The organism is Klebsiella sp. NPDC088457, assembly GCF_044900465.1.
GTDB lineage: Bacteria > Pseudomonadota > Gammaproteobacteria > Enterobacterales > Enterobacteriaceae > Klebsiella.
Genome location: NZ_JBJDNH010000023.1, coordinates 1 through 56,860 on the forward strand (window position 1 = coordinate 1; position 56,860 = coordinate 56,860).

48 protein-coding genes, 6 tRNA genes, 1 other RNA gene and 3 pseudogenes (1 of these 58 cut by a window edge) are annotated in these 56,860 nt (G+C 56.8%); 32 read left to right on the forward strand and 26 right to left on the reverse strand.

The window, feature by feature from the left end; all coding sequences use genetic code 11:
* The 6 genes from dapA to ypfH all read left to right on the forward strand — a co-directional run.
* Nucleotides 1-868: 4-hydroxy-tetrahydrodipicolinate synthase (gene dapA, locus ACI2JR_RS15730; RefSeq protein WP_462478944.1), on the forward strand; the 868-nt coding region annotated here is incomplete at its 5' end.
* 16 nt (nt 869-884) lie between these two features.
* Nucleotides 885-1,919 (forward strand): outer membrane protein assembly factor BamC, encoded by a 1,035-nt coding sequence (gene bamC, locus ACI2JR_RS15735; protein WP_462478945.1) that lies wholly within the window; start codon nt 885-887, stop codon nt 1,917-1,919.
* Nucleotides 1,920-2,027: 108 nt separating this feature from the next.
* Nucleotides 2,028-2,741, forward strand: a complete 714-nt coding sequence (gene purC / locus ACI2JR_RS15740) for a phosphoribosylaminoimidazolesuccinocarboxamide synthase (RefSeq protein WP_132725960.1) — start codon at nt 2,028-2,030, stop codon at nt 2,739-2,741.
* Nucleotides 2,742-2,860: 119 nt separating this feature from the next.
* Complete coding sequence (locus ACI2JR_RS15745) at nt 2,861-3,733, forward strand: KPN_02809 family neutral zinc metallopeptidase (protein ID WP_132725958.1); 873 nt, start codon at nt 2,861-2,863, stop codon at nt 3,731-3,733.
* A gap of 12 nt (nt 3,734-3,745) precedes the next feature.
* Nucleotides 3,746-5,746, forward strand: a complete 2,001-nt coding sequence (locus ACI2JR_RS15750) for a tRNA(Met) cytidine acetyltransferase TmcA (protein ID WP_462478946.1) — start codon at nt 3,746-3,748, stop codon at nt 5,744-5,746.
* Between the two features lie 76 nt (nt 5,747-5,822).
* Nucleotides 5,823-6,521 carry an esterase gene (gene ypfH / locus ACI2JR_RS15755; protein WP_462478947.1) on the forward strand — a complete coding sequence of 233 codons (699 nt, stop codon included), beginning with the start codon at nt 5,823-5,825 and terminating at the stop codon, nt 6,519-6,521.
* 93 nt (nt 6,522-6,614) lie between these two features.
* On the opposite strand, the gene ACI2JR_RS15760 is transcribed toward ypfH, so the two are convergent.
* The 3 genes from ACI2JR_RS15760 to ACI2JR_RS15770 are packed head-to-tail and all read right to left on the reverse strand — an operon-like array spanning nt 6,615 to nt 8,332.
* Complete coding sequence (locus tag ACI2JR_RS15760) at nt 6,615-6,815, reverse strand: YpfN family protein (protein WP_132725949.1); 201 nt, start codon at nt 6,813-6,815, stop codon at nt 6,615-6,617.
* 29 nt (nt 6,816-6,844) lie between these two features.
* A complete protein-coding gene (gene dapE, locus ACI2JR_RS15765; protein WP_132725947.1) occupies nt 6,845-7,972 on the reverse strand; it encodes a succinyl-diaminopimelate desuccinylase in 1,128 nt (375 codons plus the stop codon).
* 3 nt (nt 7,973-7,975) lie between these two features.
* The gene (locus tag ACI2JR_RS15770) at nt 7,976-8,332 is read right to left on the reverse strand and encodes an ArsC family reductase (protein ID WP_132725944.1); all 357 of its coding nucleotides are present in this window, start codon (nt 8,330-8,332) and stop codon (nt 7,976-7,978) included.
* 406 nt (nt 8,333-8,738) lie between these two features.
* On the opposite strand from ACI2JR_RS15770, the gene ypfM reads away from it, so the two are divergent.
* Nucleotides 8,739-8,798, forward strand: coding sequence for a protein YpfM (gene ypfM, locus ACI2JR_RS15775; protein ID WP_100181659.1), 60 nt, complete (start codon nt 8,739-8,741; stop codon nt 8,796-8,798).
* Nucleotides 8,799-8,933: 135 nt separating this feature from the next.
* Here ypfM and acrD read toward each other — a convergent pair whose 3' ends face one another.
* Nucleotides 8,934-12,047: a multidrug efflux RND transporter permease AcrD gene (gene acrD, locus ACI2JR_RS15780; RefSeq protein ID WP_132725942.1), complete on the reverse strand. Its 3,114-nt coding sequence runs from the start codon at nt 12,045-12,047 to the stop codon at nt 8,934-8,936.
* A gap of 379 nt (nt 12,048-12,426) precedes the next feature.
* On the opposite strand from acrD, the gene aegA reads away from it, so the two are divergent.
* The 3 genes and pseudogenes from aegA to ACI2JR_RS15795 all read left to right on the forward strand — a co-directional run bounded on the left by aegA (nt 12,427) and on the right by ACI2JR_RS15795 (nt 16,177).
* On the forward strand, nt 12,427-14,409 hold the full coding sequence (gene aegA / locus ACI2JR_RS15785; protein ID WP_132725939.1) for a formate-dependent uric acid utilization protein AegA: 1,983 nt from the start codon (nt 12,427-12,429) through the stop codon (nt 14,407-14,409).
* A 57-nt stretch (nt 14,410-14,466) separates the two neighbouring features.
* Nucleotides 14,467-15,064: pseudogene (gene nudK / locus ACI2JR_RS15790) on the forward strand (GDP-mannose pyrophosphatase NudK).
* Between the two features lie 66 nt (nt 15,065-15,130).
* The gene (locus ACI2JR_RS15795) at nt 15,131-16,177 is read left to right on the forward strand and encodes a DUF1176 domain-containing protein (RefSeq protein WP_462478948.1); all 1,047 of its coding nucleotides are present in this window, start codon (nt 15,131-15,133) and stop codon (nt 16,175-16,177) included.
* Here ACI2JR_RS15795 and tkt read toward each other — a convergent pair.
* On the reverse strand, nt 16,167-18,161 hold the full coding sequence (tkt, locus tag ACI2JR_RS15800; RefSeq protein WP_462478949.1) for a transketolase: 1,995 nt from the start codon (nt 18,159-18,161) through the stop codon (nt 16,167-16,169). The genes ACI2JR_RS15795 and tkt overlap by 11 nt on opposite strands.
* A gap of 290 nt (nt 18,162-18,451) precedes the next feature.
* On the opposite strand from tkt, the gene maeB reads away from it, so the two are divergent.
* Entirely contained in the window at nt 18,452-20,731 is a 2,280-nt protein-coding gene (gene maeB, locus ACI2JR_RS15805; RefSeq protein ID WP_132725930.1) for an NADP-dependent oxaloacetate-decarboxylating malate dehydrogenase, read from the forward strand.
* 28 nt (nt 20,732-20,759) lie between these two features.
* Here maeB and hemF read toward each other — a convergent pair whose 3' ends face one another.
* Nucleotides 20,760-21,659 (reverse strand): oxygen-dependent coproporphyrinogen oxidase, encoded by a 900-nt coding sequence (hemF, locus tag ACI2JR_RS15810; protein ID WP_132725929.1) that lies wholly within the window; start codon nt 21,657-21,659, stop codon nt 20,760-20,762.
* Nucleotides 21,656-22,531 (reverse strand): N-acetylmuramoyl-L-alanine amidase AmiA, encoded by an 876-nt coding sequence (amiA, locus tag ACI2JR_RS15815; protein WP_132725927.1) that lies wholly within the window; start codon nt 22,529-22,531, stop codon nt 21,656-21,658. The genes hemF and amiA overlap by 4 nt, the downstream gene beginning before the upstream one ends.
* Nucleotides 22,532-22,742: 211 nt before the next feature.
* Between amiA and ACI2JR_RS15820 the strand changes: the two genes are divergently transcribed.
* From ACI2JR_RS15820 to cysM, 9 genes are all read left to right on the forward strand, one after another.
* Nucleotides 22,743-23,168 (forward strand): GNAT family acetyltransferase, encoded by a 426-nt coding sequence (locus ACI2JR_RS15820; protein WP_132725924.1) that lies wholly within the window; start codon nt 22,743-22,745, stop codon nt 23,166-23,168.
* The gene (locus ACI2JR_RS15825; RefSeq protein ID WP_462478950.1) at nt 23,155-23,604 is read left to right on the forward strand and encodes a DUF2919 domain-containing protein; all 450 of its coding nucleotides are present in this window, start codon (nt 23,155-23,157) and stop codon (nt 23,602-23,604) included. Before ACI2JR_RS15820 ends, ACI2JR_RS15825 begins: the two co-directional genes overlap by 14 nt.
* A 61-nt stretch (nt 23,605-23,665) precedes the next feature.
* Nucleotides 23,666-24,241, forward strand: coding sequence for an RpoE-regulated lipoprotein (locus ACI2JR_RS15830; protein ID WP_132725921.1), 576 nt, complete (start codon nt 23,666-23,668; stop codon nt 24,239-24,241).
* Between the two features lie 94 nt (nt 24,242-24,335).
* Nucleotides 24,336-25,235: a Dyp-type peroxidase gene (locus tag ACI2JR_RS15835; RefSeq protein WP_462478951.1), complete on the forward strand. Its 900-nt coding sequence runs from the start codon at nt 24,336-24,338 to the stop codon at nt 25,233-25,235.
* Between the two features lie 209 nt (nt 25,236-25,444).
* A complete protein-coding gene (locus tag ACI2JR_RS15840; protein WP_132725917.1) occupies nt 25,445-26,461 on the forward strand; it encodes a sulfate ABC transporter substrate-binding protein in 1,017 nt (338 codons plus the stop codon).
* Nucleotides 26,461-27,294 carry a sulfate/thiosulfate ABC transporter permease CysT gene (cysT, locus tag ACI2JR_RS15845; RefSeq protein ID WP_462478952.1) on the forward strand — a complete coding sequence of 278 codons (834 nt, stop codon included), beginning with the start codon at nt 26,461-26,463 and terminating at the stop codon, nt 27,292-27,294. Before ACI2JR_RS15840 ends, cysT begins: the two co-directional genes overlap by 1 nt.
* Nucleotides 27,294-28,169, forward strand: a complete 876-nt coding sequence (gene cysW, locus ACI2JR_RS15850; RefSeq protein WP_462478953.1) for a sulfate/thiosulfate ABC transporter permease CysW — start codon at nt 27,294-27,296, stop codon at nt 28,167-28,169. Before cysT ends, cysW begins: the two co-directional genes overlap by 1 nt.
* A complete protein-coding gene (cysA, locus tag ACI2JR_RS15855; protein ID WP_132725912.1) occupies nt 28,159-29,253 on the forward strand; it encodes a sulfate/thiosulfate ABC transporter ATP-binding protein CysA in 1,095 nt (364 codons plus the stop codon). Before cysW ends, cysA begins: the two co-directional genes overlap by 11 nt.
* Before the next feature lie 137 nt (nt 29,254-29,390).
* On the forward strand, nt 29,391-30,302 hold the full coding sequence (gene cysM, locus ACI2JR_RS15860; protein WP_132725909.1) for a cysteine synthase CysM: 912 nt from the start codon (nt 29,391-29,393) through the stop codon (nt 30,300-30,302).
* A 29-nt stretch (nt 30,303-30,331) separates the two neighbouring features.
* Here the strand turns inward: cysM and ACI2JR_RS15865 are convergent.
* Both ACI2JR_RS15865 and ptsJ read right to left on the reverse strand, forming a co-directional pair.
* Nucleotides 30,332-30,558 (reverse strand): annotated as a pseudogene (locus ACI2JR_RS15865) (hypothetical protein).
* A 123-nt stretch (nt 30,559-30,681) separates the two neighbouring features.
* Nucleotides 30,682-31,977, reverse strand: a complete 1,296-nt coding sequence (ptsJ, locus tag ACI2JR_RS15870; RefSeq protein WP_462478954.1) for a transcriptional regulator PtsJ — start codon at nt 31,975-31,977, stop codon at nt 30,682-30,684.
* Nucleotides 31,978-32,059: 82 nt separating this feature from the next.
* Between ptsJ and pdxK the strand changes: the two genes are divergently transcribed.
* Nucleotides 32,060-32,926: a pyridoxine/pyridoxal/pyridoxamine kinase gene (gene pdxK / locus ACI2JR_RS15875; protein ID WP_462478955.1), complete on the forward strand. Its 867-nt coding sequence runs from the start codon at nt 32,060-32,062 to the stop codon at nt 32,924-32,926.
* Nucleotides 32,923-33,128 (forward strand): annotated as a pseudogene (locus tag ACI2JR_RS15880) (cytoplasmic protein). Before pdxK ends, ACI2JR_RS15880 begins: the two are co-directional and overlap by 4 nt.
* 40 nt (nt 33,129-33,168) lie before the next feature.
* Here the strand turns inward: ACI2JR_RS15880 and crr are convergent.
* The 5 genes from crr to cysZ form a co-directional block, all read right to left on the reverse strand.
* On the reverse strand, nt 33,169-33,678 hold the full coding sequence (crr, locus tag ACI2JR_RS15885) for a PTS glucose transporter subunit IIA (RefSeq protein ID WP_003861316.1): 510 nt from the start codon (nt 33,676-33,678) through the stop codon (nt 33,169-33,171).
* A 42-nt stretch (nt 33,679-33,720) separates the two neighbouring features.
* Nucleotides 33,721-35,448, reverse strand: coding sequence for a phosphoenolpyruvate-protein phosphotransferase PtsI (gene ptsI / locus ACI2JR_RS15890; protein ID WP_462478956.1), 1,728 nt, complete (start codon nt 35,446-35,448; stop codon nt 33,721-33,723).
* A gap of 44 nt (nt 35,449-35,492) precedes the next feature.
* Nucleotides 35,493-35,750, reverse strand: a complete 258-nt coding sequence (gene ptsH, locus ACI2JR_RS15895) for a phosphocarrier protein Hpr (RefSeq protein ID WP_000487600.1) — start codon at nt 35,748-35,750, stop codon at nt 35,493-35,495.
* A gap of 379 nt (nt 35,751-36,129) precedes the next feature.
* Nucleotides 36,130-37,101 (reverse strand): cysteine synthase A, encoded by a 972-nt coding sequence (gene cysK, locus ACI2JR_RS15900; protein WP_132725897.1) that lies wholly within the window; start codon nt 37,099-37,101, stop codon nt 36,130-36,132.
* A gap of 192 nt (nt 37,102-37,293) precedes the next feature.
* Nucleotides 37,294-38,055: a sulfate transporter CysZ gene (cysZ, locus tag ACI2JR_RS15905; RefSeq protein ID WP_462478957.1), complete on the reverse strand. Its 762-nt coding sequence runs from the start codon at nt 38,053-38,055 to the stop codon at nt 37,294-37,296.
* A gap of 231 nt (nt 38,056-38,286) precedes the next feature.
* Here cysZ and zipA point away from each other — a divergent pair, with 231 nt between their 5' ends.
* The 3 genes from zipA to ACI2JR_RS15920 all read left to right on the forward strand — a co-directional run bounded on the left by zipA (nt 38,287) and on the right by ACI2JR_RS15920 (nt 41,626).
* Nucleotides 38,287-39,315: a cell division protein ZipA gene (gene zipA / locus ACI2JR_RS15910; protein WP_462478958.1), complete on the forward strand. Its 1,029-nt coding sequence runs from the start codon at nt 38,287-38,289 to the stop codon at nt 39,313-39,315.
* 75 nt (nt 39,316-39,390) lie between these two features.
* On the forward strand, nt 39,391-41,406 hold the full coding sequence (gene ligA, locus ACI2JR_RS15915) for an NAD-dependent DNA ligase LigA (protein ID WP_462478959.1): 2,016 nt from the start codon (nt 39,391-39,393) through the stop codon (nt 41,404-41,406).
* Nucleotide 41,407: 1 nt separating this feature from the next.
* Nucleotides 41,408-41,626, forward strand: a complete 219-nt coding sequence (locus tag ACI2JR_RS15920) for a DUF3820 family protein (RefSeq protein WP_462478960.1) — start codon at nt 41,408-41,410, stop codon at nt 41,624-41,626.
* On the opposite strand, the gene ACI2JR_RS15925 is transcribed toward ACI2JR_RS15920, so the two are convergent.
* The gene (locus tag ACI2JR_RS15925; RefSeq protein ID WP_132725885.1) at nt 41,623-42,621 is read right to left on the reverse strand and encodes a bile acid:sodium symporter family protein; all 999 of its coding nucleotides are present in this window, start codon (nt 42,619-42,621) and stop codon (nt 41,623-41,625) included. The genes ACI2JR_RS15920 and ACI2JR_RS15925 overlap by 4 nt on opposite strands.
* A gap of 89 nt (nt 42,622-42,710) precedes the next feature.
* Here ACI2JR_RS15925 and ACI2JR_RS15930 point away from each other — a divergent pair, with 89 nt between their 5' ends.
* Nucleotides 42,711-43,637, forward strand: a complete 927-nt coding sequence (locus ACI2JR_RS15930) for a LysR family transcriptional regulator (protein WP_132725883.1) — start codon at nt 42,711-42,713, stop codon at nt 43,635-43,637.
* An 81-nt stretch (nt 43,638-43,718) separates the two neighbouring features.
* Here the strand turns inward: ACI2JR_RS15930 and ACI2JR_RS15935 are convergent.
* The 5 genes from ACI2JR_RS15935 to ACI2JR_RS15955 form a co-directional block, all read right to left on the reverse strand.
* Nucleotides 43,719-43,852: non-coding RNA, RtT sRNA (locus ACI2JR_RS15935), on the reverse strand.
* Nucleotides 43,853-43,874: 22 nt separating this feature from the next.
* Nucleotides 43,875-43,950: transfer RNA gene (locus ACI2JR_RS15940), tRNA-Lys, on the reverse strand.
* A 4-nt stretch (nt 43,951-43,954) separates the two neighbouring features.
* Nucleotides 43,955-44,030, reverse strand: a tRNA-Val gene (locus tag ACI2JR_RS15945).
* Nucleotides 44,031-44,076: 46 nt separating this feature from the next.
* A tRNA-Val gene (locus tag ACI2JR_RS15950) sits at nt 44,077-44,152 on the reverse strand.
* Between the two features lie 42 nt (nt 44,153-44,194).
* Nucleotides 44,195-44,270, reverse strand: a tRNA-Val gene (locus tag ACI2JR_RS15955).
* 259 nt (nt 44,271-44,529) lie between these two features.
* Between ACI2JR_RS15955 and gltX the strand changes: the two genes are divergently transcribed.
* The gene (gltX, locus tag ACI2JR_RS15960; RefSeq protein ID WP_462478961.1) at nt 44,530-45,948 is read left to right on the forward strand and encodes a glutamate--tRNA ligase; all 1,419 of its coding nucleotides are present in this window, start codon (nt 44,530-44,532) and stop codon (nt 45,946-45,948) included.
* 47 nt (nt 45,949-45,995) lie between these two features.
* Here the strand turns inward: gltX and ACI2JR_RS15965 are convergent, their stop codons facing one another.
* Together ACI2JR_RS15965 and ACI2JR_RS15970 are read right to left on the reverse strand one after the other, a co-directional pair.
* On the reverse strand, nt 45,996-46,388 hold the full coding sequence (locus tag ACI2JR_RS15965; protein WP_132725877.1) for a YfeC-like transcriptional regulator: 393 nt from the start codon (nt 46,386-46,388) through the stop codon (nt 45,996-45,998).
* A 4-nt stretch (nt 46,389-46,392) separates the two neighbouring features.
* Entirely contained in the window at nt 46,393-46,746 is a 354-nt protein-coding gene (locus tag ACI2JR_RS15970) for a YfeC-like transcriptional regulator (protein WP_132725875.1), read from the reverse strand.
* A 219-nt stretch (nt 46,747-46,965) separates the two neighbouring features.
* Between ACI2JR_RS15970 and ACI2JR_RS15975 the strand changes: the two genes are divergently transcribed.
* From ACI2JR_RS15975 to ACI2JR_RS15985, 3 genes are all read left to right on the forward strand, one after another.
* Nucleotides 46,966-47,041, forward strand: a tRNA-Ala gene (locus ACI2JR_RS15975).
* Nucleotides 47,042-47,082: 41 nt separating this feature from the next.
* A tRNA-Ala gene (locus ACI2JR_RS15980) sits at nt 47,083-47,158 on the forward strand.
* 211 nt (nt 47,159-47,369) lie between these two features.
* Nucleotides 47,370-49,550: an EAL domain-containing protein gene (locus ACI2JR_RS15985; protein ID WP_462478962.1), complete on the forward strand. Its 2,181-nt coding sequence runs from the start codon at nt 47,370-47,372 to the stop codon at nt 49,548-49,550.
* 41 nt (nt 49,551-49,591) lie between these two features.
* Here ACI2JR_RS15985 and ACI2JR_RS15990 read toward each other — a convergent pair whose 3' ends face one another.
* Entirely contained in the window at nt 49,592-50,794 is a 1,203-nt protein-coding gene (locus ACI2JR_RS15990; protein WP_462478963.1) for a NupC/NupG family nucleoside CNT transporter, read from the reverse strand.
* A gap of 345 nt (nt 50,795-51,139) precedes the next feature.
* On the opposite strand from ACI2JR_RS15990, the gene ACI2JR_RS15995 reads away from it, so the two are divergent.
* A complete protein-coding gene (locus ACI2JR_RS15995; RefSeq protein ID WP_462478964.1) occupies nt 51,140-52,378 on the forward strand; it encodes an Nramp family divalent metal transporter in 1,239 nt (412 codons plus the stop codon).
* A 46-nt stretch (nt 52,379-52,424) separates the two neighbouring features.
* Here ACI2JR_RS15995 and ACI2JR_RS16000 read toward each other — a convergent pair whose 3' ends face one another.
* Together ACI2JR_RS16000 and mgrA are read right to left on the reverse strand one after the other, a co-directional pair.
* Nucleotides 52,425-52,766 (reverse strand): DUF2502 domain-containing protein, encoded by a 342-nt coding sequence (locus tag ACI2JR_RS16000; protein ID WP_132725863.1) that lies wholly within the window; start codon nt 52,764-52,766, stop codon nt 52,425-52,427.
* A 151-nt stretch (nt 52,767-52,917) separates the two neighbouring features.
* Nucleotides 52,918-53,910, reverse strand: coding sequence for an L-glyceraldehyde 3-phosphate reductase (gene mgrA / locus ACI2JR_RS16005; RefSeq protein ID WP_132725860.1), 993 nt, complete (start codon nt 53,908-53,910; stop codon nt 52,918-52,920).
* 176 nt (nt 53,911-54,086) lie between these two features.
* Here mgrA and ACI2JR_RS16010 point away from each other — a divergent pair, with 176 nt between their 5' ends.
* On the forward strand, nt 54,087-55,748 hold the full coding sequence (locus ACI2JR_RS16010) for an alpha-keto acid decarboxylase family protein (protein WP_132725857.1): 1,662 nt from the start codon (nt 54,087-54,089) through the stop codon (nt 55,746-55,748).
* Here ACI2JR_RS16010 and ACI2JR_RS16015 read toward each other — a convergent pair.
* Nucleotides 55,745-56,860: the 3' portion of an ion channel protein gene (locus ACI2JR_RS16015; RefSeq protein ID WP_462478965.1), read on the reverse strand. The gene runs 120 nt beyond the window's last position; only the last 1,116 of its 1,236 coding nucleotides appear in the window; its start codon lies off the right edge, out of view — the gene reads right to left on this strand; it ends in the stop codon at nt 55,745-55,747. The genes ACI2JR_RS16010 and ACI2JR_RS16015 overlap by 4 nt on opposite strands.

The window sequence follows — 56,860 nt, forward strand, 5'->3', positions numbered from 1 at the left end:
AAGTATTGTAGCGCTTGTCACGCCGATGGATGAAAACGGTAATGTCTGCCGGTCAAGCCTGAAAAAACTGATTGATTACCATGTCGCCAGCGGAACCTCGGCGATCGTTTCGGTAGGGACTACCGGAGAGTCTGCGACCCTGAGCCATGAAGAACATGGCGATGTCGTGATGATGACGCTTGAACTGGCTGACGGGCGTATCCCGGTTATCGCGGGTACCGGAGCCAATGCAACCGCAGAGGCGATTAGCCTGACGAAACGGTTTAACAATAGCGGCGTCGTCGGCTGCCTGACGGTCACCCCTTATTACAACCGTCCGACCCAGGAAGGTCTATTCCAACACTTTAAAGCTATCGCAGAACACACCGACCTGCCGCAAATTCTGTATAATGTGCCGTCCCGTACCGGTTGCGATATGCTGCCGGAAACCGTCGGGCGTCTGGCGGAAGTAAAAAATATTATTGGTATTAAGGAAGCGACGGGGAACTTAAGTCGTGTTCACCAGATCAAAGAGCTGGTTTCAGATGACTTTATTCTGTTGAGCGGCGATGATGCCACCGGGATGGACTTTATGCAGCTCGGCGGTCACGGCGTGATTTCCGTCACGGCGAACGTGGCGGCTCGCGACATGGCGGAAATGTGCCGTCTGGCAGTAGAAGGCCAGTTTGCGCAAGCTCGTGCAATTAACCAACGTCTGATGCCATTGCATACAAAATTATTTGTCGAACCCAACCCGATTCCCGTGAAATGGGCATGTAAGGCGTTGGGTCTTGTGGCAACCGATACGCTGCGCCTGCCGATGACGCCGATTACCGAACAGGGTACTCAGGCCGTCACCGCCGCGCTGAAGCATGCCGGTTTGCTGTAAAGTTTAGGGAGATTTGATGGCTTACTCAGTACAGAAGTCGCGCCTGGCGAAGGTTGCGGGTGTTTCATTGGTCCTGCTTCTCGCGGCCTGTAGTTCCGATTCGCGCTACAAACGTCAGGTGGGTGGCGACGAGGTTTACCTGCAAGCTACGCCGCTCAGTGAACTTCACGCGCCTGCGGGCATGATTCTGCCGGTTCAGGTTAGCGATTATAATATTCCGGTTGCGACCAGCAACGGCGCGGTGGGTAAAGCGCTGGACATTCGGCCACCGGCGCAGCCACTGGCGTTGGTCAGCGGCGCACGCACCCAGTTTGCCGGTGATACCGCGACGCTGATGGTGGAGAACGGTCGTAGCGGTTCGCTGTGGGCGCAGGTAGCCAGCATCGTGCAGTCAAAGAACTATGTCATCACCAAACGTGACGATGCCAGCCAGACGCTGAGCACCGACTGGGTAGAATGGAATCGCCTCGATGAAGACCAGCAGTATCGTGGTCGCTATCAAATCTCAGTTAAACCACAGGGCTATCAGCAGGCGGTGATCGTGAAGCTGGTTAACCTTGAGCAGGCCGGGAAACCGGTATCCGACCCGGCATCCCTGCAACGCTACAGCACCTCTATGCTGAACGTCATTTCCGAAGGTCTGGACATGAACGCCACCAATGCGCAGAACGCGGCGCAGAAAAACGCCGGCGCGACCTTCGACGTGCAGAGCGCTGCCGACGATACCGGTCTGCCGATGCTGGTGGTGCGCGCACCGTTTAACATGGTGTGGCAACGTCTGCCGGGCGCCCTGGAAAAAGTGGGCATGAAGGTGACGGATAGCACCCGTTCGCAGGGCAGCATGGCGCTGACCTACAAGCCGCTGTCTGACAGCAGCTGGCAGGAACTGGGCGCTCGCGATCCGGAACTGGTCTCCGGTGATTACAAACTGCAGGTCGGCGATCTCGATAACCGCAGCAGTCTGCAGTTCATCGACCCGAAAGGTCATACGCTGACCCAGTCGCAGAATGACGCGCTGGTGGCCGTATTCCAGGCCGCATTCAGTAAGTAATAAAACAGGGCTGGAGCAATCCGGCCCTTTTTTCTGTATAGTGACGCAAACGTGTGCGTCGGCAGAAAAGCGCAATTTTCAACGCTAATTTTTATTGGAGTGACAAAGATGCAAAAGCAAGCTGAGTTGTATCGTGGTAAAGCGAAAACCGTTTACAGCACCGAGAATCCGGATCTGCTGATACTCGAATTCCGTAACGATACATCAGCAGGGGATGGCGCGCGCATCGAACAGTTCGATCGTAAGGGCATGGTGAATAACAAGTTCAACCATTTCATTATGAGCAAGCTGGAAGAAGCCGGCATCCCGACCCAGATGGAAGCGCTGCTCTCCGACACCGAATGTCTGGTGAAAAAGCTGGAGATGGTGCCGGTTGAGTGCGTGATCCGTAACCGCGCCGCCGGTTCTCTGGTGAAGCGCCTGGGCATCGAGGAAGGTATTGAGCTCAATCCGCCGCTGTTTGATCTGTTCCTGAAAAATGATGCGATGCACGATCCGATGGTCAACGAATCTTACTGCGAGACGTTCGGCTGGGTGAATAAAAAGAACCTGGCACGCATGCAGGAGCTGACCTACAAAGCCAACGAGGTTCTGAAGAAGCTGTTTGATGACGCCGGTCTGATTCTGGTCGACTTCAAGCTGGAGTTTGGTCTGTTCAAAGGCGAAGTGGTGCTGGGCGATGAGTTCTCGCCGGACGGCAGCCGTCTGTGGGATAAAAACACCCTCGACAAAATGGACAAAGACCGCTTCCGCCAGAGCCTCGGCGGCCTGATTGAGGCCTATGAAGAAGTGGCCCATCGCCTGGGCGTTAAGCTGGACTAATCCTCTCTTCGCCAGAAGACTCAGCGGTCTTCTGGCGCTCTTCTTGTTGTTTCCTGTGGTAATTCTCCGCTTAACCGCCTACGATCTCTCATATTCAAATTTGATATCTTGAGGTGCCTATGCGTTGGCAAGGGCGTCGCGAAAGCGACAATGTAGAAGACAGGCGAAATAGTTCAGGTCCATCACTGGGCGGCGGAGGCGGTGGTTTTCGTCTGCCCAGCGGTAAGGGCGGTATCGTACTGCTGATTATCGTGCTGGTCGCGGGCTATTACGGCGTGGATTTAACCGGCATGCTGACGGGAGAACCGATCGGCCAGCAGCAGACGACCACCCAGCGTTCCGTCAGTCCGAAGGATGATGAAGCTGCGAAGTTTACCTCGGTGATTCTGGCGACCACGGAAGATACCTGGGGGCCTATCTTTGAAAAGATGGGGCGTCAGTATCCGCAGCCGAAGCTGGTGCTCTACCGCGGAGCCACGCGCACCGGTTGTGGCACCGGGCAATCGGTGATGGGGCCGTTCTACTGCCCGGCTGATAGCACCGTCTATATTGACCTGTCGTTCTACGACGAGATGAAAACGAAACTCGGGGCGGATGGCGATTTTGCTCAGGGCTATGTCATCGCGCATGAAGTGGGTCACCATGTGCAAAAACTACTGGGGATTGAAGCGAAAGTGCGCCAGCTGCAGCAGAATGCGTCGCAGAGCGAAGTGAACCGGCTGTCGGTCAAAATGGAGCTGCAGGCGGACTGTTTTGCCGGCGTCTGGGGCCATAACATGCAGACTCAGGACATTATGGAAACCGGCGATTTGCAGGAAGCCCTGAACGCCGCGGAAGCCATCGGCGACGATCGTCTGCAGCAGCAGAGCCAGGGGCGCGTGGTTCCGGACAGCTTTACGCATGGCACCTCTGAGCAGCGCTACACCTGGTTCAAACGCGGTTTCGACAGCGGTGACCCGGCGCAGTGCAATACCTTTGGCAAAGCGCTCTGATCGCCATTGCTCATGGATAAACTGCTGCACCTGACGGCGCAAATGGCGCAAGAGGGGATTCGTCGCCTGCTGGTGCTCAGCGGCGACGAGGCATGGTGCCTGCAACAGGCGCTGCTGCTGCGTGAACGGCTGGCCGGCGATGGCCTGTGGGTCGGACCGCAGCCCGTCGTCGCCCCCTGTACCGCACCTGGCGCGCTCAAATCCTTACTCGGACGTGAATATCTCCATGCTTTCTTTGATGCCCGCGGCGCTTTCGACGTCGCGGCATTTGCCGCGCTGAGCGGAACCCTGCGCGCGGGAAGCTGGTTGGTGTTACTGGTTCCTGCTTTTGCGCGCTGGCCAACGCTGCCGGACGCGGACTCGCTGCGCTGGAGCGACGCGGCGGAGCCGATTCCGACGCCGAACTTTGTCCACCGTTTCTGCCGGCTGGTGTGCGCCAATCCTGACGCGGTGGTCTGGCGGCAGGGCGAGCCCCTGACGTTGCCGGAGGCGTTGCCCCGTCGGCCCTGGCAGCCGGCGGATGGACACCCTCAGCAAGAGCAGGCGACGCTCCTCGCAGAGCTCGCTGCACTACCGCCCGGCATTGCCGTGGTGACCGCCGGACGCGGGAGAGGGAAGTCCGCGCTGGCCGGGATGCTGATACGCAAGCTCGGCGGCGATGCCATCGTCACCGCGCCGGCGCGGGGGGCGACCGAGGTGATGGCTGCTTTCGCCGATGATGCTTTTCGCTTTATGGCCCCCGATGCGCTGCTGGCTTCCGACGTTCAGGCCGCGTGGCTGATTGTGGATGAAGCGGCGGCCATCTCCGCGCCCGTGCTCCATCAACTGGTCGCCCGTTTCCCTCGAACTTTACTGACCACTACCGTCCAGGGGTATGAAGGTACCGGGCGCGGGTTCCTGCTTAAATTTTGCGCCAGCTTCACGCACCTGCGCCAGTTTAGCCTGACTGCGCCAATCCGCTGGGCATCCGGCTGCCCGCTGGAAGCGCTGATCGGTGAGGTGCTGCTATTTGATGACGAGACCTTTGCGCGCGCTTTGCCGGGCGCTGCGGCGCTGGAAACGGTGAGTCAGCACAGCTGGCAGCATCAGGCCGGACTGGCGGAGGCGATGTATCAGCTCCTCTCCGGCGCGCATTACCGTACGTCGCCGCTGGATTTGCGACGGATGATGGATGCCCCCGGTCAACACTTTATCTGTGCTCGCGTGGAAAACGGCGCGGCCGGGGCGCTGTGGCTGGTGGAGGAGGGCGGTCTTGCGCCCGCGCTCAGCCAGGCGGTGTGGGCCGGCTTTCGCCGCCCGCGCGGCAATCTGGTAGCGCAGTCGCTGGCGGCCCACGGCGGTAGTCCGCTGGCGGCCACGCTATCCGGCCAGCGGATCACCCGTATTGCCGTCCATCCTTCGCGCCAGCGCGAAGGGCTGGGTCAGGCGCTGGTGGCCCGGGCGGTGGCGCAGGGGGCCTCCCTGGACTATCTTTCGGTCAGCTTTGGCTATACCCCTGAGCTATGGCGTTTCTGGCAGCGTTGCGGCTTTACGCTGGTGCGCTTAGGCACCCATCGCGAGGCGAGCAGCGGGTGCTATACGGCGATGGCGCTTTATCCGTTAACGCCTGCGGGCCGCGAGCTGGTTCAGCAGGAGTCGCAGCGTCTGGCGCGGGATGAATACTGGTTACGTGACTGGCGTGAAGAACCCTTCCCTCTGTCGGTTGAACAAACAGCTATGCTTACAGATGAGGACTGGCTGGAAACGGCGGGCTTTGCCTTTGCCCATCGCCCGCTGCAGGCGGCGATCGGTAGCCTGAACCGCCTGCTGCCGGGGGTTGCGCTGGCGCTTCCCGCCCTGCGTGCTCGCCTGCAGCAGCAGGATGAGGCGTTAATCTGCGCCACGCTAGGGTTGACCGGGCGTAAAGCGCTGCTGGCGACTCTGCGCCACGAGGCGGGAGAAGCGTTATTCAACCTGGATGCGGCGCGTGCTGATGCGCTGCGCCAGCAGGTCAGGCAACTGCAATTTTTTTAACTAACTCATTCAGTTAAATGTCATGGTCATATTCCGCGTGCGGCGTAAACTGCCCACGTACACTAAGGAGACCGCCATGAAACACGACCATTTTATTGTTCAAAACCCTGCGACACCTGCTCAACAGCTGCTGTTGCTGTTTCATGGCGTCGGGGATAACCCGGTGGCAATGGGGCAAATCGGTAGCTTGTTCGCGCCACAGTTTCCCGATGCGCTGATTGTCAGTATCGGCGGTGCAGAACCCTGTGGCCCGCCTCCCGGCCGGCAGTGGTTTTCCGTGCAGGGCGTCACTGAGGACAATCGCCAGGCGCGGATTGATGCGATAATGCCGACCTTTATTGGGACGGTACGCTACTGGCAGAAACAGAGCGGCGTGGGGCCGCTGGCCACGGCGCTGATCGGTTTCTCCCAGGGGGCGATTATGTCTCTTGAGAGCATCAAAGCCGATCCGGGGCTGGCGTCGCGGGTTATCGCCTTTAACGGACGTTACGCTACGCTGCCGCAGTCGGCGACGACGGCGACGACCGTTCACCTGATTCACGGCGGAGAGGATCGCGTTATCGACCTGGCGTGGGCGGTGGCGGCGCAGGAGGCATTGGTACAGGCTGGCGGGGATGTGACGCTGGATATTGTGGAGGATCTGGGGCATGCCATTGACGATCGGAGCATGCAGTTTGCGCTTGAACGTCTGCGCTATACGGTACCGAAACACTATTTCGACGAAGCGCTAAGCGGCAGTACGCCGAAGGATGACGATCTTATTGAGCTGCTGTAATCGCGCAGCCTGGCACCCGGAGCGGGCAGGTTATGCCCTCATCCGGGAAACCCCGGCGCGTTGCGCTGTACCGGGGGGAGCAAATCGGTAACCTTACTTCTTCGGCTGGTCGTGCTTCGGCCAGTCGTCGTCATCGTCCCACTTATCGTTGCAATCACGATGGGGGGGAAGATCCGGTTTATTGGCGAGAAATTTTTTGTGGTCAACGCGATTAAGATCCTTAATCACATTGATAATGACGCCCACTAAAAATACCAGCACCAGAATCCACCAGTGGTTGATTAGCCATTCCATGTGCGCTTCCTCTTTTTACGTCAGGATTGTCAGGCGACCAGTTGTTCCATGATGCGTTGATACATCCGCGCCAGCAGCTGCAGGTCGGCGGCATTAACACATTCATTAATTTTGTGAATGGTGGCATTCACCGGTCCCAACTCCACCACCTGCGCCCCCATCCGGGCGATAAAGCGGCCGTCGGAGGTGCCGCCGTTGGTCAGCAGCTGGGGCTTGATCTCATTATAGTGCTCAATGGCGTTCACCACCGCTTCGACCAGCTTACCGCGGCTGGTGAGGAACGGCTGGCCCGAAAGCCACCAGTCGATGCTGTAGCGCAGCTGATGTTTTTCCAGCAGCGCCACGACGCGGGCTTTGATCATTTCGTCGGTCAACTCGGTGCTGAAACGGAAGTTGAACTGGACGTACATATCGCCTGGGATCACGTTGTTGCTGCCGGTACCGGCCCGTACGTTGGCAATCTGCATGCTGGTGGGGGGGAAAAATTCGTTGCCTTTATCCCACTCGATGCCCACCAGTTCCGTCAGCATCGGCGCCGCGCGGTGAACCGGGTTGTCGGCCAGATGCGGGTATGCGACATGGCCCTGCACGCCATGAATGGTCAGGTTACAGGTTAATGAGCCACGACGGCCGTTTTTGACCACGTCGCCCACCACTTCGGTGCTTGAGGGTTCACCCACCAGGCAGTAGTCCAGACGTTCGTTACGGGCCATCAGCGCGTCGACCACTTTCACCGTTCCGTTCTGGGCGCTGGCTTCTTCATCGGAGGTGATTAAAAAGGCCAGACGACCTTTATGGTGCGGGTACTGGGCGACAAAGCGTTCGGCGGCAACGACCATCGCGGCCAGCGAACCTTTCATATCTGCGGCGCCGCGGCCAAACAGCATGCCGTCGCGAATAGTGGGCTCAAACGGCGGGTTAATCCAACGGTCAGCATCGCCTGCCGGGACGACGTCGGTATGACCGGCGAAGGCCAACGTTTCACCGTGCCCGCGCCAGGCCCAGAAATTTTGCGTATCGCCGAAATCCATCGGTTCAACGGTAAAGCCAATCGCACGCAGGCGTTCAATCATTAACGCCTGGCATCCCGCATCATCGGGGCTGAGGGAAGGGCGGCGAATAAGCTGCTGAGCCAGCTCAATGACCGGGCAAGACATAGACTATACCTCGTTAACAAGCTTCTTATAAGTGAGTTCACTGAAGCCCAGCAGCATAGGCTGCCCGGGCGCGCAGAGCAATGGGCGTTTGATAATTGCCGGCATTTCCAGCATCAGCGCGGCGGCGGCATCGGCGTTATTGATGCTGGCGCGGACCGTTTCATCGAGTTTGCGCCAGGTGGTGCCGCGGGTGTTGAGTAACGCTTCCCAGCCCAGTTCGGTGATAAACGTGTTGAGCAACTCGCGATCCAGGCCATCAGCACGATAATCATGGAAACGGTATGCAACCTGATTCGCCTCCAGCCAGCGGCGGGCCTTTTTAATGGTGTCGCAGTTCTTGATTCCATACAGGGTAAGCATAATTAAACCTTTTCCTTTACATTGAATTAAGTGATTTTCTCAGAATTTTCCGTATATATCAGGCTGTCTAAAATAATACGTGAATCACTTTAATAAATATAATCTTTTGCCGTGACGGCCGCGGTTGGTTGGATATTAATCACGCGATTAACGACGCGCGGTATATCACCGTGCGTCACGGATCAAGGGCCGGATAGCCGTCGGGCGATAGTCCGAAAATGACTATCATGTTGCAGAATGTTGCTATGCATCACATTAAATTTCCACCCGCAGGCCCATAGTAGCGGCAAATCAGCGAGGGCCATAGCACAGATGAGCTTGATAGCAATTGTAGCGATAACCTCAATGAACTTCCCACAACCAATGGATTTGCATAGAATGACCCATAATAATAAGAGAGGCTATTATGATTGAGCATGAACTAGGGAACTGGAAAGATTTTATTGAAGGTATGCTTCGTAAATAAATTCCGCAATGTGAGCCGTTCATCTTGTCAGCGAAATAATCGTCTGGCAGGTCAGAAGGCATAAAAAAGGCGACCTCAGCGGTCGCTTTTTTGTTATTTTTCCCCCGGAGATGCTCTTCTCCGGGGCGGGGTTGATTATTGCGGCCGTTCTCTTAACGGGAAGCGGCGGCGCACCAGCACGAAGAACAGCGGCACGAAGAAGATGGCCAGAATGGTGGCGGAGATCATCCCGCCCATTACCCCGGTACCCACCGCGTGCTGGCTGCCGGAGCCGGCGCCGGTGCTGGTGGCCATCGGCAGGACGCCGAAGATGAAGGCCAGCGAGGTCATCAGAATCGGGCGCAGACGCTGGCGGCAGGCCGACAGCGTGGCGACGAGGAGATCCTCTCCTTTCTCATTGAGCTCATTGGCGAATTCAACAATCAGGATGGCGTTTTTCGCCGACAGGCCGATAACCGTCAGCAGGCCAACCTGGAAGTAAACATCGTTTTCAAGGCCGCGCATCCAGGTTGCCAGCAGCGCGCCAATGACCCCCAGCGGTACCACCAGCATGACCGAGAACGGCACCGACCAGCTCTCATACAGCGCCGCCAGACAGAGGAAGACCACCAGCAGCGAGATGGCGTACAGCGCCGGCGCCTGGGCGCCGGACAGCCGCTCCTGATAGGACATCGCCGTCCATTCCAGACCAAAACCGTTCGGTAGATGCTGAGCCAGCTCTTCCATAATGTCCATCGCGGTACCGGTACTGACGCCCGGCGCGGCTTCGCCCACGATCTCGACGGCGGAATAGCCGTTATAGCGCTCCAGACGCGGCGAACCGGTTTCCCAGCGTGAGGAGGCGAAGGCGGAGAAGGGCACCATGGTGCCGCTGTTATTGCGGACGTACCACAGGTTAATATCGTTCGGCAGCATGCGGTAAGGGGCTGCGGCCTGCACGTAGACTTTTTTCACCCGTCCGCGGTCCATAAAGTCGTTCACGTAGCTCGAACCCCACGCGGTTTGCAGCGTATCGTTGATATCGTCAATGGAGACGCCCAGCGCCTGAGCTTTGCGCTGGTCGATATCGATCTGCAGCTGCGGGCTGTCGTCAAGGCCATTGTGGCGAACGCGGGTTAACCTGTCGTTCTGCGCGGCCAGGTCCAGCAGGGTATCGCGGGCGGCCATCAGCGCATCGTGTCCGTTACCGGCGTGGTCTTCCAGCTCCATATCAAAACCGGCAGAACTTCCCAGCCCGCTGATAGCCGGCGGGCTGCTGGCGTAGACGCGCGCTTCCTTAATTTTGTTAAAGGCTTTCGTTGCCCGTTCGATGATGGCGAAGGACGAACCGCTTACCGGGTTACGTGCGTCCCAGTCCTTCAGACGGACGAACATACGGGCCACGTTCTGGCCGTTGCCGCCAGGGCCGGAGCCGATGGTCGCAAACACCGATTCTACGTTGTCCTTCTCAGTTTTCAGGAAGTAGTCTTCGGCTTTCTGTACCACTTTCAGCGTCTGCTGCTGGGTGGAACCGGCCGGAAGCTGTACCGAGGTGGTGAACATGCCGCGGTCTTCCTGCGGCAGGAACGAGGTGGGCAGATGCAGGAACAGGAACACCATTCCGCCCAGCAGCAGGACGTAGATCATTATCCAGCGCAGCGAGCGATGGAGGATTTTACCGACGGCGGTTTCGTAGCGGCTGGCGTTGCGGTTAAACATCCGGTTAAACCAGCCGAAGAAACCTTTCTGCCCGTGCATTTCACCCTTATGTACCGGCTTGAGCAGCGTTGCGCACAGCGCCGGAGTAAGGATCATCGCCACCAGCACCGACAGGACCATCGCGGAAACGATAGTAATCGAGAACTGGCGGTAGATGGCGCCGGTGGTGCCGCCGAAGAAGGCCATCGGGATAAATACCGCTGAGAGCACCATCGCGATGCCGACCAGCGCCCCCTGGATTTGCCCCATTGACTTACGGGTCGCGTCGCGCGGCGAAAGGCCTTCCTCGCTCATAATACGCTCGACGTTCTCCACCACCACGATGGCGTCATCCACCAGCAGACCTATCGCCAGCACCATCGCAAACATGGTCAGGGTATTGATACTGTAGCCGCAGCTGAACAGGACGGCGAAGGTCCCCATCAGTACCACCGGTACGGCAATGGTCGGGATCAGCGTGGCGCGGAAGTTTTGCAGGAACAGGTACATCACCAGGAACACCAGCACGATCGCTTCAATCAGCGTTTTCACCACGTCGGTAATCGAGGCTTTGACGAACGAGGTGGTTTCGTAGGCGACTTTATATTCGAGGCCATGGGGGAAATACTGCGACAGCTCGTTCAGACGGTTGATGACGCGCTCGGCCGTCGCCATTTCGTTAGCACCGGAGGCGAGCTTAATTCCCAGGCCAGACGCCGCCTGGCGGTTGTAGCGGCTCAGATAATCATACTTCTCCGCCCCCATCTCGACGGTGGCCACATCGCCGAGGGTGACTTCAGAGCCATCCTGATTCACCCGCAGGGTAATATCGCGGAACTGATCCGGCGTTTGTAACAGCGACTGCGAGTTAATGGTGGCGTTGAGCGCCTGCTTATCCACCGACGGCGTGCCGCCGAGCTGGCCAACGGCGATCTGGGCGTTCTGAGATGTGATGGCGTCGGTCACATCTTTCGTCGTCATCTGGAAGCTGTTTAGCTTCGCCGGGTCGAGCCAGATGCGCATGGAGTACTGGGAACCGTAGGCATCGATATCCCCGACGCCGTTAACGCGGCTCAGCGGGTCCTGAATATTACTGGCGACATAGTCGGCGATATCCTGTTTATCCATGCTGCCATCGGTAGAGACGAAGGCGAGGGTCAGGATGTTGGTATCGCCGGTTTTGCGTACCGTGACGCCCTGGTTTTGCACCGCCTGCGGAAGTTTACGCATCGCGGACTGCAGCTGGTTCTGCACCTGCTGCACCGCTTCATCCGGGTCGGTACCCGCGGTAAAGCTCAGGGTGATCGTTGCCTGCCCGGTCGCGCTGCTTTGCGATGACATGTACATCAGGTTATCGAGGCCGGTCATATTTTGCTCGACGACCTGGGTAACGGTATTTTCCAGCGTTTGTGCGGAGGCCCCTGGATAGTTGGCGGTAATGCGCACGTTCGGCGGCGCAAGATCGGGATACTGCTCAACGGGCAGCGACAAGATTGCGAGTGTGCCGGTCAGGCATAGCAAGATCGCCAGAACCCATGCAAAGATGGGGCGATCGATAAAAAAATTCGCCATCAGAATTGAGACCTCATTGTGTACATTTTTTGTTATTGCACAGTCCGTGACACTCTATAGCTAACCCCACAGGCAATCGTGGAGAAATTAAGGAGATAGTGTAATTTATCGTGTGCCTTTTGCGACATAGTAAAGAAGTGTGCTTCTCTCTGGCGAATATCTCTCCCACCTCTGAGCCGTTTCGTCACACGGTGTCATTTTCGCTGCCTGCCAGGCTAAATAAAACGCAATTTCATTTAAGTCAAAGAATTTGATCCAAAACGGGTTCTCGCGAGAAAAACAGGATTCTGGGCAAATGAACATTGTTCCCGCCCCGGCTTGTCGGGTAATAAATAGTCATGCCAACCGAGGGGTTATTTACCGAAGGCCGAAGGATACCATGAACCACTTTATTATCAGCGATAGTCGCCAGTGCATTGGGTGTAAAGCCTGCGAGGTGGCCTGCGTGATGGCGCATAACGACGAGCAACACGTATTGACCCCGCAGCGCTTTTTGCCGCGTATTAGCGTAATTAAGCACGAACATCAACGTAACGCCATAACATGTCGGCATTGTGAAAGCGCGCCCTGCGCGCGCAGCTGTCCGAATGGCGCGATTAGCCAGCTCAACGACCGCGTGCTGGTGCATCAGGAAAAGTGTATCGGCTGTAAATCCTGCATGGTGGCCTGCCCGTTTGGCGTGATGCAGATCGTGCTTGCGCCAGCCGCCGCGGGAAAGGTGAAGGCGACGGCGCATAAATGCGATTTGTGCAGCGGCCGCGCCGAAGGACCGGCCTGCGTGCAACACTGCCCGGCGCAGGCCTTACAGCTGGCGACAGAAGAGACGCTGTCCACGATGACCAAACAGCGCCGTCTGCGTGCCGCGCGCCTGGATGCGCAGCCGTGGCATGCTTATCCCGACGCTCGCGCGTCGGCAGGGGGGGGTGATAAAGCCAGCCAGATGGCGGCGACCCCACCGCGCGGCGAGGCCGAAAAACGGACGGCTGCGCAACGTAAAACGGATTTTGCCGAGATCTACCTGCCTTTTAACCCCGATCGGGCGCATCAGGAAACGCAGCGCTGTTTACAGTGCGGCGAACACAGCATCTGCGAATGGACCTGCCCGTTGCACAACCATATCCCGCAGTGGATTGAGCGGGCGCGGGCGGGAGATATCGCCGCCGCCGTTGAGCTTTCCCACCAGACCAACTGTCTGCCGGAAATTACCGGCCGCGTCTGCCCACAGGATCGCCTGTGCGAGGGCGCCTGCACGCTTCGCGATGAGCAGGGGGCGGTGACGATCGGCAACATCGAGCGCTATATCTCCGACCAGGCTCTATCTCAGGGCTGGCGGCCGGATCTCTCGCAGGTGGCCGACAGCGGGAAAAAAGTGGCGATTGTCGGTGCCGGGCCGGCGGGGCTGGCCTGCGCTGACCGGTTGATTCGTCATGGCGTACAGTCGGTGGTCTTTGACCGCCATCCGGAGATCGGCGGCCTGCTGACCTTTGGTATTCCGGCCTTCAAACTCGATAAATCGCTGCTCGCCCGGCGGCGGGAAATTTTTACCGGGATGGGGATCCGCTTTGAGCTGGGCTGCGAAGTGGGTCGGGACATTGCGCTAACCTCGCTGCTGGAGGAGTACGATGCGGTATTTATCGGCGCCGGAACCTATCGTTCAATGAAAGCGGATCTGCCCAATGAGGATGCGCCGGGGGTCTATGACGCACTGCCGTTCCTGATTGCCAACACCAGGCAGGTGATGGGGCTCGACGAGCGGCCGGAAGAGCCGTATATCGATACTCACGGACTGAATGTGGTGGTGCTGGGAGGCGGCGACACGGCGATGGACTGCGTGCGCACCGCGCTGCGTCACGGCGCGGAACAGGTCACCTGCGCCTATCGCCGCGATGAGGCCAATATGCCGGGATCGAAAAAAGAGGTGAAGAACGCCCGGGAAGAGGGGGCGGTATTTGAATTTAACGTCCAGCCGGTGACCCTGGAGCTGGATAGCGGCGGCCGGGTCAATGGCATACGTTTTCTGCGTACGCAGCTGGGTGAACCGGATGCGCAGGGGCGACGTAGCCCGTCGCCGATTGCGGGCAGCGAGTTCGTGATGCCAGCCGATGCGGTGATTATGGCGTTTGGCTTTCATCCGCACGGGATGCCGTGGCTGGAGTCCGTCGGCGTCGAGCTTGATAGCCGCGGGCGAATTAAAGCCCGGGTGGAGAGTCGCTATCGCTTGCAGACCACCCACGATAAGATTTTTGCCGGCGGCGATGCCGTTCGCGGCGCCGATCTGGTGGTGACGGCGATGGCTGAAGGCCGCCATGCGGCGCAGGGAATTATGGATTACCTTGGGGTTAAATCGACCGCGATCCACTAACGACAAACCCGGCGCTGCGGCGTAGTATGATGGCGTCATTCTACGCAGCGGGGCCGTATGCCACTCACTATCAACGTCATCAAAGATAAACTCCTCTCCGAAAACTACTTTATTTTGCGCAATATGACCTACGAGCTAACGCGAAGCGACGGCAGCGTGGTCCGGCATAAGCGTGAGGTCTACGATCGCGGCAACGGCGCTACGGTGCTGCTGTACAACCCCCGCAAGCAAACCGTCGTGCTGGTCCGCCAGTTCCGCGTCGCCACCTGGGTCAATGGCAATGACGATGGTATGCTGATCGAGACCTGCGCCGGACTGCTGGATGACGATGAGCCGGAAACTTGCATCCGCAAAGAGGCCATCGAAGAGACCGGCTACGAAGTCGGCGACGTGCGCAAGCTGTTTGAACTGTTTATGTCCCCCGGTGGGGTGACCGAATTGATCCATTTCTTTATTGCTGAATACAGCGACGCCCAGCGTAAAACTCGCGGCGGCGGCGTTGATGATGAAGATATTGAAGTGCTGGAGCTGCCTTTCAGCGAGGCGCTGCAAATGGTGACCCGCGGGGAAATTCGCGATGGTAAAGCGGTTATTCTGCTGCAATACCTGCAAACCTCGGGGCTGATGAGCGGGGATATCTGATAAATCCGATTGAGTCACTCGTGGTAGCTGGTGAAGATAGCGGCTGTTTTGCGCGTTTTTCTCTGGGGTTGTGCCGCACATGCTGTATCGGGTTCTCATTTTTCTGCTTTTAGGCTGGTTACCGACGTCGTGGGTGTGGGCGGCGCCGGCGCAACAGGCGTTCGGCGACTGGCAGGTCACCTGCAATAACCAGAATTTCTGCGTCGCCCGCAATGTCGGCCTGCATCATGGCCTGGTCATGACCCTGAGTCGCAGCGCCGGTGCCGCCACCGATGCCAGCTTGCGCATTGAGCTGGGCGGGATTGGCAACCCGGTCGCCGCGCTGGCGCCGATCGCGCCGCGGCTGCTGCTTGATGGCAAACCGCTGGCATTGACTGATAAACACTGGCTGGTCGCGGATAAATTGCTCAAAACCGGGGATAGTGTGACGATCGATGCTTTCCTGCAGCAGGTACAGGAAGGGCAGGTGATAACCCTGGTGAACGGACTCCAGTCCATTTCTCTGCAAGGGCTGAAGGCCGCCTTGCTGTTTATCGATAGTCAGCAAAAACGCGTCGGCAGCGAAACCGCCTGGGTGGGGAAAGGCGAAGAGCCGCCGCTGAGCGTCCCGCCGGCCCCCGCGCTACGCGCGGTGGGCAAAGTCGATTTCGCGCAATCGCCGCTAAGTCGCGATGAACTTAATGATCTGATGGACTACGGTAACGAACGAATGACCAATAGCGCATGCTCATTGGATCCTTTCCGTCGTGAGATTCGGGTGACCGCGTTGACCGATGACAAAGTGCTGCTGATGATCAGCTGTGAAGCGGGCGCTTACAACACTATCTGGCTGGCGTGGCTGGTGTCGCGCCAGCAGCCCTATATCGCACGCCAGGTGCGCCTGACTCTACCCTTCCAGCCGCCGGGCGATGCGGCGCGTGAGATTGAGCTGGTTAATGCCAGCATCGATGAGCAGCGTCATGAGCTGGTCACCCTTGATAAAGGGCGCAGCCCCGGCGATTGTGGCATCCAGACCCGCTGGCGCTACGACGGCCAGCGGTTTAGTCTGGCGCGCTATGCCCGGCAGCCGCAGTGCGATAACTGGCAGGGGCCAGATGCCTGGCCCACCCTGTGGATCACCCGTTAAGCAGCTTGTCGGCCACCTCGACGATATGTTCCACGGTAAAGCCAAAGAACGGGAACAGCTTATCCGCCGGCGCCGATTCACCGTAGCTTCTCATGCCGACGATCGCCCCTTTCAGGCCGACGTATTTATACCAGTAGTCGGCAATCCCGGCCTCGACGGCAATTCTGGCGCTGACATCGCCGGGCAGAACCGACTCACGATAGGCCTCATCCTGGGCATCAAACACATCGGTTGAGGGCAGGGAAACGACCCGCACGTTAACGCCTTTGGCGAGCAGTTTTTCTGCCGCCAGCACGGTTATCTCCACTTCAGAGCCGGTGGCAATCAGGATCAGGTCCGGTTTACCTCCCGCATCTTTCAGGACATAGCCGCCGCGGGCAATTTCCTGCACCTGTTCCGGCGTGCGCGCCATTTGCGCCAGATTTTGCCGCGACAGAATCAGCGCGGTCGGGCCGGTCTGCCGTTCGATCGCCGCCTGCCAGGCGACCGCCGTTTCTACCTGGTCGCAGGGGCGCCAGGTGCTGAAGTTGGGCGTCAGCCGCAGGCTTGCCAGCTGTTCCACCGCCTGGTGGGTGGGACCATCTTCCCCCAGCCCAATCGAGTCATGGGTATAGACCATGATCTGCCTGGCCTTCATCAGCGCCGCCATACGCGCCGCGTTACGGGCATATTCGACAAACATCAGGAAGGTCGAGGTGTATGGGATAAAGCCGCCGTGCAGGGCAATCCCGTTGCCGATCGCCGTCATGCCGAATTCGCGCACGCCGTAATGGATATAGTTACCGGCGGGATCTTCTTTGATCGAGTGTGAACCGGACCAGATGGTGAGGTTGCTGGGGGCCAGATCCGCCGAACCGCCGAGCAGCTCCGGCAGATCCGGACCGTAAGCATTCAGCGTATTTTGCGAGGCCTTACGGCTGGCAATTTTCGCCGGCTCGGCCTGCAGCTGCGCAATATAGTCGCGCGCCACTTCCGCCCAGTTTTGCGGCAGCTCGCCGTCCATCCGGCGCTTCAGTTCTGCCGCCAGATCGGGATGCTGCTGTTGGTAAGCGGCGAATTGTTGATTCCACGCCTGCTCAGCTTCCTCGCCGCGCGGGCGGGCATCCCACTGCTGATAGATCTCTTTCGGGATTTCGAACGGCGGGTATTTCCAGCCCAGTTTCTCGCGGGTTAAGGCTACCTCTTTTTCCCCCAGCGCGGCGCCGTGCGACTCTTCGGAACCGGCTTTATTCGGCGAACCAAAACCGATCACGGTACGGCAGATAATCAGCGAGGGTTTATCCGTGACGCTGCGCGCCTCGATAATCGCCTGTTTTACCGCCTGCGGGTCGTGGCCGTCAATATCGCCAATCACGTGCCAGTGATAGGCCCGGAAGCGCTCGGCGGTATCGTCGGTAAACCAGCCCGCGGTTTTACCATCGATAGAGATGCCGTTATGGTCATAAAACCCGATCAGCTTACCTAGCCCTAAGGTTCCCGCCAGCGAGCTGGCCTCATGGGAAATCCCCTCCATCAGACAGCCGTCGCCCATAAAAACGTAGGTGTAGTGATCGACGATATCGTGGCCGGGACGGTTGAATTGCGCCGCCAGGGTGCGCTCGGCGATAGCCATCCCCACGGCATTAGCCAGCCCCTGGCCGAGCGGACCGGTGGTGGTCTCAACGCCGGGGGTATAGCCATGCTCCGGGTGTCCGGGGGTTTTTGAATGCAGCTGACGGAAGTTTTTTAATTCGGAAAGCGGCAGGTCGTAGCCGGTCAAATGCAGCAGGCTGTACAGCAGCATGGAGGCATGGCCATTGGAAAGAATGAAGCGGTCACGGTCGTACCAGCGCGGGTTTTCGGGGTTGTGTTTGAGGAAATCATTCCACAGCACTTCGGCGATATCCGCCATCCCCATCGGGGCGCCAGGGTGACCGGAATTGGCTTTCTGTACGGCGTCCATGCTCAGGGCGCGAATGGCGTTGGCAAGTTCTCTTCGGGACATATATGGACTCCTGAAACAAGATGTTGCATGCGTTTTTGTTGGTTTTCGGCCGCGGTCTTTATGGGGTGCATAACTAAAAAGCATAGCAGACGGCACTATCATTGCTTTCGAAATAAGGTTACATAAATGTTATAAATCGATAACAAATATACCTTTGTGATGGCGAGAGTTTGGCGGCGTTCAAAGTTTGAAAAGCCATCAGGCGAGATACTAGGCGCTACCTTAGGGTGGGCACCGGGATAGTTATTGCGCTTCACCCCCTACGATCGATACGTGAAAGGAACAATAAAATGGATGAGCAGTTGAAACAAAGCGCCCTCGATTTCCATGAATTTCCCGTTCCAGGGAAAATTCAGGTCGTGCCAACCAAGCCCCTCGCGACGCAGCGCGATCTGGCTCTGGCCTACTCGCCGGGCGTCGCGGCGCCGTGTCTGGAGATCGAAAAAGACCCGTTGGCCGCCTATAAATACACCGCCCGCGGCAACCTGGTGGCGGTCGTTTCCAACGGTACCGCCGTGCTGGGACTGGGGAATATCGGCGCCCTCGCCGGCAAGCCGGTGATGGAAGGCAAGGGCGTTTTATTTAAGAAATTCGCCGGTATTGATGTGTTCGATATTGAAGTCGATGAGCTGGATCCGGATAAATTTATCGATGTCGTCGCGGCGCTGGAGCCGACCTTCGGCGGTATCAACCTCGAAGATATCAAAGCGCCCGAGTGTTTCTACATTGAGCAAAAACTGCGTCAGCGCATGAACATTCCGGTATTCCATGACGATCAGCATGGTACGGCCATTATCAGTACCGCCGCCATCATCAACGGCCTGCGGGTGGTAGAGAAAAATCTCTCCGACGTGCGGATGGTGGTATCCGGCGCGGGGGCGGCGGCTATCGCCTGTATGAATCTGCTGGTGGCGCTGGGAATGCAGAAACACAATATCGTGGTCTGCGACTCCAAAGGCGTGATTTATAAAGACCGCGAGCCGAAAATGGCGGAGACCAAAGCGGCCTACGCGGTGGACGATGACGGCAAACGCACTCTGGATGAGGTCATTGACGGCGCGGATATTTTCCTCGGCTGTTCTGGCCCGAAAGTTCTGACCCCGGAAATGGTCAAGAAAATGGCCCGCGCGCCGCTGATCCTCGCTCTGGCTAACCCGGAGCCGGAGATTCTGCCGCCGCTGGCGAAGCAGGTGCGCGAAGATGCGATCATCTGTACCGGCCGCTCTGACTACCCGAACCAGGTGAACAACGTGCTGTGCTTCCCGTTTATCTTCCGCGGCGCGCTGGACGTCGGCGCAACGGCGATTAACGAAGAGATGAAACTGGCGGCGGTTCATGCGATTGCCGAGCTGGCGCACGCCGAACAGAGCGAAGTGGTCGCCTCCGCCTACGGCGACCAGGACCTGAGCTTTGGCCCGGAATATATCATTCCGAAACCGTTCGATCCGCGCCTGATCGTCAAGATCGCGCCGGCGGTAGCGAAAGCGGCGATGGACTCCGGCGTGGCCATGCGTCCGATTGCCGACTTTGACGCCTACATCGAGAAACTCAGCGAGTTTGTCTACAAAACCAACCTGTTCATGAAGCCGATTTTCTCGCAGGCGCGCAAAGAGCCGAAGCGCGTGGTGCTGGCGGAAGGCGAAGAGACGCGCGTTCTGCACGCCACCCAGGAGCTGGTATCGCTGGGGCTGGCGAAACCGATTCTGATCGGCCGTCCGAGCGTGATCGAAATGCGTATCCAGAAGCTGGGTCTGCAGATCAAAGCCGGCGTCGATTTTGAGATCGTCAACAACGAGTCCGATCCGCGCTTCAAAGAGTACTGGAACGAGTACTATCAGTTAATGAAACGCCGCGGCATCACCCAGGAGCAGGCGCAGCGGGCGGTGATTGCCAATACGTCGGTGATCGGGGCTATCATGGTGCACCGTGGCGAAGCGGACGCGATGATCTGTGGCACCATTGGCGATTACCACGAACATTACGCCGTGGTGCAGCCGGTTTTCGGCTACCGCGAGGGGGTCAATACCGCAGGGGCGATGAACGCGCTGCTGTTGCCAAGCGGTAACACCTTTATTGCCGATACCTACGTCAACCACGATCCGACGCCGGAACAGTTAGCGGAGATTACCCTGATGGCGGCGGAAAGCGTGCGTCGTTTCGGTATTGAACCGCGCGTGGCTCTGCTGTCGCATTCGAACTTCGGTTCCTCGAACTGCCCGTCCGCCAGCAAAATGCGCGAAGCGCTGGAGCTGGTGAAAGCGCGCGCGCCGGATCTGATGATTGATGGCGAAATGCACGGCGATGCCGCGCTGGTGGAAAGTATTCGCCACGAGCGGATGCCGGACAGCCCGTTGAAAGGTTCAGCTAACATTCTGGTGATGCCGAATATGGAGGCCGCCCGTATCAGCTACAACCTGCTGCGGGTCTCCAGTTCTGAAGGGGTGACCGTCGGGCCGGTACTGATGGGCGTGGCGAAACCGGTGCATATTCTGACGCCGATTGCCTCCGTTCGTCGTATCGTCAATATGGTGGCGCTGGCGGTAGTGGAAGCGCAAACGCAGCCGCTGTAATCAACCCGGCCCCGAGCGGGGCCGGGTTTTAAATCCACTCTTTGACTTTGATAAAGTCACTTAAGGCAGCCTCCGGGCTGCCTTCTTCCGGCCGGTAATCATACTCCCAGCGCACCAGCGGCGGCATCGACATCAGAATAGACTCCGTACGCCCGCCGGTCTGCAGGCCGAACAGCGTCCCCCGATCCCACACCAGGTTAAACTCCACGTAGCGGCCGCGGCGGTAGAGCTGGAAATCGCGCTCACGTTCGCCATACGCCATCGCTTTACGCCGCTCAACAATCGGCAGATAGGCCCCGGTGAAGCCGTTACCCACCGCCTGCATAAACGCGAAGCAGCGGTCAAAATCCGGGGTGTTTAAATCATCAAAGAACAGGCCGCCGATGCCGCGCTGTTCATGACGATGTTTGAGGAAGAAGTAATCATCGCACCATTTTTTATAGCGCGGATAGACCTCTTCGCCGAACGGCAGACAGAGATCGCGCGCGGTGCGGTGCCAGTGAACGGCATCCTCATCAAAGCCGTAAAAAGGGGTCAGGTCAAACCCGCCGCCAAACCACCAGACCGGGTCCGCGCCGGGCTTTTCGGCGATGAAAAAGCGCACGTTGGCATGGCTGGTCGGCACGTAGGGATTACGCGGATGGACCACCAGCGAAACCCCCATCGCTTCAAAACTGCGACCGGCCAGCTCCGGGCGATGCGCCGTGGCCGAGGCCGGCATGGCGTCGCCATGCACGTGGGAGAAATTAACCCCAGCCTGCTCAAACACGCCGCCCTCGCGCAGCACCCGGCTGCGACCGCCGCCGCCGCCTTCACGCTGCCAGCTATCTTCGACGAATTCACACCCGTCGATGGCGCTCAGCTTGCGGCAAATAGCGTCCTGCAGCTGGAGGAGATAGCGTTTTACCTGGTGCACATCGGGCTTCATTTGCGTCTCTTCGAGTGGGCTTTCTGGTTATCGAACCAGTGGAAGTAGCTGAGAATGCCAGAGGCGATCGCGCTGGCGATTTTCTGCCGGAACGCGGTGGTACCTAACAGTTTTTCCTCACCTGGATTGGTAATAAATGAGGTTTCTACCAGCACGGAGGGGATCGATGGCGACTTCAGCACCACGAACGCCGCCTGCTCGGTGTTGCGGCTATGCAGCCTGTGCACCGGCTTAATATTTTTCAGGATGTGCGAACCCAGCGTCAGGCTGTTTTTAATCGTGTCAGTCTGCACCAGGTCAAACAGCACCTGCTGTAAAAGATGGTCTTTATCGGTGGTTTTTTTACCCGCCACCTCATCGGCGCGGTTTTCACGTTCGGAGAGATACTTCGCCATGGCGCTACTGGCGCCGCGGTTGGAGAGAGCAAACACCGATGCGCCGGCCGCGCTGGGGTTAGTAAAACCGTCGGCGTGAATCGACATAAAGAGGTCCGCGCCGTGCTGATGGGCAATTTCCACGCGGTCGTACAGCGGAATAAAGGTATCGCCCGTCCGCGTCAGACGCGCATCGATGCCGTTGCTGCGCAGGATGCTGCGGACGTTTTTGGCAATGGCCAGAACAACATGTTTCTCTTTGGAACCGTTATGACCAATAGCGCCGGTATCGATACCGCCATGACCCGGATCGAGCATAACGATACGTTTAGCGCCCGCCTTCTTGGCGGCTGGTTTACTGTGTCCATTGGCGGTCTTCAACGGCTGTTCTTTGGCGATGACCTGCGATGAAACCCCGGAAAGGGTCATGGCAGCCAGCCCTGCTTTCAGCACCTGGCGGCGCGAAGCAAGTATTTTTAAGGGTTTAAAAGTGCTCATTCGGCCTGAATTGCAAACAAGTGGTAGCAAGTGTTATATCGTATCGTGTTTTCCGTTACGACCATTCAAAAAAAGAATTGTTTTACTTTTCATTTCAATACATGACAAGTTTGTATTATGTCATTTTTTCCGGCTCATTTCGCCTGATATTGGCTATCCGGTGAAATCGCGCCATAATCGCTGTTTTTAAGCCTAAAAGGTGGGGAATACCATGGAGATACGCGTTTTTCGCCAGCAGGACTTCGAAGAAGTGATCACGCTGTGGGAGCGCTGTGAGCTTCTGCGCCCGTGGAATGACCCGGAAATGGACATTGAGCGTAAGGTTAATCACGATGTCAGCCTGTTTCTGGTGGCGGAAGTTAATGGTGAAGTGGTTGGCACGGTGATGGGCGGTTACGACGGTCATCGCGGTTCGGCCTATTATCTGGGCGTTCACCCGGAATATCGTGGACGCGGTATCGCCAATGCGCTGCTTAACCGGCTGGAAAAGAAGCTGATCGCCCGCGGCTGCCCGAAAATTAATATCATGGTTCGCGATGATAATGATGTGGTGCAGGGGATGTATGAGCGGCTGGGTTACGAATATGCGGATGTCCTGAGTCTGGGTAAACGTTTGATTGAAGATGAAGAATACTGAGTTCATTGCTGCGGATTATGATGCCCAGGGGCGGCTCAGGCTACCGTTTCTGTTCTGGTGCGTACTCCTGCTGCAGGCGCGCACCTGGGTGCTGTTCATTATGGCAGGCGCCTCGCGTCAGCAGGGCGATGTGCTGCTGAATCTGTTCTATCCCGATCGCGATAATTTCTGGCTGGGATTGTTACCCGGCATACCGGCGGTACTGGCGTTCATCGTGAGCGGGCAACGCCAGCGTTTTCCTCGTCTCTGGCCGCTGATGCGCTGGCTGCTGGCGCTTTCACAGGCGCTGCTGCTTATCTGGCAGTCGCTGTTGTGGCTCAGCGGCGAGTCGCCTTCGCCGCTGACGATTGGCCTGCTGGTTGCGGATCTCTATACCTTCTGGTGGCTGTTGACCAGTCGACGACTTAAAGCCTGTTTCCAGGAAGATCGGCTTTAACGGCACTTTTTGCCGATCCCGCACTCCAACAGGGGTCAAATTAACAAGAAAGGACGATGTTATGAAATCGCTACGTTTACTTCTCTGCGCCTTACCGCTGGCGTTAACCGGCTGCTCCACGATGAGCGCCGTCAACTGGTCAGCGGCGTATCCCTGGAACTGGTTCGGTTCTTCCATGGTGGTGACCGAGCAGGGCGTGGGCAAACTGACGGCAGCCACCCCGCTTAACGAGCAGGCCATCAGCGATGCGCTCGGCGGCAGCTATCGTCTGCGCAGCGGGATGAAAACCGCCAATGGCAATATCGTGCGCTACTATGAGGCGCTGAAAGATGACAAAGTCGCCATGACTATCAACGGCGACGCCGGCACCATCAACCGTATCGAAGTGCGGGATAGCGATATTAAAACCGACGGCGGCGTGCAGGTCGGCACCCCCTTTAGCGAGCTGTACAGCAAGGCGTTCGGCCACTGTCAGAAGGGCAGCAGCGATAACGGGGCCGTTGTCGAGTGTAAAGCCGACGGCAGCCAGCATATCAGCTACGCGTTTACCGGCCACTGGAACGGTCCGGAAGAGCTGATGCCCGCCGACGACACGCTGAAAAACTGGAAAGTCAGCAAAATTATCTGGCACCGCTAATTTGATCTGAAGAGACACGACGGCCGGAAAAAACGGGTACAATAGCGCGCTTAACGTGCCACAGCGTTGTGGTTGTATCATTTCAGGAGGAGCGATGTCTCAGGTTCAGAGCGGCATTTTGCCGGAACATTGCCGCGCGGCGATTTGGATTGAAGCCAATGTCAAAGGGGACGTCAACGCCCTGCGTGAAGCCAGCAAAGTGTTCGTCGATAAATTAGCGACCTTTCAAATGCAATACCCGGACGCACAGCTGGGTGCGGTGGTCGCTTTTGGCCATAACGTCTGGCGCGAGCTGAGCGGCGGCGTGGGCGCAGAAGAGCTCAAAGATTTCCCGGTTTACGGCCGGGGTCTGGCGCCGTCCACGCAGTACGATGTGCTGATTCACATCCTTTCCGCGCGTCATGAAGTGAACTTCTCCGTCGCGCAGGCGGCAATCGCGGCCTTTGGCGACCTCATTGACGTTAAAGAAGAAGTGCACGGTTTCCGCTGGATTGAAGAACGCGACCTGAGTGGTTTTGTTGACGGCACGGAAAACCCGGCCGGCCTTGAGACCCGCAGCGACGTCGCCATTATTAAAGACGGCGTGGATGCCGGCGGCAGCTACGTGTTCGTTCAGCGCTGGGAGCATAACCTTAAGCAGCTGGACCGCATTAGCGTCCCGGACCAGGAAATGATCATTGGCCGGACCAAACAGGCGAACGAAGAGATTGACGGCGACGAGCGCCCGGTCACCTCGCACCTCAGCCGTGTGGATTTGAAAGAAGACGGCAAAGGGCTGAAAATCGTGCGCCAGAGCCTGCCTTACGGCATTGCCAGCGGTACCCATGGCCTCTATTTCTGCGCCTACTGCGCGCGTATCTATAACATTGAACAGCAGCTGCTGAGCATGTTCGGCGATACGGACGGCAAGCGTGATGCCATGCTGCGCTTCACCAAACCGGTGACCGGCGGCTACTACTTCGCACCCTCCCTCGACCGTCTTCAGGCGCTGTAAACCTTCTCTGCGCCCTGGCCCTCCACCCATCGGAGGAGGGCTGATCTCCTCTGAAGCTTCGCTTACCCCGTCGCCAGGAATGGCTTCCGGGCGGCTTATTCTCTTTTCGACTTCCAAATCGCCAAACGGTATATAAAACCGTTACTCCTTTCACACTCGTTATAAATATTATGGCTATAAGAAAGTCATCAAATTAATAAGGGTGCGCAATGGCCGTTAAATCACTGAACAAAGGATATCTGGCGCTGGCGGCTTCTGTGCTGCTGGTTGCGCAGGCTCAGGCGACTGAATTGCTGAACAGTTCTTACGATGTCTCCCGCGAGCTGTTTGCCGCCCTTAACCCGCCGTTTGAGCAGCAGTGGGCGAAAGATAATGCCGGCGATACGCTGACCATTAAACAGTCCCATGCCGGCTCATCTAAGCAAGCGCTGGCGATACTGCAGGGCTTAAAGGCTGATGTGGTGACCTACAACCAGGTCACCGACGTGCAGATTCTGCATGACAAAGGCAATCTGATTCCTGCCGACTGGCAGGCCCGTCTGCCGAACAACAGCTCGCCGTTCTATTCCACCATGGCGTTCCTGGTGCGTAAGGGCAACCCGAAGAACATTCACGAATGGAGCGATCTGGCGCGTCCGGACGTCAAGCTGGTGTTCCCGAATCCGAAAACCTCGGGTAACGCGCGTTATACCTATCTGGCGGCGTGGGGCGCGGCGGATAAATCCGACGGCGGCGATAAAGCCAAAACCGAACAGTTTATGACCCGCTTCCTGAAAAACGTGGAAGTGTTTGATACCGGCGGCCGCGGAGCGACCACTACCTTTGCCGAACGCGGGCTGGGCGACGTGCTGATTAGCTTTGAATCGGAAGTGAACAACATCCGCAAACAGTATGAAGCGCAGGGTTTTGAAGTGGTGGTGCCGAAGGTCAATATCCTGGCGGAGTTCCCGGTCGCGTGGGTGGATAAAAACGTCAAAGCCAACGGCACCGAAAAAGCGGCGAAAGCCTATCTGAACTGGCTCTACAGCCCGCAGGCGCAGACCATCATTACCGACTACTACTACCGGGTGAACAACCCGGCGGTGATGGATACGTTAAAAGATAAATTCCCACAGGTGGATCTGTTCCGCGTGGAAGACCAGTTTGGCTCCTGGCCGCAGGTGATGAAAACGCACTTTGCCAGCGGCGGTGAGCTGGACAAACTGCTGGCGGCGGGGCGTAAGTAATGTTTGCTGCTGCGTCTAAGCGCGTGCTGCCGGGCTTTACCCTGAGTCTCGGCACCAGCCTGCTGTTTGTCTGTTTGATTCTGTTGTTACCCCTTAGCGCGCTGGTAATGCAGCTGGCGCAGATGACCTGGGGGCAGTACTGGGATGTGGTCACCAACCCGCAGGTGGTGGCCGCCTATAAAGTAACGCTGCTGTCAGCGTTTGTTGCCTCAATTTTTAACGGCGTATTTGGCCTGCTGATGGCCTGGATCCTGACGCGCTACCGCTTTCCGGGTCGTACGCTGCTTGATGCGCTGATGGATCTGCCGTTTGCGCTGCCGACGGCGGTTGCGGGCCTGACGCTGGCTTCGCTGTTTTCGGTTAACGGCTTTTACGGCGAGTGCCTGGCGCAGTTTGATATCAAGGTGACCTATACCTGGCTTGGGATCGCGGTGGCGATGGCGTTTACCAGTATTCCGTTCGTGGTGCGCACCGTACAGCCGGTACTGGAAGAGCTGGGTCCGGAGTATGAAGAAGCGGCGGAAACGCTTGGCGCCACGCGTCTGCAGAGCTTTCGCAAAGTGGTGCTGCCCGAACTCTCTCCGGCGCTGCTGGCCGGGATTGCGCTGTCGTTTACCCGCAGCCTTGGCGAGTTTGGCGCGGTGATTTTCATCGCCGGTAATATTGCGTGGAAAACCGAAGTGACCTCGCTGATGATTTTCGTGCGTCTGCAGGAGTTTGATTACCCGGCGGCGAGCGCGATTGCCTCGGTGATCCTTGCGGCCTCGCTGCTGCTGCTGTTTTCCATCAACACCCTGCAAAGTCGCTTTGGTCGACGTGTGGTAGGTCACTAATGGCGGAAGTTACTCAATTGAAGCGTTACGATGCCCCCCGCATCAACTGGGGGAAATGGTTTCTGATTGGTACCGGAATGCTGGTTTCCGCCTTCATTCTGATCGTGCCGATGGTGTATATCTTTGTTCAGGCCTTTGGCAAAGGGCTGATGCCGGTCCTGCACAACCTTGCCGACCCGGACATGCTGCACGCTATCTGGCTGACGGTGATGATCGCCTTGATTACCGTGCCGGTAAACCTGATCTTCGGCACGCTGCTGGCGTGGCTGGTGACGCGCTTTAACTTCCCGGGGCGCCAGCTGCTGCTGACGCTGCTGGATATTCCTTTCGCCGTCTCGCCGGTCGTGGCGGGTCTGGTATATCTGCTGTTTTACGGCTCCAACGGCCCGCTTGGCGGTTGGCTGGACGAGCATAACCTGCAAATTATGTTTGCCTGGCCGGGCATGGTGCTGGCGACTATCTTCGTCACCTGTCCGTTTGTGGTGCGTGAGCTGGTGCCGGTGATGATGAGCCAGGGCAGTCAGGAAGATGAAGCGGCGATTCTGCTCGGCGCGTCCGGCTGGCAGATGTTCCGTCGGGTTACCTTGCCGAATATCCGCTGGGCGCTGCTGTACGGCGTGGTGCTGACCAACGCGCGCGCCATCGGTGAGTTTGGCGCGGTATCGGTCGTGTCGGGATCGATTCGCGGCGAAACCCTGTCACTGCCGCTGCAAATTGAATTACTGGAGCAGGACTACAACACCGTGGGTTCCTTTACCGCCGCAGCCCTGCTGACGTTAATGGCTATTTTGACCCTGTTTTTAAAGAGTATGTTGCAATGGCACCTGGCCAATCAGGAAAAACGCGCGCAACAGGAGGGAAATCATGAGCATTGAGATTGCCAATATTAAGAAGTCGTTTGGTCGCACCCAGGTGCTGAATGATATCTCTCTGGATATCCCTTCCGGGCAGATGGTTGCGCTGCTGGGGCCATCCGGCTCCGGGAAAACCACGCTGCTGCGGATCATCGCCGGCCTGGAGAATCAAACCAGCGGCCATATTCGTTTCCACGGTACTGATGTGAGCCGGGTGCACGCGCGCGACCGTAAAGTGGGTTTCGTCTTCCAGCACTACGCCCTGTTCCGTCATATGACGGTATTTGAAAACATCGCCTTTGGCCTGTCGGTACTGCCGCGTCGTGAACGCCCGAACGCGGCGGGCATTAAGGCCAAAGTGACCCGGCTGCTGGAAATGGTGCAGCTGGCGCATCTTGCGGATCGTTACCCGGCCCAGCTTTCCGGCGGGCAGAAACAGCGCGTGGCGTTAGCGCGTGCGCTGGCGGTGGAGCCGCAAATTCTGCTGCTTGACGAACCTTTCGGCGCGCTGGATGCCCAAGTGCGGAAAGAGCTGCGTCGCTGGCTGCGTCAGCTGCATGAAGAGCTGAAGTTTACCAGCGTGTTTGTCACCCACGACCAGGAGGAGGCGATGGAAGTCGCGAACCGGGTGGTGGTAATGAGCCAGGGCAATATTGAACAGGCCGATGCGCCGGAACAGGTCTGGCGCGAGCCGTCCACCCGCTTCGTGCTGGAGTTTATGGGGGAGGTTAACCGCCTGAAAGGCACTATTCGCGGCGGCCAGTTTCATGTTGGCGCGCACCGCTGGCCGTTAGGTTATACCCCGTCTTATCAGGGGCCCGTAGACCTGTTCCTGCGCCCGTGGGAAGTTGACATCAGCCGCCGCACCAGTCTGGACTCACCGCTGCCGGTGCAGGTTCTGGAAGCCAGTCCGAAAGGACACTACACCCAGCTGGTCGTGCAGCCTCTGGGCTGGTATGACGAACCGCTGACCGTGGTTCTTCCGGGCGATGACGCGCCGTATCGCGGCGAACGGCTGTTCGTCGGCTTACAGAATGCGCGCTTGTATAACGGCAATGAGCGTATCGAACCGCGTGAGGAGCTTGCTCTGGCTGAATCGGCCTGATAGCTTAATCTCCAGTTTATCGCCGTGAACGCAACGGCAGGGTTTGGTAATCCGGACAGGGCGTGATGCGCCGTCATCCGGGATGGTTGCAGGCCGGGTAAGCACAATCTACCCGGCCTTTTTATTGGGTCAAAACCGTGAATACATTAGAACAAACCATCGGCAATACTCCTCTGGTGAAATTGCAACGGCTGGGGCCGGATAACGGTAGTGAAATCTGGGTCAAACTGGAGGGCAACAACCCGGCGGGTTCGGTTAAGGATCGCGCCGCGCTTTCGATGATCGTGGAAGCCGAAAAGCGCGGTGAAATCAAACCCGGCGACGTGCTGATTGAAGCCACCAGCGGCAATACCGGCATCGCGCTGGCGATGATTGCGGCGTTGAAAGGCTACCAGATGAAGCTCCTGATGCCGGATAACATGAGCCAGGAGCGCCGGGCAGCGATGCTGGCCTACGGCGCCGAACTGATTCTGGTCAGCAAAGAGCAGGGGATGGAAGGCGCACGCGATCTGGCGGCGGAAATGGCGCAGCGCGGCGAAGGTAAGTTACTGGATCAGTTCAATAATCCGGATAACCCCTACGCGCATTACACCACTACCGGGCCGGAAATCTGGCAGCAGACCGCAGGACGAATCAGCCATTTTGTCTCCAGTATGGGCACCACCGGTACGATTACCGGCGTATCTCGCTTCCTGCGCGAACAGGATAAAGCGGTGAGCATCGTGGGGCTGCAGCCGGAGGAGGGCAGCAGCATTCCCGGAATTCGCCGCTGGCCGGCAGAATATATGCCGGGGATATTTAATGCTTCGCTGGTCGACGCGGTACTCGATATTCACCAGCGGGATGCGGAAAACACCATGCGTATGCTGGCGGTGCGGGAAGGTATTTTTTGTGGCGTCAGCTCCGGCGGCGCGGTGGCGGGGGCGTTACGCATTGCGCGGGAAAACCCCGGCGCGGTGGTGGTGGCGATCGTCTGCGATCGCGGCGATCGCTACCTGTCTACCGGGGTCTTCGGCGAAGAGCATTTCAGCCAGGGGGCGGGTATCTAAACCTCAGGCGGGGCCAGCAGGTCGGTGCGCTAGGAGTTATCGATGGTGCATAGCCAGCGCTGGCCCTGCAGGCGAAAGACATAGGTTGCGCGGCGCGTGACCTGTGTTATTCCGCCCTCCGGCGTCGGAATATCCAGCCGGGTTTCACCACCAGCACGGCGTCGTCAGCGTAATATTCCATTAAGGTGACATAGTCCTCCGGCGAAATAGCGCGATCGCAGGCTTCAATAACGGCTTTTAACTGCGGGTTGACCATCAAGAGCCTCCGGGGTCAGCGTAGGGAGCTGGCGAGCGGATTATTGAGGAATGTCTACCGTTTCAGGTTCGTCTCGCGTTAATCCCGGAAAAGTTCGTGGACGGTCAAATGGCGCGGTTCCTGTTATGGGGGTAGTACAAGGCGTAAATCATTGGCCAGCTGGTCAATTTCGTCGTCGTCCAGCGCTCCGGTCGAGAGCCGTAGTCCATGCGCCGGCGTGCGGATGCCGAACGCTTCACCTTCGCGGACTAACCAACCGGCGCGGGCTAAACGCAGGGCGACCGGTTGGCTCGATTCCTGTAACGGTAGCCAGAAGCTGAGGCCATCCCCCGGGGGCAAGGGGCTAAAACCGTGTCGGAGCAGGGCCGCGGCCAGTTTTTCATTCTGCCGGCGATAATGGCGCTGGCTCGCCGCCAGCGAGGCCACAAAGGCGCTATCATTCAGGCAGGCAAAGGCTAAATCCTGCAACAGGTGGCTGACCCACTGGCTGCCGGCATTGAGCCGCAGACGCAGCGCCGCCGAGGTGGTGCTATCGCTGGCGACAAACGCCAGGCGCAGATCCGGCCCCAGCGCTTTTGACATTGAGCGTACCAACGCCCAGCGTTGAGCGGTGGCGGGAAGCGGCGAGTGCCAGGGCATGGCGGATAGCAGGGCAAAGTGGTCGTCCATAATCACCAGCACCTGCGGATAGCGGGCCAGGATCTGGCGAATGGCCGCCGCCCGGGCCTGGCTGAGGCTACAGCCGGTAGGATTATGCGCCCGTGGGGTCAGAATCACCGCCCGCGCGCCGTTGCGCAGGGCCATTTCCAGTTCGGCGGGCTGCATTCCCTCATTGTCGACCGCGACCGGGCAGGGGGTAAACCCGGCGTAGCGCAGCATATGCATACTGCTGAGGAAACACGGGTCCTCGACGGCCACGCCGTCGCCGGGCAGAAGCAGAGCGCAAAGCAGTCGTTCCAGCGCGTCGATAGCGCCGTTGGTCAGATTGATATCGGCATCAATGCCCAGATCCTGGTGGATCCAGTTTTGCGCCCAGCGGGCCAGCTGTGGCTCAACGATGGCGTCGCCGTAGAGCCGTGGAGGGGGGGTTAGCATCGGCAGATAGCGGCTGAGATCCGGCAGGCGCTGAGGATCGGGATTCCCGCCGGAAATATCCTTCAGCGGGGAAGAAGGATCGCCCCCTTCCAGCGCTTGCGGCCTGTTTATTGCTTTGATCGCCGTGCCGTTGCGCCCCTGACTGATGGCCAGCCCGGAGCTCACCAGCCGCTTGTAGGCCGCGGCGACGGTGTTGCGGTTCACCATTAGTTTAGCGGCCAGTTCCCTTACCGGCGGCAACGTTTCTCCAGGTTTTAACGCGCCGCTCTGCACCAGATGGCGGATGTTATCAAAGATCTCACTGGCGGTTTTTCCGTCGATCATTATTGACCTATGACAAAATGAAATTTAGCATAGGACGAATGATAATCAGAGTATGACCCGCTGTCCAGCGGGGGGAGAAGGGATGGGCCAACAAGACGAAATACAATCGGTGCTCTTCAACGATAAGAGCCGGGCGTTGCAGGTCGATATCGTCGCCGTGCAATCGCAGGTGGTGTATGGCAGCGTCGGCAATAGTATTGCCGTACCGGCAATTAAGCAGCATGGACTGCGGGTGATGGCCGTACCAACGGTGTTGTTCAGTAATACGCCGCACTACGATACGTTCTACGGCGGCGTGATTCCGGAGGCGTGGTTTGTGGGTTATCTGCAGGCTCTGGAGGAGCGCGATGCGCTGCGGGAGCTGCGGGCGGTGACCACCGGGTATATGGGCAGCGCGGTCCAGATCGCGCGTCTGGCGCAGTGGCTACGCAGGATCCGCGAATCTCATCCGCAGCTGTGTATCCTTGTCGACCCGGTGATTGGCGATGTGGATAGCGGGATGTACGTGAAGGCGGAAATACCGGCGGCTTATCGGACCCACCTGCTGCCGCTGGCGCAGGGCATTACCCCAAATCTGTTCGAACTGGAAACGTTGAGCGGGCTCTCCTGCCGTAATCAGCAGGAGGCGATTATTGCCGCGCGCAGCCTGCTATCTGATTCGCTGAAATGGGTGGTGATCACCAGCGCGCCGGGAATGGACAGCGCGACTATTAACGTGCTGGTGGTGACGGTAGATTCGGTTGAGGTGGTGGTCCATCCGCGGGTCGAAACGGAACTGAAGGGGACCGGTGACCTGTTTTGCGCCGAGCTTATCAGCGGATTGCTTTCGGGCCTGGCGTTGGGTGAGGCGACGCACGCTGCGGCGCAGCGCGTGCTGGCGGTCATGACCTGGACCCGTGCACAGGGTTGCGATGAACTGATCCTGCCGCCGCCGTCGGTGACAGCATAAAGCGCCATCGGTTAGCGGCTCGCCAAAAGGACGAGTCGTTGAGCATGTTGCTACCACCGGCAATAAGGCGCCGGAAGATGCCAGGGGGCCGGGGGATTTGCTGGTCGCAGCAGGTAAGCGGCGGATTCTGGAAACTAGCCCGCAGGGGATGAAGGGGCAGTCACAGAAGAAGTGCTATCGGCCGCTGAAATCGGCAAGATAAAAAAATGGCGCCATCAGGCGCCATTTTTCTGCGGCAAGAATTACTTCTTGATGCGAATAACCGGCGTTTCACCCACGGTTACGCTACCGGACAGTTTGATCAGCTCTTTGATCTCGTCCATGTTGGAGATAACAACCGGAGTCAGGGTAGACTTGGCTTTCTCTTCCAGCAGCGGCAGATCGAATTCAATGACCGGGTCACCCACTTTCACGCGCTGACCTTCTTCGGCGATGCGTTTGAAGCCTTCGCCTTTCAGCTCAACGGTATCAATACCGAAGTGAACAAACAGCTCAATGCCGCTATCAGATTCAATAGAGAATGCATGGTTGGTTTCAAAGATTTTACCGATGGTACCATCTACCGGCGCAACCATTTTGTTGCCGGTAGGTTTGATGGCAATGCCATCACCCACAATTTTTTCCGCAAAAACCACATCCGGCACGTCTTCGATGTTGACGATCTCGCCAGAGAGCGGAGCAACAATCTCAATAGTTCCGGAGTCTTTTTTGTCATCAGAAACCAGAGATTTCAATTTATCGAACAAACCCATGATCTTCTCCTAAGCAGTAATTTGGGCCGCGCATCTCGTGGATTAGCAGATTGTTTTTTCTTCAATGAACTTGTTAACCAGCGTCATTAACTCGTCCGTTGTCGGTTGAGCAAGAGCCTGCTCTGCTAATACTTTCGCATCTTCGAAGTTCGTGTTACGAATAATCTTCTTGATACGCGGGATGGAAATGGCGCTCATAGAGAATTCGTCCAGCCCCATACCCAGCAACAGAAGTGTAGCACGTTCATCGCCCGCAAGCTCACCGCACATGCCAGTCCATTTGCCTTCGGCGTGAGAAGCATCAATAACTTGCTTAATCAGCGTCAGAACAGACGGCGACATTGGCTGGTAAAGATGTGAGATCATATCATTACCACGGTCAACTGCCAGAGTATATTGTGTTAAATCATTGGTGCCGATACTAAAGAAATCTACTTCTTTGGCTAAATGGCGCGCAATCGTTGCGGCGGCCGGTGTTTCAACCATCACGCCCACTTCGATGGTTTCGTCGAAGGCTTTGCCTTCATCGCGCAGTTCCTGCTTATAGATCTCAATCTCTTTCTTCAGTGCACGCACTTCTTCAACAGAGATGATCATCGGGAACATGATGCGCAGTTTACCGAAAGCAGAGGCGCGCAGGATGGCGCGAACCTGGTCACGCAGAATCTCTTTGCGGTCCATCGCGATACGCACGGCACGCCAGCCGAGGAACGGGTTCTCTTCTTTCGGGAAGTTCATGTACGGCAGTTCTTTATCGCCGCCGATGTCCATGGTGCGAACGATAACGGCCTGAGAGCCGCACGCTTCGGCAACCGCTTTATAAGCGGCGAACTGTTCTTCTTCAGTCGGCAGCGCGTCGCGGTCCATGAACAGGAATTCAGTACGGTACAGACCTACGCCTTCTGCGCCGTTGCGCTCAGCGCCATCGACGTCGCGTACGGTACCGATGTTGGCGCAGACTTCAACCTGATGTCCGTCCAGCGTAATCGCCGGCAGATCTTTCAGCTTAGCCAGTTCCGCTTTTTCTTCCGCAACCTGAGCCTGCAGTTTACGCAGCTCTTCGATTTGCTCATTGTCTGGGTTAACCAGAACCTGGTTGTTAACCGCGTCGAGGACCAGATAATCGCCGTTTTTCACCTGCGACGTCACGCTACCGGTGCCGACGATGGCCGGCAGCTCAAGGGAGCGCGCCATGATAGAGGTGTGGGAAGTACGGCCACCGGCGTCGGTGATAAAGCCCAGCACCTTATTCAGGTTCAGCTGCGCCGTTTCTGACGGGGTGAGATCGGCGGCAACCAGGATCACTTCGTCCTGAATCGCGCTCAGATCGATGATAGCCAGACCAAGGATGTTGCGCAGCAGGCGCTTACCAATGTCACGTACGTCAGCCGCACGTTCTTTCAGGTATTCATCATCCAGCTCTTCCAGGGCGGTGGCCTGACCTTCGATAACTTCATTGGCCGCCGCGTCGGCAGTCATGTGCTTATCTTTAATCAGGGCTATGATTTCCTGCTCAAGCTCCTCATCTTCCAGCAGCATGATGTGCCCTTCGAAGATGGCTTCTTTTTCTTCACCGAAAGTTTCACCAGCTTTGGTTTTGATGACCTCCAGCTGGGCGGAGGCCTTGGTGCGGCCGCTCAGGAAACGCTCGACTTCCTGATCAACCTTATCGGCAGAAATTTTCTTCCGGTCGATGACAATTTCGTCTTCTTTCAGCAGGAGTGCCTTACCGAAAGCGATACCCGGGGATGCTAAAATGCCTGAAATCATAACCCTACCTTACTTGTGACTGATATTAAAAAGAACCCGTGAACTTATTCGAGTTCAGCCATCAGTTTTACCAGATGCTCAACTGCTTTCTGCTCATCTTCGCCTTCCGCGGAGATGGTGACTACGGTACCCTGAGTCAGACCCAGAGTTTGCAGTTTGAACAGGCTTTTGGCGCTGGCGCTTTTGCCGTTGGAGGTCACAGTGATCTCAGAAGTGAAGCCTTTCGCTTCTTTAACAAACTGAGCAGCAGGGCGGGTGTGCAGACCGTTCGGAGCGGTAATGGTAACTTCTTGCTGGAACATTATATTTCCCCAACTTATAGGTTTAGTGTTGTGGACCTAAAGTCTAGCCTAACGGCGAGGCTTTAGCCTGTATTGTTAGCGCCGGCGTTACGTGTCTGGCTAAGGTGTCAGCAGCGTGTTCGCTGTGAAGACCATCTGGCCGTTGACGTCTGGCACGTCATTAAACATTATGCCGCGAAAGGAAGACTTGAACCAAATCATAAAATCGATTCAGCTTATGGAAATCCGATTTTGAATAATTTCGCGCATCAAAATAAATGTGCTGGTTAAATACCAGACCCTACGCGGTGAATCAATGCCAGGAGGGGTAAAACTTTGACCTATGCCACAAAAAAGCACCTAAAAAGGTGCTTTTTTACACGATGCTGACTAGCTGGCATCACTGTTGCAATTCTTTCTCGGTAAAGAGATCGGCAAACAGGGCTGTGCTTAAATAACGCTCACCTGAAGAAGGTAGGATAACCACAATATTCTTATTGGTAAAGGCCTCATCTTCCTGCAGCTTCAGCGCCGCGGCGACGGCGGCCCCGGAAGAGATGCCTGCCAGAATGCCTTCTTCATCCATCAGACGACGCGCGGTGGAGATCGCTTCTTCGTTGGTGATGGCGACAACTTTATCGACCAGCTTCAGATCGAGGTTGCCAGGAATAAAGCCTGCGCCGATACCCTGAATTTTGTGCGGGCCTGGTTTGAGCTCTTCGCCTGCCAGCGCCTGGGCGATAACCGGTGAGTCGGTAGGTTCGACCGCAACGGTGATCAGATCTTTTTTGCCTTTGGTGCCTTTGATGTAGCGGCTCACGCCGGTCAACGTACCACCGGTGCCGACGCCGGAGATAAAGACATCAACCTGACCGTCGGTATCTTCCCAGATTTCCGGACCGGTGGTCTTTTCATGAATTTCCGGGTTGGCCGGGTTGCTAAATTGCTGCAGCAGGAGAAATTTTTCCGGGTCGCTGGCAACGATTTCTTCGGCTTTCTGAATGGCGCCTTTCATGCCTTTCGCGCCTTCTGTCAGCACCAGGTTCGCCCCCAGCGCCTTCAGCAGTTTACGGCGTTCGATGCTCATGGTTTCCGGCATGGTCAGCGTCAGCTTGTAACCACGCGCTGCCGCGACGTAGGCGAGGGCGATGCCGGTATTGCCGCTGGTCGGTTCTACCAGCTCGACGCCCGGTTTCAGCACGCCACGTTTTTCGGCATCCCAAATCATATTGGCACCGATACGGCATTTCACGCTAAAGCTCGGGTTGCGTGATTCAACCTTTGCCAGGATGCGTCCGTTACCGATTCGGTTCAGTCGTACTAACGGCGTGTGGCCGATAGTCAGGGAGTTATCTTCAAAAATCTTACTCATGGCCCGTCCTTAACTGTATGAAATTTGGGAGTACGGCTCCAGCATACCCGCTTAAAGAATATGCGGAAGTAAGGATTTAGCATATCTATATTCGGAAGGGAAATAATGGTGAGCGAGAAGGAATAAGCATCGGCATATGGCCGTTATGCTTCAGGCCGCGGCCTGAAGCATCTTAAGGAGGGGGAGAGGGCGCTATTTCCACATTGCGTGTTTACCGCGGTAGCAATCAACCCACATCGCCGTGGCGCCGCAAATGGCCACCGGCAGAATCACCAGATTCAGCACCGGGATCATGGTAAACAGGCTGGTCAGAGCGCCAAACTGCATATTGGTGACTTTACGCGAACGCAGCGCCTCGCGCATGGTTTTAAACGGCACCTTGTGGTTGTCGAACGGATAGTCGCAGTACTGAATCGCCAGCATCCACGCGCTAAACAGGAACCACAGCACCGGTGCCAGGGTCTGCCCGATACCGGGAATAAAATAGAGTATCAGCAGGACGATCGCGCGCGGCAGATACCAGGCAAACTTCTGCCATTCGCGCTTCATAATACGCGGCACATCTTTCATGATGCCAAATACGCCGACATCCGGAGGCGTAGCGCCGGTCAGCCGGGCTTCCAGCTGCTCTGCCAGCAGGCCGCTAAAGGGGGCGGCAATCCAGTTGGCAAGGGTCGAGAAGAAGTAGCCGAACACTAACAGGATCGACAGGACCACCATTGACCAAAGCAGGTAGTTCAGCCACTGTAACCAGTCGGGGACGTGGCTCATCAAAGATGGGATCCAGCTATCAAGACGGGTAAACAGCCACCAGAAGGCGCCGCCCATCAGGATGATGTTGACGAATAAAGGCAGGAATACGTAACGACGAATTCCCGGCAACCCGATCAGTTTCCAGCCCTGCGAAAAATAGTAGACGCCGCTACGCGGGGTAGATGCGGATGTTGAAACCATGGTCAGGCGATGCTCCTTTTTTTGACATTCAGAGTGAATGCCCGCTTATTTTATCGGGTTGTCAGACAATAACCAGTTAGGAAATGTTCGAAAAAACAGCAAAAAGCACGATTTAGTTCATCTTTATGTAGTGAAAGCGGTAGACGCACTTGCACTCGACGTAATCGGCAAATACTCTTAGTAAGTAAATGTTTGCCGTGGTGGCAAGGTGTTAGAACAACAGAGAATATAATGATGCAGGATTTGCGTCTGATATTAATCATTGTTGGCGCGATCGCCATAATCGCTTTACTGGTACACGGTTTCTGGACCAGCCGTAAAGAACGTTCCTCGATGTTTCGCGATCGCCCAATGAAACGTATGAAGTCTCGCGATGACGAAGAGTCTGAGAGCGATGATTTTGATGACGATGTTGAAGGCGTAGGTGAAGTTCGCGTTCACCGGGTGAACCATGCCCCCAATGGCGTAGAGCAAGAAGCACCGCGTCAGGCGCCGCAGCACCAGTATCAGCCTCCTTACGAACGTCAGGTGCAGCAGCAGCCCGTTCGCCCGGAAGAGTCGGTACGGCAGCCGCCTGTGCAGCCTCAGGTTCAACAACCTCAGGTGCAGCAGCCACCGCAGCATGTTGCGCCGCAGCAGCCTGCGCCACAACAGCAGCCTGTGCCCCCGCAGTATCAGCAGCCGTCGCAGCCACCTCAGCAGCCGGTGGTTCAGCAGCCAGCTCAGGTACAGCCACCGCAGCCCGCTGCCCCACAGCAACCTGCCTCCGCGCAGCAGCAGCCTGCGCCTGAACCGCGGGCCGCTGAACCGCAGCAGCCGGCGCCACCGCCGAAAGAGCGCAAAGAGACGGTCATTGTCATGAATGTCTCCGCGCACCAGGGTACTCAGATCAACGGTGAAGTGCTGATCAACAGCATCCAGCAGGCGGGCTTTAAATTTGGCGATATGAATATTTTCCATCGTCATCTCAGCCCGGACGGTAGCGGCCCGGTTCTGTTTAGCCTGGCGAATATGGTTAAACCGGGTACCTTCAATCCGGACGGCATGGCCGATATGACGACTCCGGGCGTTACTATCTTTATGCAGGTGCCGTCGTTTGGTGATGAGCTGCAGAACTTTAAACTGATGCTGCAATCCGCACAGTACATCGCCGATGAAGTGGGTGGCGTGGTGCTGGACGATCAGCGTCGGATGATGACTCCGCAAAAACTACGCGAATATCAAGATCGTATTCGTGAAGTGAAAGAGGCTAACGCCTGATTTATTCCCCTGGCGTTTCGTCTACCAATCCAGAACCCCCGCCTGCCGGGGGTTTTTTATCATTGATGGTGCGATATGGACCCGATCGAACAAAAACTGACTGAACTGCGAACCACGCTTCGCCATCATGAATATCTGTACCATGTTATGGATACCCCGGAAATTCCCGATGCGGAATACGATCGGTTGATGCGCGAACTGCGCGAGCTGGAAACCCAGCATCCGGAGTTGATAACCCCTGATTCGCCTACCCAACGTGTGGGGGCGGCACCGCTGGCTTCGTTTAGCCAGATCCGCCATGAAGTCCCGATGCTGTCGCTGGACAACGTCTTTGACGAAGAGAGTTTTCTTGCTTTCAATAAGCGCGTACGGGACCGGCTGAAAAGCAGCGACGACCTGACCTACTGCTGCGAGCTGAAGCTGGATGGTCTGGCGGTGAGTATTCTGTATGAAAACGGCGTGCTGGTGCAGGCGGCAACCCGCGGGGACGGCACCACCGGCGAAGATATTACTTCTAATGTCAGAACGATTCGCGCGATCCCGCTGAAGCTGCGCGGCGATAATATTCCTGCTCGCCTGGAGGTGCGCGGCGAAGTGTTCCTGCCGCAGGCCGGGTTTGAAAAAATTAATGAAGAGGCCCGCCGCAGCGGCGGCAAAGTATTTGCTAACCCGCGCAACGCGGCAGCGGGTTCCCTGCGTCAGCTCGATCCGCGGATTACGGCGAAGCGACCACTTACTTTCTTCTGCTATGGCGTTGGCACGCTGGAAGGCGGTGAACTACCGGCCAGCCATTCCGGCCGTCTGCAGCAGTTCAAGGCCTGGGGGCTGCCGGTTAGCGACCGGGTTAAGCTGTGCCATACCCCAGAGGAAGTGCTTACTTACTACCGCCGGGTTGAAGAAGAACGCCCGGATTTGGGGTTTGATATTGATGGCGTGGTGATCAAAGTCGATTCGCTGGCGCTGCAAGAGCAGCTTGGCTTTGTGGCTCGCGCCCCGCGCTGGGCGGTAGCCTTTAAGTTCCCGGCGCAGGAGCAGATGACCTTCGTGCGCGATGTGGAGTTTCAGGTTGGCCGTACCGGGGCAATCACGCCGGTGGCGCGTCTGGAACCGGTACATGTCGCGGGGGTGCTGGTCAGTAACGCCACTTTGCACAATGCCGATGAGATTGCGCGTCTGGGCCTGCGAATCGGCGATAAGGTGGTTATCCGTCGTGCGGGTGACGTTATCCCGCAGGTCGTTAACGTTGTGCTGTCCGAGCGCCCGGAGGAGACGCGGGAGATCGTGTTTCCAACCCACTGCCCGGTATGTCACTCCGATGTCGAGCGGGTAGAAGGCGAAGTGGTGACGCGCTGTACCGGCGGGCTGATTTGCGGGGCGCAGCGTAAAGAGGCGCTCAAACATTTTGTCTCCCGCCGCGCCTTAGATGTCGACGGGATGGGGGATAAAATCATCGACCAGCTGGTGGAGAAAGAGTATGTCCATACCCCGGCAGACCTGTTCCGCTTAAGCGCAGGTATGCTGACCGGCCTCGATCGCATGGGGCCTAAATCAGCGCAAAACGTGGTGAATGCGCTGGAAAAAGCCAGGCACACCACCTTTGCCCGTTTCCTGTACGCCTTAGGTATTCGCGAAGTCGGTGAAGCCACGGCGGCGGGGCTGGCGGCCTATTTCGCCACCCTCGAGGCGCTGGAGCAGGCGTCGATTGAAGAGCTGCAAAAAGTCCCGGATGTGGGCATCGTCGTCGCCACCCATGTCTTTAACTTCTTTGCCGAAGAGAGCAATCGCGATGTTATCGCTCAGCTGCGTGCCGAAGGGGTGAGCTGGCCTGCGCCGGTGGCGGTGAATGCCGAAGAGATCGACAGTCCGTTTGCCGGTAAAACCGTCGTTCTGACCGGTAGTCTCAGCCAGCTTTCACGCGATGACGCGAAGGCGCGTCTGGTGGCGCTGGGAGCGAAAGTCGCTGGCAGCGTATCGAAGAAAACGGACCTGGTGATTGCCGGTGAAGCCGCCGGCTCTAAGCTCGCTAAAGCGCAGGAGCTGGGGATTGCCGTGATCGACGAAGCCGAAATGATGCGTCTGCTGGGAGAATAAGGTGGATAACGCGCAGCTGATTGAGATTGCCAATACCGACATGCCGTTTGGCAAATACAAAGGCCGTCGCCTGATTGACCTGCCGGAAGAGTATTTGCTGTGGTTTGCCCGTAAGGATCAGTTCCCTGCCGGGCATCTTGGCGAGCTGATGGCATTAACCTTGCTGATTAAAACTGAAGGGCTGACCCAGCTGGTTCAGCCCTTGAAACAGCCGCGTTAAGCTTCCGAGGCGCGGGCTTTCTCCTGCGCCTGTACGGCTTCCGCCTGCCGTTTGTAGCGGCGCGCCAGCACGGCGCACACCATCAGCTGAATCTGATGGAATATCATCAGCGGCAGCACCATGATTCCCAGAATCGAGGTTGGAAAGAGGATGTTGGCCATCGGTATACCGTTTGCCAGGCTCTTCTTCGAGCCGCAAAAAACAATCGTAATCTCATCCGCTTTGTTAAAGCCGCATCTACGCGCGACGAACACGTTGATCGCGATGACGATAGCCAGCAGCACCAGGCTGACGACCACGATGAACAGCAGTGAACCCAGGCCTACTTTATGCCAGATGCCGTTAACAACCGCTTCGCTAAATGCGGAGTAGACCACCAGCAGAATCGAGGTCTGGTCGGTTTTTGAGATCCACTTTTTATGTCGGGCAACCCATTCGCCAATCCACGGGCGAGACAGGTGGCCGAGCACAAACGGCAGCAGAAGTTGCAGCATAATCTTACCGACCTGTTCCAGACTGCCGCCCGCGCCGTGCAGATTCATCAGCAGCCCCACCAGCAGCGGCGAAACAAATATTCCCAGCAGGCTGGAGGCCGATGCCGAACAGACCGCCGCCGCGACGTTGCCCCCCGCCAGCGAGGTAAAGGCAATGGCCGACTGAACGGTCGCAGGCAGGATGCACAGATAGATAAACCCGGTATACAGCGCAGGGTCGACATTAATCGGCGCCCACCAGGCAAACAGCACGCCTAAAACCGGGAACACCACAAACGTGCTGCACATGACCCACAGGTGTAAACGCCAGTGGCTGCCGCCGGCGACGATGGCCTCGCGGGAGAGTTTTGCCCCGTGCATAAAAAACAGCAGCGCAATGGCGGCGGTGGTTAAATGCTCAAAGAAGGGGACAAAACCGCCGCGGGCCGGAAAGAAAGAGGCCAGCAGAACGACGGTAACCAGAGTGAGGGTAAAGGGATCAAGAATGCGGAAAAGTTTCATAGATGCTCCTGAAAATCGATGTGGCTATTGTGCTTTTTCTATTTTGAGAAATAAAATTGATTTATTGCATCTATTCATGAATAAAAAAGATGAATTACTCGCTACGTCAGTTAAAAGTTTTCGTCACCGTCGCCAGAGCAAAAAGCTTCAGCCGGGCGGGAGAGATTATCGGTCTCAGCCAGTCGGCGGTCAGCCACAGCGTAAAAGAGCTGGAGCATCAAACCGGCGTACGGTTGCTCGATCGTACCACCCGGGAAGTGCTGCTGACGGAGGCGGGACAGCAGCTGGCCGGCCGGCTTGAACGGCTGCTGGATGAATTAAATAGCACGCTGCGCGACGCCGGGCGGGTCGGGCAGCAGCTGATGGGGAGCGTACGGGTGGCCGCCAGCCAGACCATTTCCGCGCATCTGATTCCCCAGTGTATTGCGCACAGCAATCGACGCTATCCGCAGATCGATTTTGTGCTGCACGATCGCCCCCAGCAGTGGGTGCTGGAAAGTATTCGTCAGGGGGAGGTCGATTTCGGCATCGTTATCGATCCGGGCGTAACGACGGATCTGCAATGTGAAACGGTACTGGCGGAACCTTTTTTACTGCTCTGCCGCCGCGATCACCCTTTTGCGCAAAAGGCATCGGTGGGCTGGCAGGATCTCCAGCATCAGCGCCTGGTATTACAGGATTATGCATCCGGTAGCCGGCCGCTGATTGATGCGGCGCTACAGCAGTTTGCGATTGAAGCCAATATTGTGCAGGAGATTGGCCATCCGGCGACGTTGTTTCCGATGGTGGAATCCGGGATTGGGATTAGCGTTTTACCGGCGCTGGCACTGCCTTTGCCGCAGGGCAGCCAGCTGCAGGTGAAGCGGCTAACCCCGGTGGTGGAGCGTCAGCTGATGCTGGCGCGACGCAAAAACCGTTCGTTATCAACCGCCGCGCAGGCAATTTGGGAACTGGTACGTGAAGAAGGGGATAATCTGACGTCAGCCAGAGCTCAGGATCCGTTGTATCAGCGTTGACAGCCGGAAACCGGACCTGCGCAAGATCGGGCTCGGTATCCGAAAACGACAAAAGCGCCGTAAGGCGCTTTTGTCTAAATTTGGTGGGGCGTGCAGGATGACCCGGCTTCGCCTCGCCCTACGGGCCGTCGCCGCAAGCGGCTCCGTTGTCTCACTACGTTCGACCCGAACCTGTCGCAGGTGCGAATTTATATCCCGCAGATAGCAAAAAAGCGCCTTTAGGGCGCTTTTTTACATTGGTGGGTCGTGCAGGATTCGAACCTGCGACCAATTGATTAAAAGTCAACTGCTCTACCAACTGAGCTAACGACCCGAAGTGGTGGGTGATGACGGGATCGAACCGCCGACCCCCTCCTTGTAAGGGAGGTGCTCTCCCAGCTGAGCTAATCACCCACTTCGGTACTTCACATTTTAACAAGAAATCCAGCTGGCGAGAAAGTGGTGGGTGATGACGGGATCGAACCGCCGACCCCCTCCTTGTAAGGGAGGTGCTCTCCCAGCTGAGCTAATCACCCACTTCTCAATTTCTTGCTACACGGCGGAGACTACCTAAGTAGTGGTGGGTGATGACGGGTTCGAACCGCCGACCCCCTCCTTGTAAGGGAGGTGCTCTCCCAGCTGAGCTAATCACCCCCGCTGTGTGGAGTCGCATTATAGGGAGAGTTGAAAATGAGTCAACGCCTTTTCTAAATAATTTGTTCGTTCGTCGTAAAATTAAACAAAACGATCGCCAAAGCAGTCGTGAAGCATGATTTATAAACAAAAATGGCAAAGCGTAACGTTCAGACCTGAACAACATTGAGGAATCAGCCCACGGTGTTAGAATATTCACCCATAAATACCCACGGACTCTGCCGGTTGTCGGCATCTTTATTAAACGTAAGGCCATTTCATGAAAATCAAAACTCGCTTCGCGCCCAGCCCGACAGGCTATCTGCACGTTGGCGGTGCGCGTACTGCTCTCTATTCCTGGCTTTTTGCTCGTCACAACGGCGGTGAGTTTGTACTGCGTATTGAAGACACCGATCTCGAACGCTCCACCCCGGAAGCAATTGAAGCCATCATGGATGGGATGAACTGGCTGAATCTGGAATGGGACGAAGGTCCGTATTTCCAGACCAAACGTTTTGACCGCTATAACGCGGTTATTGATGAAATGCTGGAAGCAGGCACGGCTTATAAGTGCTATTGCTCTAAAGAACGTCTGGACGCGCTGCGCGAAGAGCAGATGGCTAAGGGCGAAAAACCGCGTTACGACGGACGCTGCCGTCACGGTCACGAACATCACGCCGATAATGCGCCGTGCGTCGTTCGTTTTGCTAACCCGCAGGAAGGTTCGGTCATTTTTGACGACCAGATCCGTGGGCCGATTGAATTTAGTAACCAGGAACTGGACGATCTGATTATTCGCCGTACCGATGGTTCCCCGACCTACAACTTCTGTGTCGTGGTGGACGACTGGGACATGGAGATCACCCATGTGATCCGCGGTGAAGACCATATCAACAATACTCCGCGTCAGATCAACATCCTGAAGGCGCTGAACGCGCCGGTACCGGTGTATGCGCACGTCTCGATGATTAATGGCGATGACGGTAAAAAACTGTCCAAACGCCACGGCGCCGTGAGCGTGATGCAATATCGCGACGATGGCTATCTGCCAGAAGCGCTGCTGAACTACCTGGTGCGTCTGGGCTGGTCCAGCGGCGACCAGGAGATCTTCAGCCGTGAAGAGATGATTAAGCTCTTCTCCCTCGGCGCGGTGAGCAAATCTGCCAGTGCGTTCAATACCGATAAACTGCTGTGGCTGAACCACCACTACATTAACTCGATGGCGCCGGAGTACGTGGCGACCTATCTGCAGTGGCACATTGAGCAGGAAAATATCGATACCCGCAACGGTCCGCAGCTGGCTGAGCTGGTGACGCTGCTGGGCGAACGTTGCAAGACGCTGAAAGAGATGGCGGCAAGCTGCCGTTACTTCTATGAAGAGTTCGACGAGTTTGATGCCGACGCAGCGAAGAAACATCTGCGCCAGGTCGCTCGTCAGCCTCTGGAAGTCGTACGTGACAAACTCGCCGCCATCAGCGACTGGACGGCGGAAAATGTCCACCACGCGATCCAGGCGACGGCGGATGAGCTGGAAGTCGGGATGGGTAAAGTTGGGATGCCGCTGCGCGTTGCGGTCACAGGGGCAGGTCAGTCTCCGGCTCTTGATGTGACGGTGCATGCGATTGGCAAAACCCGTAGCGTAGAACGTATCAACAAAGCGCTGGCATTTATTGCTGAACGCGAAAGTCAGCAGTCCTGATTGCAGGCTTAAAAAAACGGCAGGGTCATCCTGCCGTTTTTTATCGCTTATTTCTGGCTGGCGATGCCCAGCCGGGACAAAAATCCACTGATCCCTTCACGGGCGAGAAGATCCCGCAGGTGCTGCTGTTCTTCCGCCGTCATCAGATGCAGCGTCTCGGCAATTTGCCGCCAGATCGCCCCGGCATCGTTAACAAAATAGTTACCGGACGGTTCCGCCAGCTGCGATTCGGTGAGCAGATGACGCAGCGCCGGGATGTTGGCCAGAAAATCGAGCACCGGCTTATCGATAACGATGAGACGCGCGCGGCCGCCTTTAACGCCGGGAATGGTCTCGGTGCGCCATTTTTGTTCTCTGGCCCAGCGGTTAATGGTTTGTCTGGCAAGACCAAGACACTCCGCCAGCTCGGCCGGGGTCATTTTATCTTTTAATTTCATCATTATGTTACTGGTCACGAATATCCAGACGCTGGAGTAACCCGGTAATGCCTTCGCGCAGCAGTAGCGACATAAGCTGTTTTTGTTCGCCGGGGGTCAGCTCTTTAGTGAGCGTCAGAAGTAAAGGTTCGAGGTCGTTTTCTGCTGCGGAATAAGAAGACGCGGGTTCCGCCACGCGCTGCGCGCTGCGAATAAATTCTTTGACCTGCTCATTAACGTGCACGAGGCGTGCCTTACCGCCTTGCACGCCGGGCCGAGGTGATGTCTGCCATCCCTCTTTACGTACCCATTTATTGATCGTCTGCCGACTGAAGCCGGTAAGGTGCGCGATTTCTTCAGGTGTCATTCGTTCCTTGAGCATCCTATTTCCTGAGTAAACATGTGGGAATTAGTTGTCCATGTTATAGCATCCTTTTACAGGAAAGGGTGACATGTTTAACGTCTCCCTGCGATAAGGCTCGCAATGTCAGCGAGTTGCCTGCTTTTTCAGCGATCAAATAGCGCGGAGGCATTTTGCCGTTGACACCTGACGAAGGAATTCATATTATGCCGCCCGTCAACACGACACGTTTTACGGTTAGGGGCTATAGCTCAGCTGGGAGAGCGCTTGCATGGCATGCAAGAGGTCAGCGGTTCGATCCCGCTTAGCTCCACCAAATCCTGCTCCCATCAGGTTTGGTTCGTAACAACGTTCTGTGGGGCTATAGCTCAGCTGGGAGAGCGCTTGCATGGCATGCAAGAGGTCAGCGGTTCGATCCCGCTTAGCTCCACCAAATTCAGACCCTCGCTTCGGCGGGGGTTTTTTGTTTTCTTCGCTTGCCAATGTAAAGCACTTTCTGTTTAAGTCAGAAACCGTTCCGCGATTAGAATTAAATGTAATTTCAGATTCTTCCTCGAGTTATTTCCTTGCCTGCCATAATTAACCCCCTTAGTATTTCCCCATATAAGATCTTATTTCCGGCGCTGGAGTTTTGATTAACAATAATGATTGGTAAATTTAACATTAATATCAGAAAGACTTTACTGGCGCTGATAGTTTGTTTAATCACTATCCCTTTGGCACGGTATATTTCACCGCAGGCAATTATTGATGGAAATCAAGTTTTCCTCGCCTGGTTGCCATTAAGCATGATGTACGCGGTGATTTTTATTTTTGGGCGAAATGCAGTTGCCCCATTGATTATCGCATTTGCCATTACCAACCACCTGATTCTCTCCCTGACGCCAGTACAGGCCGCGCTCCTGTTATTCTGTCAGTTATTCTCGGTACTGGTATCCTGTGCACTGGTCAGAATGCTGATCGGGGCGCGATGGCGCAACGGGCTCACGGCAAAATATATGGGGACAAGAATTTTCTGGGGCGGTTTTTTTACCCCCGTGTTAATGAAGCTGACGATGTATCTGGTCGGCGTATTTTTCTCATTTCCTCTGGCTATCTCCAGCTACTTCAAGGGGATGTCGGCTGTTTATATCATTATTGATATTCAAAGTCTGATTGGTGCTGCATTAATATTCACTACCTTCTTTTATTATCCAGTACGGATGATTATCAGTCCGCGTTATGCAAAAGTTTTCTGGCGACGTCATTGTCAACCATGGCTCACTGGTGAGCATCGGGTATTTACGCGATATTGGTTTATGGCCCTCGCCGCCATATTACTGGTACTCTGTATGCCTTATGATTCTGATTTTATTGCGGGCTATTTAGTTCCCCTTGTTTTTATTCTGTACTTTATTGGTATTAGCCGTCTGGGACATGTACTCATTCGCATCTCGTGGTCTTTTTCGGCATTTTTGCTCGTTGCCTGTAATCAAAATTTCCTCCATGGCGTACGGACCGAATACTCACTATCATTTGTCCTTTCCGTGCTGATCTCATTTACCATCTGTCTGTTTTATATGGTCGATATGTATGGTCAGAATGAAAGAACCAAACTCCGCTGGCGGGATCGGGCTCAGGAAGATCCTCTCACCGGTTTACCCAATCTCCGGGCGCTGGAGTGCTATTTACGCCGTAACCCCGATGTCACGGTCAGTAGTCTACGGATCGTCAATCTGGACTTCCTTAGTCGTCATTACGGTATGATGATGCGGGTGCATTGCAAACGGCAAATTGCCAGCAAAATACACCCGCTGTTGGGCGCGGACGATAAGCTCTTTCAACTGCCCGGCAGCGAATTATTGCTGGTTTTAGGCGGCCCCGAACCCGCCGCGCGGCTGGGGCATCTCGTCGCCATGCTTAATCACACCCGGTTTAGCTGGCACAACCAGACGCTGGACCTGGAGTTTGGCGCCGCGTGGGAAAGATACCGCGGCGTGGAGGAGGGGCTGCACCCCATGCTGGGCCAACTGAGCTGGCTGTCGGAGCAGGCGGGCGCCGATCGCCAGGTGCTGGCGCTGGATGCGGCGCAGGAACAGGTCTGCGACCAAACCAGCGAGCAGGTCAGGCTCCTGACTCAGGTCAAGCAGGCGCTTAAGGAACGTGGTCTGGTGCTGTATGCCCAGCCGATACAAAACCCGGCGGGGGAGGGGTATTACGAAATCCTGACCCGTATGCGCTGCGATGGCTCAATCATGACCCCGGACCAGTTTATTCCGCTGATTGCGCAGTTCAATCTGAGCCAGCGTTTCGATATGCTGGTTCTGGAGACGCTATTCAGCACACTCCATCAGCATCCCGGGCAGCACTTCGCGGTGAATTTACTGCCTTATACCCTGATGCAAAAAGATAGCGCCGCGCAGATTATCGCCCTGTTTAAACGCTATCAGCTTTCTCCGGCAGCGATAACGGTCGAAATTACCGAAGAGCAGGCGTTCAGCGATGTCGGCGACAGTATGCATAACATTCATCAGCTGCGGGATTTTGGCTGCGCTATCGCCATTGATGATTTTGGTACCGGTTATGCGAACTACGAGCGGCTGAAGCACCTGCAGGCTGATATCGTCAAGATTGACGGCTGCTTTGTGCGTGACCTCGGGCGCGAGCCGCTGGATGCGATCATGATTAAATCGATAATTGAGATGGCGAAGGTGAAAAACCTGAAGGTGGTGGCGGAGTATGTCGAGACACAAGCGCAGCGAGAGCTACTTCTGGCATTAGGTGTCGACTATTTACAGGGATACTTAATTGGCAAACCGCGGCCGCTTAGCGAACTCCGGGCGTAAAAAAACCGGGTCAAGCCCGGCTTTTTTACAACATGGGAGGCTTACAGTACCAGTGCGGCGATAGACGCAGAAAGCACGCTCACCAGCGTTGAACCGTAAACCAGCTTCAGACCAAAGCGGGAAACCACGTTACCCTGTTCTTCGTTCAGGCCCTTAATCGCCCCGGCAATAATCCCGATGGAGGAGAAGTTGGCGAAGGAGACCAGGAAGATAGAGATGATGCCTTCAGCGCGCGGAGAGAGCGTGCTGGCAATTTTCTGCAGATCCATCATCGCCACGAATTCGTTAGACACCAGTTTGGTGGCCATGATACTGCCCACCTGCAGCGCTTCACCTGCCGGAACCCCCATCACCCAGGCAACCGGGTAGAAGATGTAGCCAAGGATGCCCTGGAAGGAGATGCTATGGCCGAACCAGCCGGTGACGGTGGCGAACAGGGCGTTCAGCGCGGAAATCAACGCGATGAAACCGATCAGCATGGCCGCAACGATAATCGCCACTTTAAAGCCTGCCAGAATGTATTCACCCAGCATTTCAAAGAAGCTCTGACCTTCGTGCAGGTTGGACATCTGCAGATTTTCTTCGCTCTCATTCACGCGATACGGGTTAATCAGCGACAGCACGATAAAGGTGCTGAACATGTTAAGAACCAGCGCGGCAACGACATATTTTGGCTGCAGCATGGTCATGTACGCGCCCACGATTGACATGGAGACGGTCGACATAGCGGTCGCCGCCATGGTGTACATGCGGTTGCGCGACATTTTGCCCAGAATATCTTTATAGGCGATAAAGTTTTCCGACTGGCCGAGAATCAGCGAGCTGACGGCGTTGAAGGATTCCAGTTTGCCCATGCCGTTCACTTTTGACAGCACGGTACCAATCGCGCGAATGACGATGGGCAGGATACGGATATGCTGCAAAATCCCGATCAGCGCAGAGATGAAGACGATAGGACACAGCACCTTCAGGAAGAAGAAGGCTAGGCCTTTGTCATTCATATTGCCGAAGACGAAGTTTGTCCCTTCGTTGGCAAAACCGAGCAGTTTTTCGAACATCTCGGAGAAGCCTTTCACAAAGCCCAGGCCGATATCGGAGTTCAGGAAGAACCACGCCAGTAATACTTCAATGACAAGTAATTGAATAACATAACGAATGCGAATTTGCTTACGGTTATGGCTGACCAGAAGGGCCAGTATAGCCACCACTACGATCGCGAGGATAAAATGCAAGACGCGGTCCATATTTGCTCCAAATATGAGGCAGGTTAAATTTCTTTGCACATTCTATGTAACAAGAACAAAGAAAACGAGATCAAATCCACACTATTACAAGGAACTGTGACCAATCACCAAAATAGTGATCGAACATACATTTTTGTTATGTTGCGTAAAGGTTTTAAAAGTTGCTGAGTTTGTACTAATCTGTGACCAGGCGAGATGCAATTTCATCAATGCCACTTTTTCGTTGTTAGCCGCTGGTGTTCCCTCCTATCACAGCAATAATGATCATCTTTCTCAATGAACTTGATAATCATTCGCATTTTGATAGCATGAAACATAGCAAAGGCTATATTTCAGAGGCAGAAAATGACAAGCAGTCGCGTTGAGAATAGCAGCGGTCGCGCAGCGCGCAAGATGAAGCTCGCATTGATGGGGCCTGCCTTCATTGCTGCCATTGGTTATATCGATCCGGGCAACTTTGCCACCAATATCCAGGCCGGGGCCAGCTTTGGCTACCAGCTGCTATGGGTAGTCGTGTGGGCAAACCTGATGGCGATGCTGATTCAGGTGCTATCTGCGAAGCTTGGGATCGCCACGGGTAAAAATCTCGCGGAGCAGATCCGCGATCACTACCCGCGCCCGGTGGTGTGGTTCTACTGGGTCCAGGCGGAAATTATCGCCATGGCGACCGACCTTGCTGAGTTTATTGGCGCCGCCATTGGCTTTAAGCTGATCCTTGGCGTCTCTTTACTGCAGGGGGCCGTATTGACGGGGGTTGCCACTTTCCTGATTTTGATGCTTCAGCGCCGCGGGCAAAAGCCGCTGGAGAAAGTGATTGGCGGACTGCTGCTGTTCGTCGCAGTCGCCTATATCGTTGAGCTTATTTTCTCGCAACCGGCGCTGGCGCCGCTGGCAAAAGGGATGATCGTCCCGAGTCTGCCGAACGGCGAAGCGGTGTTTCTTGCCGCCGGGGTGCTGGGCGCAACCATCATGCCGCACGTTATCTATTTACACTCTTCGTTAACCCAGAATCTGCATGGCGGTACGCGTAAAGAGCGTTATCACGCGACCCGCTGGGACGTCGCGATTGCCATGACCATCGCCGGCTTCGTTAACCTCGCCATGATGGCGACCGCTGCCGCCGCCTTTCACTTTAACGGCCACACGGGCATTGCCGATCTGGATCAAGCGTATTTGACCCTGGAACCGCTGTTAAGTCATGCGGCGGCGACGATATTTGGTCTGAGCCTGGTGGCCGCCGGTCTGTCGTCAACGGTGGTGGGGACGCTGGCCGGCCAGGTGGTTATGCAGGGTTTTATCCGCTTCCATATTCCGCTGTGGTTTCGTCGTCTGGTTACCATGCTGCCGTCGTTTATCGTTATTATGATGGGGCTGGAGCCGACCCGTATTTTGGTGATGAGTCAGGTATTGTTGAGCTTTGGTATCGCCCTGGCGCTGGTACCGCTGTTGATTTTCACCAGTAATTCCCAACTGATGGGCGAACTGGTGAATACGCCGTGGATTAGACGTACGGGGTGGGGGATTGTGGCGATTGTGGTGCTGCTCAACGGCTGGCTACTGGTCGGTACGGTGTCGGGACTGTAATTCGTTCGGCCAATCAAGCGGGGAGCCCTGGGGCTCCCCGAAGTGATTAGTGATGACCATGACCGTGGCCACCCGGCCCACGCCCCCAGCCGCCGCGATGGTCGCGACGATCGTTCCAGCCCTCGCGATAACCGCGTTCGTAAGCCTTCCGTTTATCCCAACCGTGATGACGCCTGTTATCATAATGACGCCAGCGGTTGTCACGCCATTCATAGTGACGACGCCAGTAATCACGGTCGCGCCAGCCGCCACCGTCCCAGTAATTACCGTAATTATCACGATCGCCTATTTGTAATTTTACAGATGGCAGCAGGGTGATCTCTCCGGCATTAGCGGCCCATGGCGCTGAAGCCAAAAGCACTGCTGCCAGAATCAGTGACCTGAACATACTCTTCTCCTTCACGATCGGGGCCTGAGAACCTGATGAATAGGCTCTCATTGGACCTGTAACGTGATATTACGGGGCGGTAAAGCCCCGCAGCATTGGATGAACTCCTAAATCGCGGATAAGAGCACTTTTTGCTAAAGGAAATCTTCGTTTACGCCGCAAGGATGGCGTCAATCGCCATGCGCTCTTCAGCGCTGAAATGCCGGTTGCTCAACATGCCGACGGCATCGTCAAGCTGTGCCGTTTTGCTGGCGCCAATCAGTACCGAGGTTACTTTCTCATCCCGAAGCACCCAGGCGAGCGCCATCTGCGAGAGCTTCTGCCCGCGGGCCTGCGCCAGCGCGTCCAGCTGGCGCACTTTTGCCAGCTTCGCTTCGGTTAACTGATCGGCCTGCAGGAAGCGGCTGCCGCTGGCAATGCGGGAATCCGCAGGAATACCGTGCAGATAGCGGTCGGTCAACTGGCCGCCGGACAGCGGTGAAAACGCAATGCTTCCTACCCCTTCCGCCTGCAGAAAATCGAGTAACCCCTCCTCAACCCACCGTTCGAGCATCGAGTATTTAGGTTGATGGATAAGGCACGGCGTACCGAGATCATTGAGAATGCTCACCGCCTCAGCGGCCTGCGCCAGCGGATAGTTGGAAAGCCCGACGTACAGCGCTTTACCCTGACGTACGATATGGTCCAGCGCGCGCATGGTTTCCCGCAGCGGGGTTTGCGGATCGGGGCGGTGATGATAGAAGATATCCACGTATTCCAGCCCCATACGCTTCAGGCTTTGGTCGAGGCTGGCCACCAGATATTTGCGCGACCCCCAGTCACCGTAAGGCCCGTCCCACATGGTGTAACCGGCCTTAGTGGAGATGAGCAGCTCGTCGCGCCAGGGCAAAAAATCTTCCCGCAGAATACGGCCGAAATTGCTCTCCGCCGACCCGGGAGGCGGCCCGTAGTTGTTGGCTAAATCAAAATGAGTGATGCCTAGATCAAACGCGTGCCGCAGCAGCTGGCGGCTGGTTTCCACCCGCGTTTCGTCGCCAAAGTTGTGCCATAGGCCGAGTGAAATTGCCGGTAGCTTTAAGCCGCTCCGCCCGCAACGACGATATTCCATGGTTTGATATCGCGCCGCATTTGCCTGGTAAACCATACTTCCTCCGCAGATAGGACCGGTTGTGTATACGTTTACACTAAAGAATGTTCAGCGCGGAGTACACTCCCCAAATGCGTAAATTTTGCTTTCCACCCCGATTATTGTTCGCAATCTGGACAGTTTGATCGCTTATTCAATACTCAGATTACCTGCACGGGAGGAGGAGTATGGATATGCAACCGACTTATACCATTGGCGATTATCTGCTGGATCGTCTCGTAGATTGCGGCATAGACCGCTTGTTTGGCGTACCTGGCGATTACAATTTACAGTTCCTCGACCGCGTCATCGCCCATGATGCGTTGGGATGGGTTGGCTGTGCGAATGAGCTCAATGCCGCCTACGCCGCCGATGGCTATGCGCGTATTAAAGGGGCCGGCGCGCTGCTGACGACCTATGGCGTGGGCGAGCTGAGCGCGCTTAACGGCGTGGCCGGCAGTTATGCGGAACATATTCCGGTTCTGCACATCGTCGGCGCCCCCTGCTCCGGGTCGCAGCAGCGCGGAGAGCTGTTGCACCATACTCTGGGAGATGGCGACTTCACCCATTTCTCGCGCATGAGCGAACAGATCACCTGCACCCACGCCACGCTGACGGCGGGGAATGCCTGCCATGAGATCGACCGCGTGCTGAGCGACATGTTAACCCATCATCGCCCCGGCTATTTGATGCTGCCGGCCGACGTGGCAAAAGCGAAAGCGACGCCGCCTGCCCGGCGCCTGGCGATCGAGGGGCCGCCGGCGGATGAGAATCAGCTGGCCAGCTTTCGTGAATATGCCGGGCAGATGCTACGCAGCAGCCGGCGGGTCTCGCTGCTGGCGGATTTCCTTGCGCAGCGCTATGGCCTGCAGGATACGCTGCGGGCGTGGGTGGCGAAAACGCCGATCGCTTACGCCACGATGCTGATGGGCAAAGGGCTGTTCGATGAGCAACAGCGTGGTTTTGTCGGCACCTACAGCGGAATCGCCAGCGCTCCGCAAACCCGGGAAGCCATCGAAAATGCCGATACTATCATCTGCGTAGGCACCCGCTTTACCGATACCATTACCGCCGGGTTCACCCAACACCTCCCCCTTGAACAGACCATTGAAATTCAGCCGTTTGCCGTCAGAGTCGGCGAGCACTGGTTCAGCCGTATCCCGATGGATCAGGCGCTGGGGGTGTTGATGACGTTGTCCGCCGGCCTGGCCGCGGAGTGGAGGTTGCCGTCGTGCTCCGCGCCGGAGGCGGGAGGGGCCGCCGGGGGCAGTCTGACGCAGCGTAATTTCTGGAGCACGGTACAGGAGCAGCTGCGTCCTGGGGATATTATTCTCGCCGACCAGGGGACGGCGGCCTTCGGGGTTGCCGCGCTGAAGCTGCCGTCCGACGCGACGCTGCTGGTGCAGCCGCTGTGGGGATCGATAGGCTTTACCCTTCCGGCAGCCTACGGCGCGCAAACCGCGGCGCCGGGCCGGCGGGTGGTATTGATCGTCGGCGATGGGGCCGCTCAGCTGACGATCCAGGAGATGGGCTCAATGTTGCGCGATAAACAGAACCCGCTGATTTTGCTGCTCAATAACGAAGGATACACGGTCGAGCGTGCCATCCACGGACCGGAGCAGCGCTATAACGATATCGCGCTGTGGGACTGGAACCGGCTGCCGGGGGCTTTCGCCCCGGGAGTACCGTCCCGCTGCTGGCGCGTGACGAACACGGAGGAGCTTGAAGAGGCGATGGCCGACAGCGTCGGCTCAGACAAGCTGACGCTGGTGGAGGTCATGCTGCCCAAAATGGATATCCCGGATTTCCTGCGAGCGGTCACCGAGGCGCTGGAGGAGCGAAACAGCCGCGTCTAATCGTTGCGATGTCGGGCGATCATCAACGGCTTCCCGGCCAACAGCAGCCAGGCCGGGAGCATCACGATGCACAGCAGCGGCAGCAGGGTCGTATCCGGCACCACGACCGCCGCCATAAACAGGCTCAGCCAGCCATCGCGGGTGACCACCAGAGTCATGCCGAGGATGGCGCAGGAGACCGTGATGGCGGCCGGAACCGCGTCCACGTGCGCGTGCAGCATTAAACCGAGCGCCACGCCGACGAACACCGCGGGGAAAATGCGCCCGCCGCGAAAACCGCTGGCGGCGGCCAGCACCAGCGCCGCCAGCTTCACCAGCGCAATCAGCAAAAAGTCGCCGGCGGTCAGGGTCTGGCTAAAGGCGATCTGCTGCATTTCATCCAGCCCTTTGAACAGCGTGATATGCCCGCCAATTGCGCCAAGAATACCCAGCAGCAACCCGCCGACGCCCAGCGTCAGGACGGGGTTTTTCAGGCGATGCATCAGCGCGTGCAGCCGCGGTAGACACCAGACGGTAACCATTCCCACGGCAATCGCGATAAGCGTGACGATAGCGCCGCTAAAGATGTCCACGAGGTGCATTTGCGGATACTGCGGGATCGGCAGCGAGAAGCCGGGATGGAAAAACAGATCGGTGGTCAGCGCGCCGGCCGCTGCCGCCAGCAGCGGGGCGAACAACCGATCCCACAGCGGCACCTCATTGCTGCTGTTGAGGGTTTGCGAAAAAATGAGCGCCGCGGCCACCGGCGTACCGAACAGCGCGCCGATGGTGCCGGCGGCGGCAAGGATCGTCCAGTCCAGCGAGCTGACCCGGGGAAACAGGCGTGAACCCAGCGCCACCGCAAGGGCAATATTGACCACCATGATCGGGTGTTCCGGTCCAAGGCTGACGCCGCCGGCGAGACCTAAAATCAATGCCGCAAGCAGGCCGGGCAGCGCGTTGGTGCTGATGGGGGCGCTGATTAACGACTCGCTAGCCGGATCCGGGCCGGCATGCCCGGGGCTAAAACGCACGATCAGTCCGACGGCGATACCGGTCATCGTCAGGAGGGCAATGGTCCACAGTTGACCGCTGCCCTCGATACCTAAGCTTAGCGGCACGACGGACCACAG

Bases quoted from the DNA above. Each gene is read 5' to 3' on its own strand.
- cysT (WP_462478952.1), top strand. From the start codon at position 26,461: ATGTTTGCTGCTGCGTCTAAGCGCGTGCTGCCGGGCTTTACCCTGAGT.
- ACI2JR_RS15990 (WP_462478963.1), bottom strand. From the start codon at position 50,794: ATGGACCGCGTCTTGCATTTTATCCTCGCGATCGTAGTGGTGGCTATA.
- ACI2JR_RS15770 (WP_132725944.1), bottom strand. From the start codon at position 8,332: ATGCTTACCCTGTATGGAATCAAGAACTGCGACACCATTAAAAAGGCC.
- ACI2JR_RS15830 (WP_132725921.1), top strand. From the start codon at position 23,666: ATGAAATCGCTACGTTTACTTCTCTGCGCCTTACCGCTGGCGTTAACC.
- ACI2JR_RS15985 (WP_462478962.1), top strand. From the start codon at position 47,370: ATGATTGGTAAATTTAACATTAATATCAGAAAGACTTTACTGGCGCTG.
- ligA (WP_462478959.1), top strand. From the start codon at position 39,391: ATGGACCCGATCGAACAAAAACTGACTGAACTGCGAACCACGCTTCGC.
- amiA (WP_132725927.1), bottom strand. From the start codon at position 22,531: ATGAGCACTTTTAAACCCTTAAAAATACTTGCTTCGCGCCGCCAGGTG.
- ACI2JR_RS15825 (WP_462478950.1), top strand. From the start codon at position 23,155: ATGAAGAATACTGAGTTCATTGCTGCGGATTATGATGCCCAGGGGCGG.
- purC (WP_132725960.1), top strand. From the start codon at position 2,028: ATGCAAAAGCAAGCTGAGTTGTATCGTGGTAAAGCGAAAACCGTTTAC.
- ACI2JR_RS15760 (WP_132725949.1), bottom strand. From the start codon at position 6,815: ATGGAATGGCTAATCAACCACTGGTGGATTCTGGTGCTGGTATTTTTA.
- hemF (WP_132725929.1), bottom strand. From the start codon at position 21,659: ATGAAGCCCGATGTGCACCAGGTAAAACGCTATCTCCTCCAGCTGCAG.
- crr (WP_003861316.1), bottom strand. From the start codon at position 33,678: ATGGGTTTGTTCGATAAATTGAAATCTCTGGTTTCTGATGACAAAAAA.
- ACI2JR_RS15965 (WP_132725877.1), bottom strand. From the start codon at position 46,388: ATGATGAAATTAAAAGATAAAATGACCCCGGCCGAGCTGGCGGAGTGT.
- mgrA (WP_132725860.1), bottom strand. From the start codon at position 53,910: ATGGTTTACCAGGCAAATGCGGCGCGATATCAAACCATGGAATATCGT.
- ACI2JR_RS15995 (WP_462478964.1), top strand. From the start codon at position 51,140: ATGACAAGCAGTCGCGTTGAGAATAGCAGCGGTCGCGCAGCGCGCAAG.
- cysK (WP_132725897.1), bottom strand. From the start codon at position 37,101: ATGAGTAAGATTTTTGAAGATAACTCCCTGACTATCGGCCACACGCCG.
- maeB (WP_132725930.1), top strand. From the start codon at position 18,452: ATGGATGAGCAGTTGAAACAAAGCGCCCTCGATTTCCATGAATTTCCC.
- ACI2JR_RS15820 (WP_132725924.1), top strand. From the start codon at position 22,743: ATGGAGATACGCGTTTTTCGCCAGCAGGACTTCGAAGAAGTGATCACG.
- ACI2JR_RS16000 (WP_132725863.1), bottom strand. From the start codon at position 52,766: ATGTTCAGGTCACTGATTCTGGCAGCAGTGCTTTTGGCTTCAGCGCCA.
- ACI2JR_RS16010 (WP_132725857.1), top strand. From the start codon at position 54,087: ATGCAACCGACTTATACCATTGGCGATTATCTGCTGGATCGTCTCGTA.
- ptsJ (WP_462478954.1), bottom strand. From the start codon at position 31,977: ATGATCGACGGAAAAACCGCCAGTGAGATCTTTGATAACATCCGCCAT.
- aegA (WP_132725939.1), top strand. From the start codon at position 12,427: ATGAACCACTTTATTATCAGCGATAGTCGCCAGTGCATTGGGTGTAAA.
- dapE (WP_132725947.1), bottom strand. From the start codon at position 7,972: ATGTCTTGCCCGGTCATTGAGCTGGCTCAGCAGCTTATTCGCCGCCCT.
- bamC (WP_462478945.1), top strand. From the start codon at position 885: ATGGCTTACTCAGTACAGAAGTCGCGCCTGGCGAAGGTTGCGGGTGTT.
- ACI2JR_RS15930 (WP_132725883.1), top strand. From the start codon at position 42,711: ATGAATTACTCGCTACGTCAGTTAAAAGTTTTCGTCACCGTCGCCAGA.
- ACI2JR_RS15795 (WP_462478948.1), top strand. From the start codon at position 15,131: ATGCTGTATCGGGTTCTCATTTTTCTGCTTTTAGGCTGGTTACCGACG.
- ptsH (WP_000487600.1), bottom strand. From the start codon at position 35,750: ATGTTCCAGCAAGAAGTTACCATTACCGCTCCGAACGGTCTGCACACC.
- ACI2JR_RS15970 (WP_132725875.1), bottom strand. From the start codon at position 46,746: ATGCTCAAGGAACGAATGACACCTGAAGAAATCGCGCACCTTACCGGC.
- ypfH (WP_462478947.1), top strand. From the start codon at position 5,823: ATGAAACACGACCATTTTATTGTTCAAAACCCTGCGACACCTGCTCAA.
- ACI2JR_RS15835 (WP_462478951.1), top strand. From the start codon at position 24,336: ATGTCTCAGGTTCAGAGCGGCATTTTGCCGGAACATTGCCGCGCGGCG.
- ACI2JR_RS15925 (WP_132725885.1), bottom strand. From the start codon at position 42,621: ATGAAACTTTTCCGCATTCTTGATCCCTTTACCCTCACTCTGGTTACC.
- ACI2JR_RS15840 (WP_132725917.1), top strand. From the start codon at position 25,445: ATGGCCGTTAAATCACTGAACAAAGGATATCTGGCGCTGGCGGCTTCT.
- ACI2JR_RS15750 (WP_462478946.1), top strand. From the start codon at position 3,746: ATGGATAAACTGCTGCACCTGACGGCGCAAATGGCGCAAGAGGGGATT.
- pdxK (WP_462478955.1), top strand. From the start codon at position 32,060: ATGGGCCAACAAGACGAAATACAATCGGTGCTCTTCAACGATAAGAGC.
- ptsI (WP_462478956.1), bottom strand. From the start codon at position 35,448: ATGATTTCAGGCATTTTAGCATCCCCGGGTATCGCTTTCGGTAAGGCA.
- gltX (WP_462478961.1), top strand. From the start codon at position 44,530: ATGAAAATCAAAACTCGCTTCGCGCCCAGCCCGACAGGCTATCTGCAC.
- tkt (WP_462478949.1), bottom strand. From the start codon at position 18,161: ATGTCCCGAAGAGAACTTGCCAACGCCATTCGCGCCCTGAGCATGGAC.
- cysZ (WP_462478957.1), bottom strand. From the start codon at position 38,055: ATGGTTTCAACATCCGCATCTACCCCGCGTAGCGGCGTCTACTATTTT.
- ACI2JR_RS15745 (WP_132725958.1), top strand. From the start codon at position 2,861: ATGCGTTGGCAAGGGCGTCGCGAAAGCGACAATGTAGAAGACAGGCGA.
- zipA (WP_462478958.1), top strand. From the start codon at position 38,287: ATGATGCAGGATTTGCGTCTGATATTAATCATTGTTGGCGCGATCGCC.
- cysW (WP_462478953.1), top strand. From the start codon at position 27,294: ATGGCGGAAGTTACTCAATTGAAGCGTTACGATGCCCCCCGCATCAAC.
- acrD (WP_132725942.1), bottom strand. From the start codon at position 12,047: ATGGCGAATTTTTTTATCGATCGCCCCATCTTTGCATGGGTTCTGGCG.
- cysA (WP_132725912.1), top strand. From the start codon at position 28,159: ATGAGCATTGAGATTGCCAATATTAAGAAGTCGTTTGGTCGCACCCAG.